This is a genomic window from Streptomyces sp. NPDC059452 (assembly GCF_042750035.1).
Lineage (GTDB): Bacteria > Actinomycetota > Actinomycetes > Streptomycetales > Streptomycetaceae > Streptomyces.
The window spans coordinates 534629-590578 of the sequence record NZ_JBHYVE010000001.1 but is presented as its reverse complement, the minus strand read 5'-3'; the positions used below and the strand labels follow the sequence as shown (position 1 = coordinate 590578).

Sequence of the window (55950 nt, the reverse complement as noted above, 5' to 3'; positions counted from 1 at the left end):
GCGCGAGAGAATCCGGGTATGACAGCACAGGGCGGCACCGAACCGCCGAAGGGCAGGCCGAAGGACCCGCGCGTGGACGCGGCGCTGCTCGACGCGGCGATCGAGGTCCTGAACGAGTCGGGCTGGGCCGCCTTCACCACCACGGCCGTCGCCCGCCGCGCCGGAGCCTCCACCGCGTCCCTCTACCGCCGCTGGCCCTCCAAGCAGGCCCTCGCGGGTGCCGTCGCCCGGCACATCGCCCTGGACGAACTGGGCGGCATCGACACCGGCTCCCTGGAGGGCGACCTCCGGGAGCTGCTGTCCCACAAACGCCGCATCCTGGAGAACACCACGGGCCCCGCCCTCCTCTCCCTGATGGGCCAGGCCCCGCACGACGAGGAACTGCGCCGCATCCTCCACGACGACGTGTACGCGGTGGTCCGCGACCAACTGGAGACACTCATCGCCCAGGCAGTCACCCGCGGCGAACTGGAAGACCCGCTCGACGCGTCCCGGCTCGACGTCCTGACCCTGGTCCTGGTGGGCACCACGGTGGCCCGCTCGGTCTTCCTCACCCGCCCGGGGGAGGTCGACGCCGACACGGTGGAGACGGAACTGCACCTGCTCCTGGCGGCGCTTCCGCGCAGGGCCACCCCCGGCGCCTGATCGCCTTGCTCCTGCCCTCTCGGGTGGAGCCGATATCAGGGCTCGTCGGTGCCTGCTCCGTTGTGTTGGGTGATGAGTTCGCCGAGTGGGTCGGTGACGGAGAAGGAGTGGGGGCCGTGGTGATGGTCGGCGTACGCGCATGAAGTGACGGTGTGGGTGAGGAAGTTGCGGAGAAGGGCGGGGCAGGCGGGGAGGACGTCGAGCCGGTAGAGGCGGTGGGTTCCGGTGCCGGTCCACAGGAGCCAGAGGTCGCGGTCGTCTCGGGTGTCGGCGGTCCAGAGGTGGGCGGCGTGCTCCACCGTCTCGTCGTGCTCGCCCAGTTCGCAGAGGAGGAAGTCGTCCCGGTGGAGGACGTCCGGCGGGTGGGCGGGGCCGCCTTTCATGGTGGCGAGCGCGAGGAGCGCTTCGAAGTAGGGGACGTCGGTCACGGCGGTGCATTGCAGCACGGGAGTGGGTCTTTCCTTTGTGGTGCCGTGGGCAGTACGAAGCCCCGCCCACGGCTCGGGTCAGGCAGTACGGGGGCGGGGCTCGTGCTCTCGGAGGGGGGCTGGAGAGCGGGTTCAGGTAGGCGGCTCTATCGGTTTTCGCTCTCCGGTGTGCTCACGTTCGAGGCCCGCGCTCGCAACTCGGCCAGCGAACGGTGATACAGGGTGTCTCCCGCGTAGTTCGTGTGGGCGGGAGCAGGCGAAGCGTCCTCGATCACGCGTTGTGCGGCGGCCTTGAGTACGGCGCCCCAGGCCAGGACGTGCTGCTGCGCGGCTCGTCCGCACTGCTGTGGTTCACCGGGGAGGCACAGCGGCAGGGGTTCAGGCAGAAGCTTGTTCGCGGAGTGCCGGACATACCGTGCGACGCTCAGCCACTCCTCCTCGCTCCGGTGCTGGGTGGCGCTGCCCAGGTCGCCGCACCACGCGCCGAAGTCGTCTCCGTGATCGTGCATGCTCGCTGTCTCCTGTACGGGTCGGGCGGGTGTGCCGATATCAGGCGCCGTCCGCCAACTTGCTTGCCTCTTGCGGGTCACAGTGCCCCACAGACGGGACGCAGGGGCCGCATGGTCCGCACATCGGCAGGAACTGCGGTGGGGTGCACGACTGGACACCGCTTCCGTGCACAGCCGTGATTTCTGCGGTGACCTTTGCCGCTTTCTCTCCGGTCCATGCCTCGGCAACCGAAGTGGTCCTGACATTGCCCATCGTGAGGAACCGTCCGAGGACGCATGGCCACATGTCGCCCGTGGGGCCGATGGCGCACTTCTCCTGCGCACAGTGCCCGCACAGATTTTTGACGGTGGGCGAGTCCCCCTTGCCTGCCCGTCCGAACGCACGGGTCCGGTCTCCGCCCACCTGCGGAACGCCGAGCGACACCAGGTCTCGGGCGGCTTCCTGCACACGCTGCCCTTCTCGTACGGCGACGACTCCGCCTCGCACGGGAATGCCGAGTTGCAGGGCCTTCCGGACGTTGTCACGCGTCTTCTTGTGCGAGCCGCGAAGCCGTGTCACCTGGTCGTGTTCCCCGGGAGCGTCCGAGTAGTACGAGGTGGCGAGCTTGACGCCGTACCGCTGGAACGCGTGCCACAAGGGTTCGCGGATGTGCGTCATGTTCGAGAACACTTCAATGCCGAGCCCGCGCCTGTGAGCGTGCTCGATCAGCTTGGGCAGGCCCGGGTGGAGAGTCGGCTCGCCGCCGATGAACTGCACGTCCAGGACACCCATGTCAGCGAGTTGGTCCACTACGTCCACCCAGTCCGGTACGGACATGGACCCGTGCGTCCCTTGAGGGGACGAGTCGGCGTAACAGTGATCGCAGAACTCATTGCAGAGCGCTGTGATCTCCAGCCATGCGAATCGAAGCGACGATAAAGTCGATGCCGCCATGAGCGGTCCCTTCTTCTGTGTCGGTTGGTCCTCCGGGGCGGCGCCTGCCTTGTGCTGCTGAGCAAAGGTCATCCGGCCAGGGCGGAGTTTCGGGTCCGGGCCCCATACGGCGGGGTGGGCTTCCCCGATGAGAGCGCGCGGTCGACGGCCCGGTGCGGCTGTACGGGCCATCCGGCGAGGGTGACGCGCAGTCCGGTGGCGGGGTCGGCCACGGTGAGCAGGGCGGGGAGCCCGGACTCCAGGGCGCGTATCGCGTCGTCCTGGAGGTCGTCGTCACCGGCCCAGGCCCGGAGTCCTTCCGGGGCGTCGGAGCCGTGGAAGGTGACCGGGCGGACATCCCGCGCCCGCAGCCACGGCGAGGACGCAGGCAGGTCCCGCCCATGCCCGTCCGCGAGCCGCAACGCCTGCCGCCGGAGCCACCGCAGGACCAGCCGCCGGTTGGGTACGGAGACCCCACCGAGCCACAACGCCCTCCCCCCGGCCCTCACCGTGACAGCCGCCACATAATCCAGATCCCTCATACGCCACGCCCACCACGGTCCGGACACACCACACGCCGCAACCGCTCAGCCGCCACCTCGACCGCGCTCACCACCGCCTCCCGCTCCGCATCCTGGTCCGCGATCGCCGCGTCCAACTCGGCAAGGAACAGAGCCCGGTACGCGGGGTCGGCCTCGATGCGCACCAGCTCGGCGAAGGGTGAGCGCGGGCGGTGGGGGAGGGGCTTCACAGGGAAGGGGTTCCGGTGGTGAGCTGAGCCCAGACGGTCTTTCCGGGGTTGCGCGGGCGCACGCCCCACCGCTCGGCGAGCGCGTCGACGATGAGCAGTCCCCGGCCGGACGTGTCGTCGTCGGCGGGCTTGCGGAGCTCCGGCATCAGCCACTGGTAGGAGTCGGCCACCTCCAGGATGAGCACGCCGTTCCGGCGCCGTAACCCCAACTCGAAGTAGTCGCCGGTGCCGTGGGCGTGGGTGACGACGTTGGTCGCCAACTCGCTGGCGATCAGCGACGCGTCGTCGGCCAGCCCGCCGAGCTTCCACCCGACCAGGACCGTTCTGACGTGCCGTCGAGCGGCGGGGATGGAGTCCCTGCGGACCCGGAACCTCTTGCTGTCTGTGCGCCCGGACATACGTCCCCCAAGGTCGTGGGCAGGCGGAACCAAGATCACCTGACGTGCTGGGTTCAGCACTCGGTGTGACGCAATCAACGCTAGGGGTCGGGTGGAACGCAAGGCAAGCAGTTCTGTGATGCAAGCTTGCATTCACTCGTACGGGGCAACTCGCTAGCGAGAGCGAACAGTTGCCAGGCAGACTGGCCAGAAGGGAGAGGGGGAGCTATGCCCGCAGGTGGGAAGTCCACGGTCCGCAGTCGAAGGCTGGGGGCCACGCTCAAGCGGCTACGGCTCAACGCGTGCCTCGATCAGGAGCACGCCGCCGAAGCGGTCGACTGTTCCACTGCCAAGATCAGCAGAGTCGAGTCCGGCACGGTCAGTGCGCGCATCGGTGACGTTCGCGTGCTGCTTGACCTCTACGGGGTCAAGGATCAGGTCGAGCGCAGTCGACTGGAGAAGCTGGCGCGCGACAGCAACAAGCGCGGCTGGTGGCTCAACTTCCCTTTCCAGTCACCCACGATCGAGCGGCTGGGCGACTTCCTGTCGCTGGAGACGGACGCGACGTACATCCGGTCCTGGCAGCCCGTCTTCATTCCTGGCCTGCTCCAGACACCGGACTACACCAAGGCCCTGACCGAGGCCAATCCTGAGGTCCTCAGCGCCGAAGCGGCCGACGGCATCGTCAAGGTGCGGCAGGAGCGGCGGCGGGTCTTCGAGGAGTCGGGCGCGCGGTTCGCCGCCGTCATCTGGGAGCCCGCGATCGCCGGCCCGATGCCTTCGCCGACCGTTCATCGCGAGCAGTTGGCGCACCTCGTCAAGATGGCCAAGCAGCCCAATATGACCATCCAGGTGCTGCCCCAGAGCGAGTGGGCGGCGGCCCGTGTCTCGCCCGGGTTCGTAGCGCTCTCCTATGCGCATGAGGCATCGCCCGAAGCCATCGTGCAGGACACACTGGTCAACAGCGTGATTCTGGAAGATCATGAGGACATGGCGGGGTACGTCCACGCGTTCGACACGCTCAGGTCTGCGGCCCTCACTCCTGATCGGAGCATCGCCTTCATCCGTAGCGCCATGGACGGCATCACCACGGAGAACGAGGAATCTTGACCAGCCAGCAAGTCGTCAGTCCTTTCGCCAAGTCGACTTTCTCCGGGGGAGGGTCGGCCAACGAGTGTGTCGAGGTGGCCTGTACGGCTGACGGCGGCCGCGCGGTGCGGGACAGCAAGGACCCGGCTGGCGGGCTCCAGTTCTACGGCCCTGGCCATTGGGCAGCGTTCATCGACGGGGTGAAGGTCGGCGCGTTCGAGGGCTGACCGTCAGAGCAGAGCTTCGGCGAGAGGGGACAGCGGTGAAGCGGCAACAGGTCATCACGGAGTTCAAGAAGTCCAGCGCCTCGCAGGGCGGCCAGCAGGAGTGCGTCGAGGTCGCCCACACCGCCGACGGCGGCCGGGCCGTGCGCGACAGCAAGGACCCGGGTGGCGGGCTCCAGTTCTACGGCCCCGGGCACTGGGCCGCGTTCATTGACGGTGTGAAAGCCGGTGCCTTCGAGGGCTGACCGGGTCGGGGCGGGCGGCGGGCCGGGCGGGCCGGGGTTTTCGGCGGCCGCCCGGCGGCGTGTTACTCCCCGACGAGCCCGTCCACCGATTCCCGGATCAGGTCGGCGTGCCCGATGTGGCGCGCGTACTCCTCGATCATGTCGATCAGGATGCGCCGCAGATTGGGCGACTTGCCGTCGGCGGTGGTGAACCGGCCCAGCTGCTCCGGGCCGCCGTGCGTGAGTGCCTCGTCGACCACGGCGAGGGAGCGGGCCACGGCGGCCTGCCACAGCTCCATCAGCTGTTCCGGGGTGTCGTCGGCGGCCGACTTCCAGTCCCAGTCGGGTTCGGCGTCCCAGTCCACCGTGTCCCAGGGGGCGCCCGGGCCCTGGGCGAGCAGGAGGCGGGAGAAATGGGCGTCCTCGACATGGGCCATGTGCTTGAGCAGGCCGCCCAGGGTCATCGTGGAGACGCCGACCGTCGCCCTCGTACCGGCCGCGTCCAGGCCGCCGCACTTCCATGCGAAAGTCGCGCGCTGGCGCTCCAGGGAGCCCAGAAGGGCAGCGGCCTCGTCACCGGCGAGCGGAGGCTCCGGGCGTTCTTGATCAACTGTGGTCATGGGCGGTGACTTTACTTGGGGGCGGGTCTCCGACCAGGTGTTTCGTAGCTGTCGGCAGTAGATCCGCACGCTGCCGAGGAGTTGGGAAGCCTCAGTGCCCCGTCCCCGGAGCCGCCGCCTCCAACTCGGCCACCGTGCCCGACATCACCGTACGGATGTGGCGGGTCAGGTGGTCCGCGGGCCAGTCCCACCAGGCCACCGCCCGCAGGCGTGCGATGTCCGCCTCCTCGTACCGGGTGCGGATCAGGCGGGCCGGGTTGCCGCCGACGATGCCGTAGTCCGGGACGTCCGAGACGACCACGGACCGCGAGCTGACGATCGCGCCGTGGCCGATCCGGACGCCCGGCATGATCACCGCCTCGTAGCCGATCCACACGTCGTTGCCGATCACCGTGTCGCCCCGGTTGGGCAGGCCCGTCAGCAGGTCGAAGTGGTCCGACCAGGAGCCGCCGAGCGTCGGGAACGGGAACGTGGACGGGCCGTCCATGCGGTGGTTGGCGCCGTTCATGATGAACCGCACCCCTGTCCCCAGCGCGCAGAACTTGCCGATGACCAGGCGCTCCGGGCCGTAGTGGTAGAGCACGTTCCGGGTCTCGAACTCCGTGGCGTGCTCGGGATCGTCGTAGTACGAGTACTCCCCGGCCTCGATCAGCTCCGAGGTGACCAGCGGCTTGAGCTGCACCACCCGTGGCTGGCCGGGCATCGGGTGCAGGACGGTGGGGTCGGCCGGGACGGGGGTGGGGGCAGAACTCATGGGGCCGCTTTCCGGGAGCGTACGGGGGGAAGACCATCGTGGCAGCCGCGCTCCACCCACCGCGGGTATTCTTCCGTGCGGCCGGGGTGCGACGATGCACCGGTGCTGAACGCGATCGAAGCCGTGGACTGGGGCCGACTGCCGGGCCCCGCCGACCTGTACCGGCCCGACCACGCCGCCACCGGCCTGCGCGCCCTCGCTGCGGCGACGGGCCTCGTCCAGGCCGCCGACGCGGGCGCGCTCCTCGCGGGCGGCGGGCTTCTGCACGACCACAGCGGGGCGGTCTTCCCCGCGGCCGTCACCGCTGCCCCCTTCCTCCTCGCCATCGCCTGGCACGGGCACCCGCAGGCCGGGGCCACCGCCCTCGGACTGCTCGACGACGCCCTGGCGTTCGCCACCCGAGCCACCCGAGCCACCCGAGCCACCCGCGACGGGCGGCGTACCCGGGTGGCGACCCCGTACGCCGAAGCCGCCCCGATCTGCTGCGCCCTCGCGGACCACCTCCGAGGCGGCGCCGACCTTCTCGCCGCATCGGGGCGCGAGGGCAAGTGGCTGCTCGCCGAGGCAGCCGAGCACTGGCGGTTCGACGTCCAGGAGGCCGTGGCCGTGGCCGAGGGTGAGGGCGAGGGCGAGGGCGAGGGCGAGGGCGACGGTGCCGTGGCCTTCGGAGTGCTCGCGGGCCGCTTCCCGGGCGACGACGGTACGCAGGCGGCCGAGCTCCACAGGCTCGGCCGCATCGCCTTCCTCGAACAGGTCGTACTCCACTATCCGCCCGAGGACGGCACCCCCGACGCGTGCCTGCGCATCGGCGGCGTACGCCCGGATGAACTCGTATCTCCTGCTGTCCTGTTCCGGGCTCGGTGCGACGGTCCGATGCACTGAGCCAGGAGCCGGTCCCGATCAGCGAGCGCCGACTGCTCCACCACCACCCGCAGCGACGCCCTCCACGACAGCGGCCTCTCCCTGAGCCCCGTCATCCAGCACCTTCGGAACCCAGCGCAGGGTCAGCAGGCCGAGGAGGACGTGGAGCAGACCGGCGGTGACGGCGACGGCCCGGAGGCCGGTGACGAAGGCCCCCTTCGCCTGGTCGATCACCGCGGGCGCGAGTCCGGGAAGGCCGAGCGTCTCGCCGAACGTACCGGCGAGGTCAGGGCCCTGCACGCGGAAGACGAGGACGGACAGCGAACCGAGCAGCGCGATGCCGAGGGCGTTGCCGATCTCGTTGCTGGTCTCGGCGATCGCGGCCGCCGAACCGGCCCGTTCTGCGGGAACCGCGGCGACGGCCGTCTCGGCGACGAGGCTGAACGAGATGCCGTAGCCGACCCCGGCGAGAACCGTGGAGGCGATGTACCAGACCACCCCGCCGGAGGACGCGACCGGCAGCAGCAGGAGAAGGCCGGTGGCGACGAAGAGGTGGCACGTGACGAGCGCCGACCGCTTGCCGATCCGGGCGACCAGCAGCGGCGTCACGATGCACGTGACGGTGAGCAGCAGGGCCCCGGGGACGGCGAGGAGCGCGGCGCGCAGGATGGAGATCCCCAGTACGGACTGGAGGTAGACCCCCGACAGGTAGGCGGTCGCCGACCACGCGGCGAGCGGCAGAAGCCCGGTGACGATCGCGATGGTGAAGACCCGGTCCCGGAACAGGCCGAAGTCGATCAGCGGATGTTCGAGAGTGAGCTGCCGCCGGGCGAACCAGACCAGGACGGCCAGGCCTGCCAGCCCCACGGCCGCGATGCCCGCCGACCACCCCTCCGCCGCCAGGTGCTTGACGGCGTAGATGGTCAGCAGGAGGCCGGTCACGGACTGCACGACGCCCAGGACGTCGATACGGCCGGTCCGCGAGGTCGCCACCTCGCGGAGCAGGAACGGGGCCACGGCCAGGAACAGTACGAGCACCGGGAGGTTGACCAGGAAGACCGAGCCCCACCAGAAGTGGCTCAGCAACTGCCCACCCACAGCAGGCCCGATCGCGAACCCGGCGGCGAAGGCGGCGGCGAAGATGCCGATCGCCTGGGCCCGCTGCCGAGGGTCGGCGAACAGTTCGCTGAGCACCGCGAGCGCCGAGGGCAGCAGCGTCGCCCCGGCCAGACCCATGAGCGCCCGGAAGGCGATGAGCAGGTCGGGGCTCGACGCGAACGCCGCGCCCAGCGAGGCGAGACCGAACAGCGTCACACCGGCCATCAGCAGCTTCAGCCGGCCGTACCGGTCACCGATGCCGCCGAAGGTGATGAGCAGGGAGCCGACGACGAATCCGTAGATGTCCAGCGTCCACAGCGCCTGGTCGGCGGTCGGCGAGAGGGCTTCGGTGACCTTCGGCATGGCCAGGAACAGCACCGAGCCGTCCATCGCGACCAGCAGAACCGGGCCGAGAATCACCGAGAGGCCCAGCCAGGCCCGCAGACCGGGCTTGTGGGGAGCAGCAGTTTCCTTCATGCATACGAGCGTGGGATCGCCCGGGGCAGGCAACCAGCCCCACGCCATGGGGACACCCCGCAGGGATACCCAGGAGGGATGCCCAGGGATGCCCAGGGATGCCCAGGGATGCCCAGGGATGCCCAGGGATGCCCAGGGATAGCCAGGAGGGATACCCCGAGATATCCAGGGACGCCCCTGGCCCCCGCCCCGCGCTCCTACACTCGGAGCCATGGCCATGGAACCGCAGAGCCTCGGGACGTTCCTCAGGACCCGCCGCGCCCGGGTCACACCGGCCGACATCGGACTCCGTACGTACGGCACCTCCCGCCGCGTCCCCGGACTCCGGCGGGAGGAGCTGGCCCAGCTCGCCGGGGTGAGCGTCGGCTACTACACCCGGCTGGAGCAGGACCAGGCCGGAACCGCCTCCCGGCAGGTCCTCGACGCACTCGCCCGCATCCTCATGCTCGACCCCGCGGAGACCGCCCACCTGCACAACCTCGCGCTCCGGCGGGCGGAGCCGCGTATGGTCCGCCCGCAGCGCCCACGGCTGCATCCCCGGGTGCTCGCGCTGCTCACGTCCCTGGGGCGGAACACCCCGGCCGTCGTCCTCGGCCGCCGGGGTGACGTACTGGCGTGGAACCGCACCGGACACGCCCTCACCGCCGAGCACATCGACTTCGACGCACCCCAGGACCCCGCACGACGGCCGTCCGTCCCACGGATGTTCTTCCTCGACCCTCACACCCGCGACCTGCACGAGAACTGGGCCGAACTCGCCCGGATCCATGTGGCCTACCTGCGGTTCACCGCAGGGCGGTACCCCACCGACCGCCGACTGGCCGAGCTGATCGGTGAACTCGCCATGCGCAGCGACGACTTCGCCCGGCTGTGGGCCACCGGCGATGTCGCCGACTGCACCGTGGGCACCATGCTGATGCGGCACCCGACCGTCGGCAGGGTCAGCGTCGACTACCAGGTGTGGCTCCAACCCGACATCCCCGACCACCGGTTGGAGATCTACACCGCCAACGACGAACCCTCGGCCGACGCGCTGCGCCTGCTGTCCGGCAGCCAGGGTTCCGGTCGCCACCTCCCCGGGGCCGCCCCCTCGGCAGCCCCCTCGGCGACGCCCCGCTGACCTACGCGGCCCCCGCCCCGCACTCCACCCGGAACGGCTCCCCCTGCGACCAGTCCGCCGGTACGCCCCGCATCACCAGCGCACTGTCCAGCACCGCGCTGCCGGGCGGGAAGCGGTCCAGGTCCTCGAAGAACGAGGAGCGTACGGTACGGGGTCGGCCCGCGGTCACCTTCCAGGCGTCCGTGGACAGCTCCAGGACGTCCAGGTGGGTGCCCCCGGTGTTGGGGGAGAGGCCCCGGTGGCCCAGGCGGAAGAACTCCGACGCCTCCCCCAGGTCCGTGAACAGCTCGCTCCCGCGCAGCTCCTCGGCCTGCTCCACCGTCGCGTCGACCTCCACCTGCCCGTCCCGGGTCGTGAAGGCCACCCGTACCGCGTCGGCCTCCTCCCGCACCGTGAAGTCCGCCCGGCCGTGCTCGCCCGGGTAGATCCGGCCGCCCGCGAAGGCGTTGAGGCGGGAGGCGGTGTCGCGGCGCGGGATGTAGACGCCGCGCTCCACACCGTCCGGGCCGTCCCACTCGACGGAGATCCGGTGCGCCGCGTTCTCGCTGGTCAGGCCGGTCGCGGCCGGGGCCCAGCCGGGGCGGACGCCGCCGATCCGGAGCAGGCAGATCCCCGCCACCGCCTGGCCGCGCACCAGTTGGGGCCGCAGCGGCGCGGGCAGCAGGGCCGCCGCGATGTACGGGTCCACCCGGTAGTTCACCAGGAGGCGCCGCTCGATGACGCTGGAGAGCCGGGACCGGATCACTGGGCATCGCCTTCCGGGGCGGGGCGCCACTTGGTGTGGCGGAGCACGATCTGTTCGGGGCATACGGCGCTCAGGAAGCGCCCCACGCACATGGCGAGGCGCTCCTCGGCGAGCGAGTAGAGGATGCGGTTGGCGTCGCGGCGCTCGGTGACGAGCCCGGCCCCCTTGAGGACGCCGAGGTGGCGCGAGATGGACGGGGCGCTGATCGAGAACCGGCTCGCGATCTCCCCGGCGGCCAGCTCGCCCCCGCGCAGATCCTCCAGGATCTGGCGCCTGGTGGGGTCGGCGAGGGCACGAAAGGCGCTCGCCTCGTCGTCGGGGGCGGTGGAAGGTGGTTCCATGCTCCATATTTAGCATATGAGCTAAGCAGCTAACAACCGAGGTCCGGGCATGGGAAAACCCCCGCGAGTCACGTCCTCGCGGGGGCTTTCCGTCCATCCGCCTGCCGAAGTGAAGGTTGAGAAGACGATCACGAGGCAGGGCGTCTGTGGTGCGTCGGCGTCACATCAGGGAGCGAGCAGCAGCACGTCCGCGCGCTCCTTGGCGGCCGCGTAACGCTTCGCCACGTCCTGCCAGTTGACGACCTGCCACATCGCCTCGATGAAGTCCACCTTCTGGTTCTTGTACTGAAGGTAGAAGGCGTGCTCCCAGGCGTCGAAGACCAGGATCGGGACCGAGCCCTGGCCCACGTTGCCCTGGTGGTCGTAGACCTGCTCGACGATCAGCTTGCCGCTGAGGGGCTCGTACGCGAGCACGCCCCAGCCGGAACCCTGGGTGGTGGCCGAGGCCTTCGTCAGCTGGGACTTGAAGCCCGCGAACGTGCCGAAGGACTCGGTGATCGCGTCGGCGAGGTCGCCCACGCCGTCCGCCGCGAGGGGCTCGCCGCCGCCGTCGCCGGTCATGTTGTGCCAGTAGATCGAGTGCAGGATGTGGCCGGAGAGGTGGAACGCGAGGTTCTTCTGGAGGCCGTTGATCGCTCCCCAGGCCTCCTTGTCGCGGGCCTCTTCCAGCTGCTCCAGGGTGTCGTTCGCGCCCTTGACGTACGCGGCGTGGTGCTTGTCGTGGTGCAGCTCGATGATCTGCGGGTTGATGACCGGTTCGAGCGCCGCGTAGTCGTACGGGAGTTCCGGGAGCGTGTACGTGGCCATGATGCGAGCCCTCCGACTGCTGGGAATGCCGTCCAGTTGTTATTGCAACCTATATGCAAGAGCAGGCTAACAGCAGGAGTGATCCGAAGTGATCAGCCCTTCGGCCTAGGACCTGCGGCGCTGTTCTTCCTGCCGCACCACCCCTCCTCCCTTTTGTCCCGCACAAGTGATTTGCTCCTTCTGTCGTTCTGTGTACGCCACCGCACGTTTGGACCCGCTGTTCCGGGGGACCCGGCCAGGCAGCCGGGCGGCTCGGGGCCGGGGGACCGCAGGTGCGCCGCTCGCCGCCGCCCGCCCCCACCGACCAGGAGGACCTGATGGCACCCACCGACGCCCCCGACGGCCCGGACGCCCCCGAAGCGCCGGACGGTCCCGGCCGAGGCCGTGATCCGAAGCTCGCCCCGCCGGTCGCGGACGCGGCGGGCTGGGGTCCGCTCGACGTCCGTGCCGTCGACACCGTCCGGCTGCTGGCCGCCGACGCCGTGCAGAAGGCGGGCCACGGCCACCCCGGCACCGCGATGAGCCTGGCCCCGCTGGCGTACCTGCTCTTCCAGCAGGTCATGCGCCACGATCCGGCCGACGACCAGTGGCTCGGCCGGGACCGCTTCGTCCTCTCCTGCGGCCACTCCAGCCTCACCCTCTACATCCAGCTGTACCTGAGCGGGTACGGGATGGAGCTGGACGACCTGAAGGCGCTGCGCACCTGGGGTTCCAGCACCCCCGGCCACCCGGAGTACCGCCACACCCGGGGCGTCGAGATCACCACCGGACCGCTCGGCCAGGGGCTCGCCTCCGCCGTCGGCATGGCCATGGCGGCCCGCCGGGAGCGCGGCCTGCTCGACCCCGACGCGGCGCCCGGCACCAGCCCCTTCGACCACCATGTGTACGTCGTCGCCTCCGACGGCGACCTGATGGAAGGCGTCACGTCCGAGGCCAGTTCGCTGGCCGGACACCAGGAGCTCGGCAACCTCGTCGTCTTCTACGACTCCAACCACATCTCCATCGAGGACGACACCGACATCGCGTTCAGCGAGGACGTGACCGCCCGCTACTCCTCGTACGGCTGGCACGTCCAGACGGTCGACTTCACCCGGACCGGCGACTACGTGGAGGACGTCGACGCCCTTCTCGCCGCCGTCGAGGCCGCGAAGAACGAGAGCGGCCGCCCCTCCCTGATCCTGCTCCGTACGATCATCGGCTGGCCCGCGCCCACCAAGCAGAACACCGGCAAGGCCCACGGCTCCGCCCTCGGCGACGACGAGGTCGCCGCCACCAAGAAGCTGCTCGGCTTCGACCCGGACGCGGACTTCACCGTCGAGGACGACGTACTGAAGCACGCCCGTGCGGTACGGGAGCGGGGCGCCGAGGCCCACCGCTCCTGGCAGCCCCGTTACGAGGAGTGGCGCACCGCCCACCCCGAACGCGCCGTGCTCCTCGACCGGCTGCGGGAGCGGCGCCTGCCCGAGGGCTGGACCGACAGCCTCCCCGTCTTCGACCCCGACCCCAAGGGCATCGCCACCCGCAAGGCCTCCGGCGATGTGCTGACCGCGCTGGCCCCCGTGCTCCCCGAGCTGTGGGGCGGCTCGGCGGACCTCGCGGGCAGCAACAACACCACCATGGAGGGCGAGCCGTCCTTCGTGCCCGAGGGCAAGCAGACCGGTGAGTTCCCCGGCGACCCCTACGGCCGCACGCTCCACTTCGGCATCCGCGAGCACGCCATGGGGGCCGTGCTCAACGGCATCGCGCTCCAGAGCCTCACCCGGCCCTACGGCGGTACGTTCCTGATCTTCAGCGACTACATGCGCCCGGCCGTCCGCCTCGCCGCCCTGATGAAGCTCCCGGTCACCTACGTCTGGACCCACGACTCCATCGGCCTCGGCGAGGACGGCCCCACCCACCAGCCCGTCGAGCAACTGGCCGCACTCCGCGCGATCCCCGGCCTCGACGTCGTACGGCCCGCCGACGCCAACGAGACCTCCGTCTGCTGGCGCACGGTCCTGGAGCACCACGACCGGCCCGCCGGCCTCGCCCTGACCCGGCAGCCGCTGCCCGTCCTGGAGCGGGGGGAGGGCGGGTACGCCTCCGCCGAAGGGGCCGCCCGGGGCGGGTACGTCCTCGCCGACAGCCGTGGCGCCACACCCGACGTCATCCTCGTCGGTACGGGGTCGGAGGTCCATATCGCCCTGGAGGCCCGGGAGTTGCTGGCCGCCGAGGGGTGCGACGCGCGGGTGGTCTCCCTGCCCTGCCGCGAGTGGTTCGCCGACCAGCCGTACGTGTACCAGGACGCGGTGCTGCCGCCCGGCGTACGGGCCCGGGTCAGCGTCGAGGCCGCCGTGGCCCAGGGCTGGCGGGACGTCGTGGGCGACGCGGGCCGCATGGTCAGCCTGGAGCACTTCGGGGCCTCGGCCGACTACGAGCGGCTGTACGAGGAGTTCGGCATCACGCCCCGCGCGGTGGCCGACGCCGCCCGGGCGAGCATCCGCGCGGCCACGGGCCCGGTCCCGCCCGGCGGCGAACGCCCCGGCGCCTCCCCGACCGAGGGCGGCACCGGCGACGCCGGTTAGGACCTGTCCGGCCGATCATGGCCGGCGGGCCGAGGACGGGGCCAGGTCAGGGGATTCGGGGGGGCGGGTCACGGGGAAGGCGGGCGTCGGGAATCGTCCTCCGGCCTCCGCGGGTACTCGATCGGATCCGCCTCCCAGTACGAGTCCTCTCCCCGGTAGACCATCCGGCCGGGCCGGGGGCTCGGGCCGCCGTTCCGGCCTGCGTCCCAGTTGATGAAGGCCACCACCGCGACGAAGAACAGGACCATGCCGAGGACGGCCCACGCCTTCAGGTTGCCCTCGGCGAGCAGGGGGCCGCCCTCGGTCCAGAGGAACCGCCCGAGCCGCCCGGCCGCCCCCACCACCACGTACCCGAGCCCCAGGCAGAAGGGCAGCAGGACCAGCCCGAGTACCAGACAGGCCTTGTCCGATTTTTCGCGAGTCATCACCAGCCCCCGTTACGCCCGCAGTTCCTCCCGCGCCTGCACCGCGAGGTCCGGGAAGTCCGTCACCACCGCGTCCACCCCCTGCCCGTAGTGGAAGGCGTACTCGGCGAACGCGTCGCCGAAGTCGTTCGGCGCGGTGCCCCGGCGGTGGGCGGCCGGGAGGTACTGGTTCTCCGCCCGGAAGGTGTACGCCCCCACCTTCAGCCCCGCCGCGTGCGCGTCCGCGAGGAGCGTGTGCGGCGGGACGAGGGAGGACTTGTCCGGGCCGATCCACTGCGCGTACGAGGCGATCTCGCGCAGCCCGGCCGGGCTCATCATGTCCTTATAGGTGACCGCGTGACCATAAGGAGAGCCGCTCGTGCCCAGCGCCTGCCACAGGGGGAGGCCGAGACGGGCGGCGGCGACGCGGTGCAGGCTGGACGGTTCGAAGGACTGGACGACGCACTCCCGGGCCGTCAGCCGGTTGCGGCGGACCACCCGGATCAGCTCCTCCTCCAGCGGCAGTCCGATCGAGCGGAAGTACGTCGGGTGCTTGGTCTCCGGGAAGACCGCGATCCGCCTGCCCGACTCCCTCGACAGCCGCCGGGCCAGGTCGACGACCTCCTGGAAGGTCAGCACCCGCCCCCGCCCGTCGAAGACCGTGTTGCGGTTGCGGACCAGCGGCAGCCGTTCGACCGTACGCAGCGTCCTCAGCTCGCGGAGCGTGAAGTCCTCGGTGAACCAGCCGGTCACCGCCTTGCCGTCCACCGTCTTCGTGGTGCGGCGCCCCGCGAACTCGGGCCGCCCGGCGACATCCGTCGTCCCGCCGATCTCGTTCTCGTGCCGTACGACCAGGACATGGTCCTTCGTCGGCACGAGGTCCGGCTCGATCCAGTCGGCCCCGGCCCGTACCGCGTAGGTGTAGGCGTCAGCGGTGTGCTCGGGGCGCCAGCCCGCCGCCCCGCGATGGCCGATGACCAGCGGGCCCGAGGGGCGGCGGCCTGCGGGGGCGGGGGCGCCGGCCGGGGCGGATGCGATCGCGGGGGCGGCCGGGGCGGTGGCGGCGACCGTGGCGGCCAGGAGGACCGAACGGCGCCTTGGTGCAAGGGACATGACAGCTCCTCGGGTGGCGGACCCACCACGGAAGCGAGGGCGGATGACGGCCCGGCGTACGGAGCGCGACCCTGCCATGTCCGGTAGTCCACGTGTGACCCCGTGTTTCTCCCGGCCGGGCAGGGCCGGTCCGGCCCGGGCAGCGCAGGGCCGGTCCCGGCCGGTCCGGGAAACAGGCACCGGAGCCGCGAACGCCGGGGTCCCGGGCAGACCGGACATCGCGCCTGGTCATAATGCGCGGGTGAACAGACCCCCCGTGCCGCTGCCCGCCGAACACATACCCGCCGGCACCGCCGACTGGCGGACCCCCGACGCCCAGCGCTGGCTCGCCGCCGCGCCCGCCCGGTGGGCGCGCCCCCTGCTGGCCGTGCCGGTGCTGGCCGCCGCGCTGATCTGGGACATAGCGGTGTCCCCCGTCGACGCCTGTACGTCCGCCGCCCCGTGCGGCACTGACTGGCCGGGCATCGGGCTGATGGGCCTCCTGGCGCTGACCCTGTACTGGGTGGTGCGGCAGCCCCGGCTCGGACTCGTGGCGCTCGGGGCCGTACTGGTGGCGTTCTTCCTGGAGGGCCGTCCCACGGCGGTGTTCGAAGAGATCTCCGCGTTCGTGTTCCTTCTGGCCGCCGCGTTCACCGCCGCCGGGCTCGTCCACCGGCTGGCCCTCGCGGGGCGGCAGCGGGCGCTGGCCCTGGAGGCGGCCGGGCCGGTCGCCCAGCCGTTGCCCGCCGCCGCGCGGACCTTCCGCCGGGGGCGGTTCTCCTTCGTCCTGGCCGCGCTGCTGCTGGCCGCCGCCGTGTTCGGCGGCTGGCAGGTCCAGCGGGTCGCCGACGCGTACGAGGAGCGGGCCGCAGGCGCCACCCGGCTGTCCGGAGAGGTCGTGGCCGTGGAGCAGGACGACGACGGTGCCGACATCCTCAAGGTGGAGGCGGACGGGCGCACCCACCGCTTCGAGACGGACTCTCCCGATGACTTCCCCGAGGGCAGCCGGGTCGACATCGTGGTGGACGGCGACTGGGCGGCGCTGGTCGCGGAGCCGTACGACGCCTTCGACTGGGAGATGCTGGTGCTGGTCGGCTCCGTCGCGGGGCTGGCGTTCTTCGCGAACGGCGTGGACGGGCGGACACGTGCGCGGCGGCTGCGGCGCGGGCCGCTGCCGGTGCTGCGCGTGCTGGTGCGCGAGGACCACGACGACAGCCGCACCTGGGTGTTCGCGGCCGACGACACGGAGGGCCTCCGGCCGATCCTGCACTTCCACTCGCTGCACTCCTTCGAGGAGGAGGAAGAAGAAGAGGAAAAGGAAGGCGGTGAGGAGGGCGAGGGCTCCGAAGCCGTCATCGACTTCAACAAGGTCACGGACATTCTCCGGGGCGAGGACCCGCCCCCGCCGCTGCGGGAGGCCGTCCTGTACGGCGTCCCCTGTACCGGCGCCGAACTCGCCTTCGCCGCGCGGGACGACGCGGACGAGCCGGACGACCCGGACGACGACGGGGTGTCGGTGCAGTGCAGCACCACCGCCGTGAAGTCGGCCCTGCCGGGGCGGGTCAAGCGTGGTGCGCGGCCCGGTGGGCGGGAGAGCGAGCGGAGGTCCGTCGACGAGATCGCCGCCGGTCTGACGCCCACGGCGGACCCCCGGGTGTGGAAGGCGCAGGGCTTCTCGCGCGCGGTCGGCCTCGGACTGCTGGTGGTGCAGGGCGGCGGCATCTGGGCCATGCTCGACGACGGGCTGTCGTGGACCTGGCTGTGGCTGGCCGTCGGGCTGCCGTGGCTGGTGACGGCCGTGGCGACGGCGCTCACCTGGCGGATCACCGCCGACCGCGACGGGCTGTGGGTGACCGGGGCGTGGCGCGTGCGGCGGGTCCCGTGGGAGGCGATCACGGCCGTACGCCATGCCGACGACGGCATCCGTATCCTCCGGGGCAAGGACTCCGCCGTCGAACTCTCGCCCACCGGCTGGGCCTGGCTGGAGCGCCGTCTGGGCGGCGAACCGGTTGCGGAGCGCGCCGCCGATGAGCTGGGGGCACTGCTGCTCCGCCCGGAGCTGCGGCCGCTGGAGGAGGCGCCGACAGGGCGGCAGGGCATGCCGGTCGGACCGCCGCTGGTGGCCCTGTCGGCGCTGTGGGGCGCGGCGGTGCTGCTCCTGCTGTGACCACCGCGCCCCAGGCCGTCTACTTCCGCTGAGCGGGGATCGAGGCCTCCGCACCGTCCCGGGGCAGCCGCCGCTGACGTACGACACCGATCCCGATCAGCCCCGCCGTCAGCGCACCCGTGGCCAGCAACTGGTCACGGGTGTCCGGCTGGCGCAGCATCAGCAGGAAGATGCCCACCATGCCCACCAGGGCGACGATCGTCAGGACCGGGAACAGCCACATCCGCACGACCAGTTTTTCCGGCTCCTCGCGCTCGGTCCGGCGGCGCAGGATCAGCTGGGAGACGGCGATGAAGATCCACACCACCAGGATCACCGCCCCGATCATGTTCAGCAGCCAGGGGAAGACGTCGTCCGGCCGCCAGTAGCTGAGCAGCACGCACAGGAAGCCGAACACCGAGGAGAACAGCACCGCGTTGCGCGGCACCCCGGAGGAGATCCGGCCGAGCAGGGCCGGTCCCTGGCCCCGGGCGACCAGGGACCGGGCCATTCGCGAAGCGCCGTAGATGTTGGCGTTCATCGCGGAGAGCAGGGCGACGAGGATGACCACGTTCATGATCTGCGCCGCACCGCCGATACCGAGGTGGTCGAGCATCGCGTAGAAGGGGCCGACCTCGGCCACCTTCGGGTTGTCCCAGGGGACGAGGGTGACGATGACCGCCATCGAGCCGATGTAGAAGACCGCGATGCGCCACATCGCCGTACGGACCGCCTTCGCGACGCCCTGCACCGGGTTCTCGGACTCGGCGGCGGCGATGGTGACGGTCTCCAGACCGCCGTACGCGAAGACGGAGGCGAGGAGTCCGATGATGAAACCGTCCATGCCCTTGGGCAGGAAGCCGCCGTCTCCGGTGAGGTTGGTCAGGCCGGGCGCGTCCGCGTCCGGGAGGACGCCGAGGATCGCCAGCAGGCCGAGGACCAGGAACAGGGTGATCGCGCCGACCTTCAAGGAGGCGAACCAGAACTCGAACTCGCCGAAGTTCTTCACGGCGGCCAGGTTCGTCCCCAGGAAGATCACCATGAACAGGGCGACCCAGGCCCACTCCGGGGTCCCGGGCAGCCAGCCGCTGACGATCTGGGCGGCGCCGATGCCCTCCAGGCCGACGGCGACGCAGAGCAGGAACCAGAAGGACCAGCCCGCGGTGAATCCGGCCCAGGGCCCGATCGCCCGTTCGGCGTGCACGGAGAAGGAACCGGAGGCCGGGTTGGCGGCGGACATCTCGCCGAGCATGCGCATCACCATCATGACGAGCAGCCCGGAGATGGCGTACGCGACGATGATCGAGGGCCCGGCGGCGGCGATCCCGGCCCCGGAGCCGACGAAGAGTCCGGCGCCGATCACCCCGCCGAGGGCGATCATCGACAGGTGCCGCTGTTTGAGACCGTGGGTGAGCGCGGAGTCCGTCGAGGCTCCGGTGAGGGCTGCGGAGTCAGCGGTGGGGGGAGACACGGAGGTCCGAGACATGGACAAGCTCTGTTCGGTAGCTGAGACGAGGGACGACCCCACAGTCTGAGCACCCTCACCGCTCACACGGAACGGGTGTCCGCTATACGGGCACGAGGCTCACACAAGGTGCACACGCGCCTACCGGCCGGTAGAAGCGGAACCCGTGCGGTCGGTGGATGCGGACCCCTTGAGTTCCCGCCGCTCCCGCCACTGACGCCCCACCGCCACCAGCAGCACCAGCCCCGTCGCCCCCGCCGACCACAGCACCTGCGGGCGCGCGCCGGCGTCCGTCAGCATCAGCAGCAGCACCCCGAACAGCCCGGCCAGCGTCACCCAGGTCAGATACGGGAAGCACCACATCCGCAGCGCGAGCGCCTCCGGGGCCTCCTGTTCCAGCCGGGCGCGCAGCCGCAGCTGGGAGGCGGCGATCAGCGCCCAGACGAACAGGAGCACCGCGCCCACCGAGTTGAGCATGTAGAGGAACACGGTGTCCGGCCAGAACAGGTTGAGCAGTACGGAGACGAAGCCGAAGGCCACCGAGGCCAGCACGGCCCGCCGGGGGACCCCACCCTCCGTACCGGGCTTGCGGGACACCTTCAGCAGCCCGCGCGGCGCCTCGCCCCGCTCCGCCAGTGAGAAGACCATCCGCGAGGACCCGTACAGATTGGCGTTGAGCGCGGAGAGCAGCGCCACGAACACCACGATGTTCATGATCTGCCCGGCCGACGGCACCCCGATCGCGTCCAGCACCTTCACATACGGGCTCAGCCCGGCCTGCTGGGCGGTCCACGGCAGCACGGTCACGATGACCAGCATCGAGCCGACGTAGAAGAAGAGGATGCGCACCACCGCACTGCGCACCGCGCGCCCCACCGCGCGGGCCGGGTCGTCCGTCTCGGCGGCGGCGATGGTGACGACCTCCAGCCCGCCGAAGGCGAAGACCACGGCCAGCACGCCGGAGACGACCCCGCCCCAGCCGTTCGGCAGGAAGCCGCCCTGTCCGGTCAGATTGGCCATGCCCACCGGGTCGGTGTCCGGGAGCCACCCGAGGACGGCCAGCAGCCCGAGCCCCAGGAAGACGACGATCGCGCCGACCTTCAAGGAGGCGAACCAGAACTCGAACTCGCCGAAGTTCTTCACCGACGTCAGGTTGGCGGCGGTGAACACCACCATGAACAGCAGCACCCACGCCCACGGTTCGACCGCGGGCACCCACCCGTGGGCGATCTGCGCGGCGGCCGTCGCCTCCACGGCGAGGACCACGACCAGCAGGAACCAGTACAGCCAGCCGACGCTGAACCCGGCCCACCGCCCGAGCGCCCGCTCCGCGTGCACGGAGAAGGAGCCGGAGGCGGGCATCGCGGCGGACATCTCGCCGAGCATCCGCATCACCAGCATCGCGAGCGCGCCCGCGATCAGATACGAGACGACGATGGCGGGCCCCGCGACGGCGATCCCGGCGCCCGACCCGACGAAGAGCCCGGCCCCGATCACCCCGCCGAGCCCGAGCATCGTCAGATGACGCTGCTTCAGGCCGTGGGCGAGCGGCTCGGGGGGAGTCGGGGAGACTGCGGGCAAGGTGGGCGGAGCCTCGTGCATGGGGTGCGGGTCACTCTCGGGTCATTTATGGGGAACCTACAGTCTGGGGCCGCGATGCCCCTCCCGGCAAAACGGGCCATCACCCCCTCCACCTCAGTGACGAGCGTCACGTCCGGGAGTGATTACTAGGTGGTCTTTGTCTGAACCCCACCAACCCGTCAACCACCGCTTTGTGGGCGGCTGATGGTGATCGAGCGTTAACTCCTGGGCTAACGTCTCCACCAGCCCCACCCCATCTGCCTGCCCTCACCCGCGGAGTCCCCCGATGAGCACTGCTGCCGCCCCCGTCCGCTCCGGAGCGGTCCTCGCCGACCTGCTGCCCGCAGTCCGGCACCGCTACGCCGTGGACGCGGCCCTCGTGCTGGGCGGCGCGGCCCTCACCGGCATCGCGGCCCAGATCGCCGTCCCGGTCCCCGGCTCCCCGGTCCCCGTCACCGGCCAGACCTTCGCCGCCCTCCTCGTCGGCACCGCGCTCGGCGCCCGCCGCGGCTTCCTCTCCCTCGCGGTGTACGCGGTCGTCGGCATGGCCGGGATGCCGTGGTTCGCGCAGGGCACCTCGGGCTACGCGATGCCGTCCCTCGGCTACATCCTCGGCATGCTGCTCGCCGCCACCGTGGTCGGCGCCCTCGCCCGCCGGGGCGGTGACCGCTCGATGCTGCGCACGGCGGGCACGATGGTGGTCGGCTCCGCGATCATCTACGCCGTCGGCGTGCCCTACCTGGCCCTCGCCACCGGCATGTCCCTGAGCGCCGCCGCCGCGGCCGGGCTCGTCCCGTTCCTGATCGGCGACGCGCTCAAGGCGGCCCTCGCGATGGGCGCCCTGCCCGCCGCCTGGAAGCTCCTCGGCCGCCGCGACTGAGGCCTCTGGAACCCCTGGCCCCGTACGGGGCACCGAAGAGGCCCGCCGGATGGTCCTGGGAGACCGGACCGGCGGGCCTCTTCACAGTCCTGTACGGTCCGCTCCGCGTCCAGCGCCCCGAGCACCGCACTGTCCCCGAGCACCCCGCCCGCGGGAAAACCCGGCATGTGCCGTCAGATGTACGGATTCACTCCGCGACGGCTACACGGATTCACTCCGCGACGGCCCTGCGGCCGCGCGCCTCGCGGAACAGCGAGATCCCCACCACCAGCGCCGCGACCAGCAGCGACAGCACGACCTGCTCGCGGGCGGTGTCGTCGGTCAGCATGTAGACCAGGACGAAGGAGATCATCGCGATCGTCGCCCAGGTCAGATACGGGAAGAGCCACATCCGCACGACCAGCTTGCCCGGGGTCTCGCGCAGGATGATCCCGCGCATCCGCAGCTGGGTGAAGCAGATGACCAGCCAGACGAAGAGCGCCACCGCGCCCGAGGAGTTCAGCAGGAACTGGAACACCGTGTCGGGCCACTGGTAGTTGAAGAACACCGCCACGAAGCCGAAGACGACCGAGGACAGGATCGCCGCCTGCGGCACGCCCCGCCGGTTGACCTTGGCGAAGGACTTCGGGGCGTCGCCCCGCTCGCCGAGCGAGAACGCCATCCGGGAGGCCGTGTAGAGGCCGGAGTTGAGACAGGACAGCACGGCCGTCAGCACGATGAGGTCCATGACCTGGCCGGCGTGCGGGATGCCGATCGAGTCGAGGGCGGCCACATAGCTGCCCTTCTCCAGGATCGACGGGTCGTTCCACGGCAGCAGCGTCAGCACCACGAAGATCGAGCCCAGGTAGAAGACGGCGATGCGCCAGATCACGCTGTTGGTCGCCTTCGACACGGCCCGCTGCGGGTCCGCCGACTCTCCGGCCGCCAGGGTCACGATCTCGCTGCCCATGAACGAGAAGACCACCATCAGCACCCCGGTGAGGATCGCCCCCGGCCCTTCGGCGTAACTGCCCACCGAGACCAGGTTCGTCGCGGTCAGTACGACCATCACGATCAGCGCCCAGGCCCACTGCGGGACGCCCGGGATCCAGCTCTCCAGGATCTTGGCGCCCGCCGTGGCCTCCACGGCCAGCACCACGACCCAGAAGAACCAGTAGAGCCAGCCGATGGAGAAACCGGCCCAACGGCCCAGCGCCCGGTCGGCGTAGGCGGAGAAGGAGCCCGAACTCGGCCGGGCGGCGGCCATCTCGCCGAGCATGCGCATCACGAGGACGACCATCAGGCCGACCATCGCGTACGACAGCAGAATCGCCGGACCCGCGGCCGCGATACCCGCGCTGGAGCCCACGAAGAGGCCCGCACCGATCACACCGCCGATCGCGATCATCGAGAGGTGGCGGTTCTTCAGGCCGGCCTGAAGCCCGCCCGACGAGTCCGGCCGGTCCGGCTCACCGGGCTCGTGGCCCGGCCTCGCCAGCGAAGTGGCGTTCGCCACACGGCCGACGGTCAGCGGGCTCCGACCCCCCTGGCCGCCACCCCGCGAAGTTCGTGCCACACTTCGCACCATGCGCGTGTACCTCGGATCCGACCATGCCGGTTACGAACTCAAGAACCACCTCGTCGCGTGGCTCGGTGCCCACGGCCATGAGGCCGTCGACTGCGGCCCCCACATCTACGACGCCCAGGACGACTATCCGCCGTTCTGCCTGCGTGCCGCCGAGCGGACGGCCGCCGACCCGGACAGCCTCGGCATCGTGATCGGCGGCTCCGGCAACGGCGAGCAGATCGCCGCCAACAAGGTCAAGGGCGTCCGCGCCGCACTGGCCTGGAGCGAGCAGACCGCCGCCCTCGGCCGTGAGCACAACAACGCCAACGTCGTCGCGATCGGCGGGCGGATGCACACGGTGGAGGAGTCCACCAAGTTCGTCGAGATCTTCCTCGCCACGCCGTACTCGAACGAGGAGCGCCACACGCGCCGCATCGAGATGCTCTCGGCGTACGAGACCACCGGCGAGCTCCCCCCGATCCCGGCCCACCACCCGCAGCAGGGCTGACCACCTCTTACGTCACCTGTGCCGCCGGGGCCCGTACCCGGCGGCACGGCCATGTCACCCCGTACCGCCCGCCCTTCCACCGGAACACAGGAACCACAGGGAGCACCCCGCCGTGCCCGAGGGACACACGATCCACCGCCTCGCCCAGGACCACGCCGAGCGGTTCGTGGGCGGCCCGGTCCGGGTGAGCAGCCCGCAGGGCAAGTTCTCCGACAGCGCGGCCCTGCTCGACGGGCGCACCCTCACCACCACCGACGCCCACGGCAAGCACCTCTTCCTCGGCTTCGGCGACACCGGCTGGGTCCACATCCACCTCGGCCTCTTCGGCAAGCTCGGCTTCGGCACCGCCCCGCCCCCGCCGCCCACCGAGACCGTCCGCCTCCGGCTCGTCAACGCGGCCCACCACGCCGATCTGCGCGGGCCCACCACCTGCGCCCTGATCACCGAGCCCGAGAAGCGCGCGATACACGAGCGGCTGGGCCCGGACCCGCTCCGGGGCGACGAGGACGGGGAGCGCGCCTGGCAGCGGATCTCCCGCAGCCGGACCACGGTCGCCGCCCTTCTGATGGACCAGAAGGTCATCGCGGGCGTCGGCAACGTCTACCGGGCCGAGGTCCTCTTCCGCCACGGCATCGACCCGTACCGCGCGGGCAAGGACCTCACCCGCGCCGAGTGGGACGCGGTCTGGGCGGACCTGGTGGAGCTGATGCGCGAGGGCGTGCGGCACAACCGGATCGACACCGTCCGCCCCGAGCACCTGCCCGAGGCGATGGGGCGCCCGCCCCGCAAGGACGACCACGGTGGCGAGGTCTACGTCTACCGCCGGGCCAACCTGCCCTGCCACATCTGCGAGAGCGAGATCCGGACGGCCGGCCTCGCCGCCCGCAACCTCTTCTGGTGCCCGCGCTGCCAGGACCCGGGCCCGTCGTCCGGAGCCTGACCCCTACCCGTTTCCGCACCCCTACCCGTTTCCGCTCAGAACCCGTGCGGCAGCCACGGCTCCACGTGCCACGAGAACGCCGACGAGACCTCCGCCACCGCCCCCGGCCGCACCTCCCGCACCCGCCCCGCCGCCGCGAGCGAGGTGAACGACACCCCGCCCAGATACGCGGCGCCCAGATCTGCCACCGACAGCTCCAGATCCGGCGCGCGATCCGGCGCACGCCGGCACGAGGCACCGCCCTTCGCGTCCGCCACCAGATGCCAGCGCCCCGCGTTCCACGGGCAGAAGGCGTCCTCCACCTCCAGCACCACATCCACCGGCGCCCGGTAGGCGCGCGCCTCCAGGGCCGCCCCCACCTCCACCAGCCGTACGTGGAGCGCGTCCTGCACCCGCACCTCGCACCGCCGCACGTCCGAGACCAGATGCAGCAGCGGCTCGTCCACCGGCCGCGCACCGGCCTCCACCACCGACATCAGGTCGATCCCGAACAGGAACCGCCACAGCGCCGCGTACGCCGCCGGATCCAGCGCCCCCAGGTCCCGCAGCACCACCGTCCCCTTCGGCCCCACCCGGTCCCAGTCGGGCCGCGTCCGGAACGTGGCGTACCCCAGCACCTCCCCGTCCCGCTCGGCGAGCACGCACTGCAACGGCGAGGCGCCCGCCCGGTCCTGCGCCGTGTCGATCACCGCGCTCCGCTCCCACCCCGGCTGCCGCACCGGCGTACCCGGACGCTCAGCGGCGAGCCGCCCGTACACCTGCTCGCAGGCGGGCAGGGCCGCCACCGGGTCCGTGTACCGCACCCGTATGCCGTCCGTGCCCGGCGGCAGCGCGAGCTGTACACGGGTGGTGTCGACGCTCAGGCTCAGCGCCCGGGTCGCGGCCCCGTAGCCGAAGCGCCCGTAGATGGCCGGCTCCGACGCGGTCAGCACGGCGAGCGGCTCGCCCCAGGAACGTACGTTGTCCAACTGGCTCCGCATCATCGACCGCAGCAGCCCCCGCCGCCGGTGCGTACCGGCGACGCTGACCGCCGTCACCCCCGCCGTCGGCACCGCCGCACCGCCGGGCACGGTCAGCCGGAAGCGGTACGCCCCCGCCGTACCGACGCACACCTCCCCGTCCCAGAGCCCGATGGCCCGGTCGTACGCCGTCAGCTCCCGCCAGAGCTCGCGCGACTCCGGAGCACTCTCCACGCCCCCGAACGCACGCTCCAGACAGGCGAACCAGGGGTCCCAATCAGCAGGTCGCAGCACACGGAGTTCTGAAGTCATATGCCATCCCTACCAGGGCGCGCGGAAGCGGACGACTCCATTTCGCGTGGATCGTCACCGGGGTCCCCCTGCACCGGAGGCGTCCGGGTGGATAGGGTCCCGGCAATGGCCCGTCGCGGAGCAGTGGACGACTTCTGGGCCCGGTGGCGCAGATCGGTGCACCGGGCCCGCATCGGGCTGCGCAAATCCGGGGTGGACTACTTCCGGGGCGACGGCTCCGACTGGATCGCCCTGGCCGGTCTGCTGCTGACGATTCCGGCCATCACGTGCGCCACCGTCACCAGCCCGGTCTGGTTCGACCCGGCGGCGCTCGCCCTGCCCATCGTCGCGGGCGGCCTCCTGCTCCGCCCCGCCAGCCTGCTCGGTCTGTACGCCACGGCCGCCGCCGCCCTGATCGTGGAGGCGCTGACGCTGGGGCCGTACGCGGACGGCCCGGCCAGGGTCACCCCGGGCACCGTCCTGGTGGTCGCCGCCTGCGGGTTCTTCGGGCTGGTCCTGGCCCAGTTCCGGGCCCGGGTCGGTGTGCCGTGGCGGCGCGGCGGCACCATGCTCTTCGACCTGCGCGAACGCATCCGGGTCCAGAGCTCTCTGCCCCGGCTGCCCCAGGGCTGGCACCGCGAGATGGCCCTGCGCCCGGCCGGGGGACAGTCCTTCTCCGGGGACTTCGTCGTGGCGGCCCGCACCCACGGCGGCCGGACCCTGGAGGTCGTCCTCACCGACGTGTCCGGCAAGGGCATGGACGCGGGCTCCCGGGCCCTGCTGCTCTCCGGCGCCTTCGGCGGGCTGCTCGGCTCGCTGCCGCCGCACGGCTTCCTCACTGCGGCCAACGGGTATCTGCTGCGGCAGGACTGGGACGAGGGGTTCGCCACCTCGATCCACCTGGTGCTGGACCTGGACTCCGGCGACTACGAGATCTTCTCGGCCGGTCATCCGCCCGCCCTGCAACTGCACTCGGGCAGCGGGCAGTGGGAGGAGAAGTCGGGCGAGGGACCGCTGCTCGGCGTCTACGACGGGGCCGAGTTCGACGCGGTGAAGGGCTCACTGGCCCCGGGGGACGTCCTGATGCTGTTCACGGACGGCCTGGTGGAGGCGTCCGACCGGGACATCAGCGAGGGCATCGACCGGCTGACGGGCGAGGCCGACCACTATGTCTCCACCGGCTTCGAGGGCGCGGCCTGGCATCTGATCGAGGCCTGCGCCAAGGACGTCAACGACGACCGGGCGCTGCTGCTGCTCTCCCGCAGGCCCTGAGACCGCCCGGCCTGCTGCGCACACGCCGTACAGCGTGTACGTGATTCAGCCCGCCGTACGTCGACGGAGAGGCACCCATCACCCGGGGCGGCCACCGCACTGTGGTGACCATCACTCCCGGGTGAGGCACGAGGGCGCCTCTCCGCTTCCGTTCGGACCGCAGCTTCCGTTCAGGCCGGTGTTTCCGTTCAGACCGACACCGGGATCTGTTCCTGATCCTTGTCGTCGTCCTTGCTGCCGCCGCTGTCCTTGCCGCGTCCTCCGGGGAGGATCCGGGCCAGCCAGTGGGAGCGTCCGGCCGCCAGGGGGGCGAGGACGGCGAGCAGCAGCACATAGCCGGCGATGAACGGCGAGAGCCGCTTGTCCAGCCCGGCCGCCGCCGCCATCGTGGCCAGGATGAGCGCGAACTCGCCCCGTGCCACCAGCGTGGTGGCGATGTTGGCGGTGGCCTGGGAGCCGAAGTCGTACACCTTGGACGCCGCGAGACCGGCGGCCACGTTCATGGCGAGCGTCAGGATCACGGCCGCCAGCACCGGCCAGAAGACGCTCGGGAGGTCGCCCGGGTCGATGGAGAGACCGAAGGCGAAGAAGAAGATGGCGCCGAACGCGTCCCGCAGCGGGTGGACCAGCTTGAGGATGCGCTCGCCGGAGGCCGTCGAGCCGAGCATCAGACCGACCATGAAGGCACCGATCGCGTCGGCCACGCCGAACATCTCGGAGACTCCGGCGACGAAGACCGCGGCACCGAGGAAGGAGATGACGAGGAGCTCGTCGTCCTTGGTGTTCATCAGCTTGCCGATGAGCTTCGTCCCGAACCGGGCGGCCAGGGCGAGCAGCAGCAGGAAGCCGAAGGCCTTGCCCCCGTCGATGAGCATCGCCGAGAGGCTGTCCGCACCGGACAGGATCGGCTGGAGCGCCGCGAGGTAGAGGGCGAGGAAGACGTCCTCGACGACGATGATGCCGAGGATGGGCCGGGTCTCGGGATTGCCGATGCGCCCCAGGTCCACCAGGATCTTGGTGACGATGGCGGACGAGGATATGCCGAGCACACCGGCGAGGACCAGCGCCTCCGACGTGCCCCAGCCCAACGCGAAACCGAAGCCGAGACCGGCACCCACGTTCAGGACCAGATAGGTCCCGCCCGCGATGGCCATCTTCCGGCCACCCGTCTTGAGATCGTCCATGTGGAACTCGAGCCCGAGGTAGAAGAGCAGGAGGACGAGTCCCAGAGCGGAGAGCATCTCCAGATCGTGCGGGTTGGAGAGAAGGGTGTAACCGGGGGTGTGCGGGCCGAGGAGGATGCCGGCCAGGATGAACAGGGGGATCGTCGGCAGCCCGATGCGGCCGCCGAGGCGGGCGAGGACGGCAGCGGCCAGGAAGGCGCCGCCCATGGCGAGGAGGGTGTCTGCGTGTCCGATGAGCCTGTTCCTTCGGGATAGGTCAAGAGGGCGTCAAGAGGGTGTCAACAAACCATCAGTAATTAGTTTACCGAACGATTGACTCTGCAACTATGAGTCCGCCTTATTGTCTGCTTTTGTCTGTTTGGGTGGAGCCGGTCGGGGATTGCGGGGGATCGCCCGTGCACCGAAAGATTTCGGCCAACCCTGAACGCACTGATCCACCCACGGGACGTCCCGTGGGTGGATCAGTGGATGCGGTGGTCGCGGAGGTCGGGGGAGAGGGGGCGGGGCGGTCTCAGCGCTTCGCGGGGTCCTTCCGGAACGCCCACTTCATGTCCGGCTCGGTGGCGAACTTCAGCGCCCGGCCCACTGGTGGGGAGCACATCAGCGTCACGGCGACGGCGGCCACGGCCGAGACGGTGACCAGGCCGACCGGGTCGGAGAGCCAGGTGTACCGGTCGAACAGGCCCGTGTACACAGCGCCCTTGATCAGGAAGCCGTGGAGCAGATAGCCACAGATCGTCCCGGCGCCCAGCGCCGTGAACCATGTCCTCCTGCGGGGCACCCAGGCCAGGAAGGCGATGGTCAGCGCCAGGCCGCAGCCGAACAGGGCCAGTGACATCACCGCACCGGACCACCAGGGGGCGTCCATCTCCTGGGCGCTGTTGGCACGGTAGAGCCAGCCGAGCTGCATGCGCGGGGCGATCCAGTAGGCGAACAGCAGGGCGCCCGCGAAGAGCGGCAGGGCGAGCAGCCGCACCTCCCGGCGCCGGACCAGCCGGAAGTGCTCGGGCTTCATCAGCAGGCCGAGAACGAAGAACGGCAGGAACTGGAAGACCCGCTGGAGATCCAGATCGTCGCCGATGTCGGGCGAGACCGAGGCCAGCATCGCGATCGCGAGGGCCACCGGCAGCGGATGGCGCAGCGTCCGCCAGATCGGTGTGGTGACCCGCCAGACGAACAGGGCGATCAGGAACCACGTCAGATACAGCGGATCGACCAGGCTGATCGGCTCACCGGGCGAATCGCCCACATACCGCTTGAAGAGCGAATAAGCCGTCTCGAACAGCACGTACGGCACGGCGACACCGGTGATCAGACGCTTCACCTTCGGTGCGGACATGTCGAACGAGCGGGAGAAATAACCGGAGATGAGGATGAAGGCCGGCATGTGGAACGCGTACACGATCATGTAGAGCGCCCGGGTGGCCCGGCTGCCGTCCATCACCGGTTCCCAGGCGTGCGCCACCGCGACCAGGACGATGGCCAGATACTTCACATTGTCGAAGTAGGGGTCGCGCTCCCTCTTCGCCGCCGCCGACGCCGGTGCTGACGCAGGTGCCGACGAGGGGGCCGGGGCAGTGGCGGCGGGGGCGGCTGTGGCGGTGGGCGTCTGCTCGCGTCTGGGCTCCGGTTCCCGGGTCGCCGGGGGGAGCGGGGCCCTGGTGAATACGCTCGGAGCTTGGAACATCTAAGGCACCTTAGACCCGTCGATTGCTTCGCGTAAAACCGCGATGAGATATCGCGTGTTCCTCTCTATTCGAATGTGAAACCGTCGAACACTGCCCACTATGACACCCTTGATCCCGCTTAAATGGGGCATATCGGTGGGGTGTTGGAGGAGTGAATTACGTCGCACTCGAACGCCCCAATTACCTGTGAACGACCTGTGGGGATATGGAAACGATCACTGCGGTGGGGTTCTGCGAATATGCGGGCGCGCCGATTTCGCGGCGGAAGCGCGGCCCGGCCGGAGTAGGGGCCCGGCGGACTGGGCAGGATGGCGGGATCCGGTCAGTGTGATCCGTCACCCGGCAGCAGCCACCGGGGAGTTGGTGGCACGATGGACGCGACGGGGCGCGCGGCGGTGCACGCTTCCGGGCCGGCAAGGCGGACCGACCGAGGGTGTGATCAGACGTGGCTATTTCACTGTCTATGGTGCTGCTGTTCGCGGTCATCCTGGTGGTGCTGATCCGTGGAGGCTCCATCAAGCCCGGGCCCGCGCTCGTCGCCGTGCTCTTCGGCTTCTTCCTGGCGTCGACCGGCATGGCGCCGTCCATCAACAGGTTCATGAACTCGATAGCGGACACGATCAACAAGATCAGCTTCTGAACGGCCGGACCGGCGGCCTCCCCGGGTCCGCGCACGCTCCCCGGTCCGAACACGCAAGAGGCCCGGTCCGACGGGGAGTCGGACCGGGCCCAGGCATGGAGCGGGCGACGGGAATCGAACCCGCGTAGCTAGTTTGGAAGACTAGGGCTCTACCATTGAGCTACGCCCGCAAGCACCGCACCGCACGTCCGGAGGACCGCGGCACGAAGAGCATCGTAGCGGGTCGGCGGCGGTGTCCGCACACCTGTGGTGCCGGCCGCCGGGCCACCACCACCCGGCCGCCGCGCAAAGCGGCCGACGCACGGCTCCGGTCCATGTACCCTACGTGTCGCACCGACGGGGTGTGGCGCAGCTTGGTAGCGCGTCCGCTTTGGGAGCGGAAGGTCGTCGGTTCGAATCCGGCCACCCCGACCACCGGCAAGATCGCATTGGGGGAGTCCTCCTCCTTGCCGTTACTATGCAGAATGCGTGCCCGTGTGTCTGATGTACCGGGCTCGGTCCGCGAAGCCGCCGATCGGCGGTCGAGCAGAACCCAAAGAAGTCAGCCACCAAGGAGACCGAACCGTGAAGAGCGCCGTGGAGACCCTGAACCCGACCCGGGTTCGGCTCAGCATCGAGGTGCCCTTCGAGGAGCTCAAGGACAGCCTCGACGCGGCGTACAAGAAGATCAACCAGCAGGTCACGGTGAAGGGCTTCCGCAAGGGCAAGATCCCCGCCCGGGTCATCGACCAGCGGTTCGGCCGCGGTGCGGTGCTGGAGGAGGCCGTCAACGACGCCCTCCCGAAGTTCTACACCGAGGCGGTCAACGAAGGTGAGCTGAACGTCCTCGGCCAGCCCGAGGTCGACATCACCGAGCTGAAGGACGGCGAGCTGCTGGCCTTCACCGCCGAGGTTGACGTACGCCCCGAGATCGAGATCCCGGACTACTCCGGCATCGAGGTCACCGTCGACGCCCTTGAGGTCACCGACGAAGAGGTCGAGAAGGCCGTGGAGCAGCTGCGCGAGCGCTTCGCCTCCACCAACCCGGTCGAGCGCGCCGCCGCCGACGGCGACGTCGTCACGATCGACCTGGAGGCCAAGGTCGACGGTGAGGTCCTGGAGGACGGCGTGGCCGCGGGTGTCTCGTACACCATCGGTTCCGGCGAGCTCCTCGACGGCATCGACGAGGCCGTGACCGGCCTGGAGGCCGGTGGCGAGGCCACCTTCACCTCCGAGCTGAAGGGCGGCTCCGCCGAGGGCAAGGCCGCGGAGGTCACCGTCAAGGTCACCGCCGTCGCCGCCCGTGAGCTCCCCGAGCTGGACGACGACTTCGCCCAGATGGCCAGCGAGTTCGACACGCTGGAGGAGCTGAAGGCCGACAGCCGCAAGCGCCTGGAGACCACCAAGCAGTACGACCAGGCCACCCAGGCCCAGGAGCGGGTCCTGGAGGAGCTGCTGAAGCTCGCCGAGGTCCCGATCCCGGAGAAGCTGCTCGCGGACGAGGTCCAGACCCGCAAGCACAACCTGGAGCACCACCAGCTCGGTCAGATGGGTCTCGACCTGGAGAAGTACCTGGAGATCCAGGGCAAGACCCTGGAGGAGTTCGAGAACGAGACCTCCGAGCAGGCCATCAAGGGCATCAAGACCCAGTTCATCCTTGACGAGCTCGTCAACAAGGAGAAGCTGAACGTCAACCAGGAGGAGCTCACCGAGCACCTCATGCGGCGTGCCGCCTCCTCCGGCATGAGCCCGGACCAGTTCGCCCAGGCCGTCGTCGAGGGTGGCCAGGTGCCGATGCTCGTCGGCGAGGTCGCCCGCGGCAAGGCGCTCGCCGTCGTCGTCGAGGCCGCCAAGGTCGTCGACACCAACGGTGAGATCGTCGACCTGGAGGACGACGAGGACGCCGAGACCACGGAGGCGGCCGCCGAGGCCACCACCGAGGAGAAGGCGGCCGACAAGGCCGAGGAGAAGAACGAGGCCTGAGCCTCGCCCTGATCCACGCCGGTCCCGGCCGACCGGCAACGACGGGCCCCGGACGCACCACGCGTCCGGGGCCCGTCGCCATGTCCCGTCGTACCGCTGTACGGCCCCGGAACCCCTGTGCCCCCTGCGGACCTTGCGCTCCCAGCGAACAGTTGCGGAACCGGGATGGCGTTGTCCCACCTGCGCGTTAGGGTCCATGAAGAGGAAGGGTGGGGGAGTCCCTCACCCGCCCGGTACGAAGACGCTGAGACGGCCGGAGCCGTCAGAGACGAGCAGGTGGATACGTGACGAATCTGATGCCCTACGCCGCCGGAGAGCCGTCCCTCGGTGGAGGCCTCGGTGACCAGGTCTACAGCCGACTGCTCGGCGAGCGCATCATCTTCCTCGGTCAGCAGGTCGACGATGACATCGCCAACAAGATCACCGCACAGCTCCTGCTCCTTGCCGCCGACCCGGACAAGGACATCTACCTCTACATCAACAGCCCCGGTGGTTCGGTGACGGCCGGCATGGCGGTCTACGACACCATGCAGTACATCCCGAACGACGTGGTCACCATCGGGATGGGCATGGCGGCCTCCATGGGCCAGTTCCTGCTCACCGGCGGTGCCGCGGGCAAGCGCTTCGCGCTCCCCAACACCGACATCCTCATGCACCAGGGTTCGGCCGGTATCGGCGGAACGGCCTCGGACATCAAGATCCAGGCCCAGTACCTGCTCCGTACGAAGACGCGCATGGCCGAGATCACCGCCCAGCACTCCGGCCAGACCGTCGAGACGATCATCCGCGACGGCGACCGCGACCGCTGGTACACGGCGGAGGAGGCCAAGGACTACGGCCTCATCGACGAGATCATCACGTTCGCCTCGGGCATCCCGGGCGGCGGCGGCACCGGTGCCTGATCCGGTTCCCACCGGACCGGCCGCACCTCCCGCACCCCTCTCGTACGCCGAGACCTCCAGCCCACAGACCGCCACCAGGATGGTGAACACCCACATGAACAACTTCTCCGGCGCCTCCGCGAGCGGCCTCTACACCGGCCCGCAGGTGGACAACCGCTATGTCGTCCCGCGCTTCGTGGAGCGCACCTCGCAGGGTGTGCGCGAGTACGACCCGTACGCGAAGCTCTTCGAGGAGCGCGTGATCTTCCTGGGCGTCCAGATCGACGACGCCTCGGCCAACGACGTCATGGCGCAGCTGCTCTGCCTGGAGTCGATGGACCCGGACCGCGACATCTCGATCTACATCAACAGCCCCGGCGGCTCGTTCACCGCGCTCACCGCGATCTACGACACGATGCAGTTCGTGAAGCCGGACATCCAGACGGTCTGCATGGGCCAGGCCGCCTCCGCCGCCGCGGTCCTGCTCGCCGCCGGCACCCCGGGCAAGCGCATGGCGCTCCCGCACGCCCGTGTCCTCATCCACCAGCCGTCCTCGCAGACGGGCCGTGAGCAGCTCTCCGACCTGGAGATCGCGGCCAACGAGATCCTCCGTATGCGTACGCAGCTGGAGGAGATGCTGGCCCGGCACTCGACCACCCCGCTGGAGAAGATCAGCGAGGACATCGAGCGCGACAAGATCCTCACGGCCGAGGACGCCCTGGCGTACGGGCTCGTCGACCAGATCGTGTCCACCCGCAAGACGACCGCGGGCGCATCGCTCTGACGTAGGTCTTTCCCCTTGGCACATTCCGTCCGCGCGGTCTCGGCCGTGTGAACCGTGCCAAGGGGGGCCCGAACGGGGGCCCAGGCAAGGTACCGTCGGATAGAGGCACCAGGAAGCCGCTGAACCAGGCGGCCTCCCAGGCGAAGGGGAAGCACCTCGTGGCACGCATCGGTGATGGCGGCGACCTGCTCAAGTGCTCGTTCTGTGGCAAGAGCCAGAAGCAGGTGAAGAAGCTCATCGCGGGACCCGGTGTGTACATCTGCGACGAGTGCATCGATCTCTGCAACGAGATCATCGAGGAGGAGCTCGCGGAGACGAGCGAGGTCCGCTGGGAAGAGCTTCCCAAGCCCCGCGAGATCTACGAGTTCCTGGAGGGGTACGTCGTCGGGCAGGAGCCCGCGAAGAAGGCCCTCTCGGTCGCGGTGTACAACCACTACAAGCGGGTCCAGGCCGGGGAGAACGGCGGCGGCGCGGGTCGTGAGGACGCGATCGAGCTCGCCAAGTCCAACATCCTGCTGCTGGGCCCCACGGGCTCCGGCAAGACGCTTCTCGCGCAGACGCTGGCCCGCATGCTCAACGTCCCGTTCGCCATCGCGGACGCCACCGCGCTGACGGAGGCCGGCTATGTCGGCGAGGACGTCGAGAACATCCTGCTCAAGCTGATCCAGGCGGCCGACTACGACGTCAAGAAGGCCGAGACCGGGATCATCTACATCGACGAGATCGACAAGGTCGCCCGCAAGAGCGAGAACCCGTCGATCACCCGCGATGTCTCCGGCGAGGGCGTCCAGCAGGCCCTGCTGAAGATCCTGGAGGGCACCACCGCCTCCGTCCCGCCGCAGGGCGGACGCAAGCACCCGCACCAGGAGTTCATCCAGATCGACACGACGAACGTGCTGTTCATCGTGGGCGGCGCCTTCTCCGGACTGGAGAAGATCATCGAGTCCCGGGCCGGTGCCAAGGGCATCGGGTTCGGCGCCACGATCCGCTCCAAGCTGGAGATCCAGGCGAGCGACCAGTTCCAGGAGGTCATGCCGGAGGACCTGGTGAAGTTCGGGATGATCCCCGAGTTCATCGGCCGTCTCCCCGTGCTGACCTCGGTCCACAACCTGGACCGCGAGGCGCTGCTCCAGATCCTCATCGAGCCGCGCAACGCCCTGGTCAAGCAGTACCAGCGCCTCTTCGAACTCGACGGTGTGGAGCTGGAGTTCGAACGCGAGGCGCTGGAGGCCATCGCCGACCAGGCGATCCTGCGCCAGACCGGCGCGCGCGGGCTGCGCGCCATCATGGAGGAAGTCCTCCAGTCCGTGATGTACGAGGTCCCCTCCCGCAAGGACGTCGCCCGCGTCGTCATCACCCCGGACGTCGTCCGCGACCACGTCAACCCGACGCTGGTTCCGCGCGAGCCGCGCACGATCGGCAAGAACGACGGCGGCCGCCACGAGAAGTCCGCGTAGCGGCAGGGCAGTTACGTACGCCGAAGGGGCGCCCGACCGGTCAACCGGTGGGCGCCCCTTCGCTGTTGCTCCGGGCGGGGCCGCGTCAGAGCTTGGTGCGGGAGGTGTTGTAGAGCTTGGTGGCGAGGGCGGCGGCGTCCTCCTTGGACGGGCTCTTCCCCGTCAGTGCCAGGATCCGGTCCGCGTGCGTCACGACCCCGATCGTGCCGTAGTCGGCCCAGACGCACATCGGGAGCACGGCCTCCCTGGGCCCGTTCTGCGGCGTGCCGTCCGCCTTCGTGTTGACCAGCTTCATGTTCCGGCACTTCATCACCGCACCCTCGAACCCGGCCGGTTCGACGACCTCGGCGGGGCCGACGAAATCGGCCTGCACCGAAGGATCGGCCGTCGTCAGCTCCTGCCGGGTCATCTCCATGATGCCGTCGAGCACCGTGACCGGGTCGGCGATCTCGCCCCAGTAAGCGTCCAGGTCCAGCAGCTTGTTCGCCGTGCGCGGCTCGCCCACCGCGTAGGCGCCTGCGGACTTGCCGGGGTTCTTGATGCCCAGTTCCTCGGCCTTGGCCTTCCTGGCCCCGACCAGGGGGCCGGAGGGGCTCTTCATGGTGGAGTACCGCTTGTACTCGTCCAGCGACTCCGGGGGCGTCACCCGGTAGCCCTTGGTGGACGTGGCGATGTTCTTGTCGTCCGTCCCGTCGCCGCCCGAGTTCAGGAAGTACACCCCGGCCGCGACGACCGCCAGCGCCACCACGACGGAGCCCACGATCAGGCCCGTCCGCTTCTTGGGCTGCGGCGGGGGCGGTGCCCCGTACCCCGGCTCCCCGCCGTACGGGGGCGCGGGCGGCTGCTGCCCGTACGGCCCCGGCTGCTGGCCCTGCGGGTAGCCGTAACCGGGCGGGCCCTGGGGAGGGGTGCCGTAACCGGGCGGGCCCTGCGGCGGGGCACCGTACGGGCCGGGCTGCTGGGGGTAGCCGTAGCCGGGCTGGCCGGGCGGCGGAGCGCCGTACGGGCCGGGCTGCTGTCCGTACGGTCCCGGCTGGCCCTGCGGCGGCTGTCCGCCGTACGGGCCCGGCTGGTTGTAGCTCATCGCGGTGTCCCCTCCCGAAAACCTGGTGCGTCGCGGACATCCTGACGGAACCCGCCGTGACGTGGGCGACCGGCCCGGACACCGTTACCGAACTATCCCGTTTCAGTACGGGACTGTGACGGCCCTAAACTGTCTCCCGTGACCGAGAACACTCAGCAGCAGCCAGCCAGCAACCCCGAACTGCCGACCCAGTACGCGCCGGCCGACGTAGAGGGGAAGCTGTACGAGCGCTGGGTAGAACGCGGTTACTTCGAAGCCGACGCCAAGAGCGACAAGCCCCCGTTCTCCATCGTCATCCCGCCGCCCAACGTCACCGGCGCCCTCCACCTGGGCCACGCCTTCCAGGTGACGCTCATGGACGCCCTCACCCGCCGCAAGCGGATGCAGGGCTTCGAGACGCTGTGGCTGCCCGGCATGGACCACGCCGGCATCGCCACCCAGAACAAGGTGGAGCAGCAGCTCGGCGAGGAGGGCAAGTCCCGCCACGACATCGGCCGGGAGGCGTTCACCGAGCGCGTCTGGCAGTGGAAGGAAGAGTACGGCGGCCGCATCCTCGGCCAGTTGCGCCGCCTGGGCGCGGGCCTGGACTGGTCGCGCGAGCGGTTCACCATGGACGAGGGCCTGTCCCGGGCCGTCCAGAAGATCTTCAAGGACCTGTACGACGACGGCCTGATCTACCGCGCCGAGCGCATCATCAACTGGTGCCCGCGCTGTCTCACCGCCATCTCGGACATCGAGGTGGACTACCAGGAGGACGACGGCGAGCTCGTCTCCCTGAAGTACGGCGAGGGCGACGAGACCCTTGTCGTCGCCACCACCCGGGTCGAGACGATGCTCGGTGACACCGCCGTCGCGGTCCACCCCGACGACGAGCGGTACGCCCACCTCATCGGCAAGCGGATCAAGCTCCCGCTCACCGACCGCACCATCCCGGTGGTCGCCGACACGCACGTCGACCCGGAGTTCGGCACCGGCGCCGTCAAGGTGACCCCGGCCCACGACCCGAACGACTTCGCGATCGGCCGGCGCCACGACCTGGAGTCGCTCACGGTCATGGACGAGCGCGGTGTCATCACCGTGCCCGGCCCCTTCCAGGGGCTCGACCGCTTCGAGGCCCGCTCGGCCATCGTCGCCGCCCTGCGCGAGCAGGGCCGGGTCGTCGCCGAGAAGCGCCCGTACGTCCACTCGGTCGGCCACTGCTCCCGCTGCAGGACGACCGTCGAGCCGCGCCTCTCCCTCCAGTGGTGGGTCAAGGTCGACACGCTCGCCAAGGCCGCCGGTGACGCGGTCCGCGACGAGCGGGTCGTCCTGCACCCCAAGGAGATGGAAAAGCGGTACTTCGACTGGGTCGACAACCTCAACGACTGGTGCATCTCGCGCCAGCTGTGGTGGGGCCACCGCATCCCCGTCTGGTACGGCCCGGACGGCGAGGTCGTCTGCGTCGGACCCGACGACGAGGCGCCCACGGGCGAGGGCTGGACCCAGGACGAGGACGTCCTCGACACCTGGTTCTCCTCCGGGCTGTGGCCGTTCTCCACGCTCGGCTGGCCCGAACAGACCCCGGACCTGGAGAAGTTCTACTCCACGGACGTCCTGGTCACCGGCCACGACATCATCTTCTTCTGGGTCGTGCGGATGATGATGTTCGGCCTGTACGCGATGGACGGCGAGGTCCCCTTCAAGACGGTCGCCCTGACCGGCCTGGTCCGCGACGAGTTCGGCAAGAAGATGTCCAAGTCGAACCCGAACGCGGTCGACCCGCTGGACTGGATGGACGCGTACGGCTCCGACGCCGTCCGCTTCACCCTGGCCAACGGCGCCAACCCCGGTGCCGACGTGCCGATCGGCGAGGACTGGGTCAAGGCCTCCCGCAACTTCGCCAACAAGATCTGGAACGCCACCCGTTTCGCCCTGATGAACGGCGCGACGGTCGAGGGCCCGCTGCCGGACCCGGCGGAGATGACGGCCACCGACCGGTGGATCCTCTCCCGCCTCAACGAGACCGTCGCGGACGTCGACCGCTTCTACGACGACTTCCAGTTCGCCAAGATCTCCGACGCGCTCTACCACTTCGCGTGGGACGAGGTCTTCGACTGGTACGTCGAGCTGTCCAAGACGACGTTCTTCGCGGGCGGCGAGCAGGCCAAGGTCTCCGGCCGGGTCCTCGGTGAGGTCCTCGACGTCACCCTGCGGCTGCTCCACCCGATCGTCCCGTTCGTCACGGAGACGCTCTGGACCACGCTGACCGGTGGCGAGTCCGTCGTCATCGCCGACTGGCCCCAGGACTCCGGCTTCCGCGACGAAGCGGCCGAGAAGGAGATCGAGCTGGTCCAGCAGGTCGTCACCGAGGTCCGCCGCTTCAAGGGCGACCAGGGGCTCAAGCCCGGCCAGCGCGTCCCGGCCGAGCTGACCCTGACCGGCACCGCCCTGGCCCCGCACGAGCCGGCCATCCGCCAGCTGCTGCGGCTGGAGGCGGCCGGGGACGGCTTCAGCGCCACGGCCTCCCTCCCGGTCGCCGGGGCCACCGTCGCCCTGGACCTGTCCGGCACGATCGACGTCCCGGCCGAGCGCAAGCGCCTCACCAAGGACCTGGAGGCGGCGCGGAAGGAGAAGGCCCAGGCCACCGCGAAGCTCGGCAACGAGGCGTTCCTCGCCAAGGCCCCGGACAACGTGGTCGACAAGATCCGCGGCCGGCTCTCCAAGGCCGAGGCCGACATCGAGCGGATCTCCGCCCAGCTGGCGGCGCTCCCGCAGGGCTGATGAGCTGAGGGCGAAGCCCCCGCACCCCCGACCGACCGGGGGAGCGGGGGCTTCCCCGTACCGTCCGCGGGCAGTCTGCCGGGCGCTGCGTGCGATGTCGGTGCCCATCCGTAGACTGGCCCCGTGAGTGAGCCCCGCCCTTCAGACCGGCACGACGCGTCCGAGCCCGACGACACCTTCGCGGAGATCGTCGGCGAAGAGACCCAGCGCGACCCCGACCTGGCGGTGATCGAGGCCGGGAGCCGCACCCTGCGCACCTACGGGGGCGCTCCCCAGGGCGATGCGGTCCCCGCCCGACCCACCGACCCCGAGACCGACCGGGCGCTGCGCGCGGTGGAGCAGGAGCTCGCCGGACGCTGGGGCGAGACCAAGCTGGAGCCCTCCGTCACGCGCATCGCCGCCCTGATGGACGTGCTCGGCGAGCCGCAGCGCGCCTACCCCTCGATCCACATCACCGGGACCAACGGCAAGACGTCCACGGCCCGCATGATCGAGGCCCTGCTCAACGCGTTCGAGCTGCGCACCGGCCGCTACACCTCCCCGCACGTCCAGTCGATCACCGAGCGGATCAGCCTCGACGGCTCCCCGATCGAGCCCGAGCGGTTCATCGAGACGTACGAGGACATCAAGCCGTACGTCGAGATGGTCGACGCCCAGCAGCCCTACCGGCTCTCCTTCTTCGAGGTGCTCACCGGCATGGCGTACGCGGCCTTCGCCGACGCGCCCGTCGATGTGGCGGTCGTCGAGGTCGGCATGGGCGGCACCTGGGACGCGACCAACGTCATCGACTCCACGGTCGCGGTCGTCACCCCGATCTCCCTGGACCACACCGACCGCCTCGGCACCACGCCCGCCGAGATCGCCGGGGAGAAGGCCGGTGTCATCAAGCAGGGCGCCACGGTCATCCTGGCGCAGCAGCCGGTGGACGCCGCCCAGGTGATGCTCAAGAAGGCCGTCGAGGTCGACGCCACCGTGGCCCGCGAGGGCATGGAGTTCGGCGTCACCTCCCGCGAGGTGGCCGTCGGCGGCCAGTTGCTGACCCTGCGCGGACTCGGCGGGGAGTACGAGGAGATCTTCCTCCCGCTGTACGGGGCCCACCAGGCGCACAACGCGGCCGTCGCGCTCGCCGCCGTGGAGGCCTTCTTCGGGATCGGCGCCGAGCAGGCCCGCTCGCTCGACATCGACGCCATCCGCAAGGCGTTCGCCGCGGTGATCTCGCCCGGCCGTCTGGAGGTCCTGCGCTCCAGCCCGACCGTCGTCCTGGACGCCGCGCACAACCCGGCGGGGGCCAGGGCCGCGGCCGAGGGCATCTCCGAGGCGTTCAGCTTCTCCCGGCTGATCGGTGTGGTCGGCACCAGCGGTGACAAGGACGTCCGCGGGCTCCTCGAAGCCTTCGAGCCGATCTTCGCCGAGGTCGTCGTCACGCAGAACTCCACCGACCGCGCGATGGACGCGGACGCGCTGGCCGCCATCGCCGTCGAGGTCTTCGGCGACGACCGGGTCCAGGTCGAACCGCGTCTCGACGACGCGCTGGAGGCGGCGATCACGCTGGCCGAGGAGGACGACGAGTACGCGGGCGCCGGGGTCCTGGTGACCGGATCGGTGATCACGGTCGGCGAGGCCCGGCTGCTTCTGGGAAGGGGCTGAGAAGCCGGATGCGTACGCTCTGCGCCTCGACACTGCTCGGTGAGTTCTTCGTCATCGGCTTCGCCGGACTCGTCGCGATGAAGCTGGACGACGTCTCCATGGCCGCGGTCTGGACCGTCTGCGGGATCGGCATGGCGCTCTCCCTGCTGCTCTGCGGGATGATCACCCGGCCCGGCGGCATCCAGCTCGGCTGGGCGCTCCAGGCCGCGCTGGTCCTCAGCGGCTTCGTGGTCCCGATGATGTTCATCCTCGGCCTGGTCTTCGGCGGACTGTGGTGGGCCTCCGTGCACTACGGCCGCAAGGTCGACGAGGCCAAGGCCCGCTGGGCGGACCAGCAGGGCCGGCAGGAGGCCGGCGAGGCCACGGCCTGACGGCGGGCCCGGCGGACCGGGTGGGACCCGGGGCACCGGGGCCGGGGCACCCGGCCACCGGCGGCCGGGCCCGGGGGTGACTCTGGGTGAACCCGGGCGCAGACCCGCTTCCGTACCCCTGTAATCTCGCCCTCACCGCACCCGTAAGTCTGCAAGGAGCCGCACATGACTCAGCGCACCCTCGTCCTGCTCAAGCCCGACGCGGTCCGCCGCGGACTGATCGGCGAGATCGTCGGCCGCATCGAGCGCAAGGCGGACTGGCGGATCACCGCGCTGGAGCTGCGCACCCTGGACCACGACACGCTGGAGCAGCACTACGGCGAGCACAAGGGCCGCCCGTTCTACGAGCCGCTCATGGAGTTCATGGCCTCCGGCCCGGTCGTCGCCCTGGTGGCCGAAGGCGAGCGGGTCATCGAGGGCGTCCGTGCCCTGGCCGGTCCCACCGACCCGATCGCCGCCGCGCCCGGGTCCATCCGCGGTGACTTCGGCACGATCACCCGGGAGAACCTCATCCACGCCTCGGACTCGCAGGAGTCCGCAGAGCGAGAACTGAAGCTCTTCTTTCCGGGACTTTCCTGACCCGATCGGCCAAACAGCGCTGCCTGGAAGGGGCGACCGAAGTAATTCGGTCGCCCCTCGGCATAGGGTTCGGGATCGCGGGAACGCATCCCTCCGACGTAACGTCACCATGGGTAGAACGGGTACCCGTTCCGCTCACACCGGCGAAGGACCCTCGCGCTGTGTCCGTGCATACGGCACTACGATGAAGCTTCCGCGCCCGCAGCGCCCACCTCGCCTACCAGAACGAGCCATCATCGCTTCTTGGGAAGGCCCGACGCATCCTCATGGGGAACAAGGGGAACTCAATGTCGTTCATCGGCCGTGACATGGCTATCGACCTCGGGACTGCCAACACGCTGGTGTACGTCAGGGGGCGCGGCATCGTCCTGAACGAGCCGTCCGTCGTGGCCATCAACACCAACACCGGCGGCATTCTGGCGGTCGGCTCCGAGGCCAAGAAGATGATCGGGCGGACACCGGGCAACATCGTTGCCGTACGCCCCCTGAAGGACGGCGTGATCGCCGACTTCGAGATCACGGAGCGGATGCTCCGCTACTTCATCCTCAAGATCCACAAGCGCCGCTACCTGGCCCGCCCCCGGGTCGTCGTCTGCGTGCCCTCCGGTATCACCGGGGTCGAGCGCCGCGCCGTCATCGAGGCGTCGACGCAGGCCGGCGCGCGTCAGGTGCACATCATCGAGGAGCCCATGGCCGCGGCCATCGGCTCCGGCCTGCCGGTCCACGAGGCCACCGGCAACATGGTCGTCGACATCGGCGGCGGCACCACCGAGGTCGCGGTGATCTCGCTCGGCGGGATCGTCACCGCCCAGTCGATCCGGACCGCCGGTGACGAGCTGGACAACGCGATCATCCAGCACATCAAGAAGGAGTACTCGCTCCTCCTCGGTGAGCGGACCGCCGAACAGATCAAGATCACGATCGGTTCCGCGTACGACATGGACAAGGACGAGCACACCGAGATCCGCGGCCGCGACCTGGTCTCCGGGCTGCCCAAGACGGTCGTCATCTCGGCCGCCGAGGTCCGCAAGGCCATCGAAGAGCCGGTCAACGCGATCGTCGACGCCGTGAAGACGACGCTGGACAAGTGCCCGCCCGAGCTCTCCGGCGACATCATGGACCGGGGCATCGTCCTCACCGGCGGCGGCGCGCTGCTGCGCGGTCTGGACGAGCGGCTGCGCCGCGAGACGGGCATGCCGATCCACATCGCCGAGGACCCGCTGGACTCCGTGGCGCTCGGCTCCGGCAAGTGCGTCGAGGAGTTCGAGGCGCTCCAGCAGGTGCTGGACGCCCAGCCCCGACGGTAGGAACGCGATGATCCGACGGGCGGAACCTGCGGGTCCGCCCGTCGGATCGTTGATATAGATCGTGTTGTACGGGTGCGGCCGCACCGCCCGGCCGTACGGACACGGACACACAGGCACGAACATTCCGACGAGGAAGGCACGGCCGCCGCACGTGAGGGACACACGAGAGAGCCGGCTGCTCCTGGTGCTGCTGATCGCCATCGCATTCGCCCTGATCACGGTGGATATCCGAGGCGGCGAAGGCTCACCGGTCGACGGCGCACGGCATGCCGCGGCCACGGTCTTCGGACCGGTGGAGAACGGCGTCGCGGCAGCGGTCGACCCGGTGGGCAACGCCATAGGGGCGGTACGGGACTCCGGCAAACGGCACGACCGGATCGCCGCCCTGGAGCAGGAGAACGCCGCGCTGAAGGCCAGGCTCGGCAGCGACGACCGCAACAACAGCCGCGTCCGCCAGCTCGACGCCATGCTGAAGAACGCGGGCGCCGGGCAATACGCCATCAAGGGCGCCCAGGTCATCGCCATAGGAGCGGCCCAGGGCTTCTCCTGGACGATCACCATCGACGCCGGGTCCAACGACGGCATCCGCCGTGACATGACCGTCCTCAACGGGGAGGGGCTGGTCGGCCGGGTCACCACCGTCGGCCCCAGCACCTCGACGGTCCTGCTGGCCAGCGACCCCGACTTCACCGTCGGCACCCGGATGGAGAAGACCGACGAGCTCGGCTTCGCCACCGGCCAGGGCTCGCGGCCGCTCTCGGTCCAGTTCCTCAACGGCAAGGCCAAGGTGAAGGCGGGCGACCGGCTCGTCACCTTCGGCTCCAGCAAGGACAAGCCCTTCGTGCCCGGCGTCCCGGTCGGCGAGGTCGTCCGCGTCGACCCGGCGGGCGGCGCGCTGACCCGGACGGTCCATGTGAAGCCGTACGTCGGGTTCACCAAGCTCGACATCGTCGGCGTCGTCGTCCAGGCCCCGCGCTCCGACCCCCGTGACGCGGTCCTGCCGAAGCAGCCCGCCAAGACGAAGCCGAAGCCGACCCCCACGGTCACCGTCACCGTCCAGCCCAACGGCGACCTCGTCGACGGCTCGGGCAAGGTCGTCGGCAACGTCAACGAGAACCAGGGCGACGGCACGGCGGCCGGTGACGCGGCAGGCGATCAGCAGGGCAATGCCCAGGGCAACGCTCAGCAGCCCGGCAACCAGCAACCCGACAACGCGGCAAACGACCAGGAGTAGAGCTGATCCCCATGCGCCTGAACCGGACTCTGCTCTCCACCGTCCTGGTCGTCGTCGCCCTCGTCGTCCAGGTCTCCGTCCTCGCCCGCCTCCAGCTCCCCGGCGCCGTTCCCGACCTGCTGCTCCTCACCGTCCTCGGACTCGCCTTCGTGTACGGGCACGTCAGCGGCGCGCTCATCGGCTTCGGCGCGGGCCTCCTCGCGGACCTCGCACCCCCCGCCGACCACGCCGCCGGGCGTTACGCCCTGGTGCTCTGCGTCATCGGCTACCTCGCGGGCCTGGCCCGGCCGGAGAACGGGCAGCTCAAGTCGGCCTTCGCGCCGATGGCCGTGGTGGTCGCCGCCGCGATCGGCTCGACCCTGATGTACGCGGGCGTCGGCGCCCTCGTCGGCGACACGGCCGCCCGCCATGTGGGCCTGGGCAGCCTGCTGTTCACCGCCGCCGTCTACGACCTGCTGCTGGCCCCCTTCACCGTGCCGCTGATCATGGCGCTGGCCAGACGCACCGAGAACGACCCGGTCTCCGAGGCGGCCGGCGGCGGGAACGACGTCGCCGCGGGCTGGCTCTCCTCCGGCACCGGCCTGCGGATCGGCAACCAGCGCGGCGGCCTGCGCGTCAAGGCCGCCCGCAACCGCGCCGCCCGCGCGGGCCGCATCAAGGGGGTCAAGCGCCTGTGAAGCCGTACGCGACGGAAGCCACCACCGGGGGCACCCCGTGAGGCCGTATTTCCCGGGGGACGACCCCCGTACCCCCAGCCGTACCACCACCGGGGGCACCCCGTGAGCAACATCCCCGAGACCGGGCGCACCCAGCGGGTCCAGATCCGGCTCATCGTCATCCAGGTCCTCGTCTTCTCCCTGCTGCTCACCCTCGGCGGCCGCCTCTGGTACCTCCAGATCCGCAACGGCGACGAGTACACCGCCGAAGCCGCGGGCAACGGCGTCCAGCAGGTCGTCCAGCCCGCCGTGCGCGGCTCGATCCTCGACGCCCGCGGCGTCCCGCTCGCCGACAACGAGACCCGGCTCGTCGTCTCCGCGAGCCGCACCGAGCTGCTGAAGATGAAGGACGACGGCGTCGGTGTCCTCACCCGGCTCGCCGACGTCCTGGACATGAAGCCCGAGGAGGTCCGGGACAAGGTCCGCCTCTGCGACGCCAAGACCCCCCAGCCCTGCTGGAACGGCTCGCCCTACCAGCCGATCCCGGTCACCGACGAGGCCACCACCCAGCAGGCCCTCCAGATCCGCGAGCGCGCCGAGGACTTCCCCGGCATCACCGCCGAACCCACCGCCGTACGCCGCTATGCCGCACCCGGCAAGGCGAAGACCGCGCAGGTCCTCGGCTACCTCTCGCCCGTCACCGACGACGAGATCAAGAAGGCGCTGGACGGCCCCTCGCCCTATCTGCGCTCCGACCAGGTCGGCCGCTCGGGCCTTGAGCGGACGTACGACAAGGAGCTGCGCGGCAAGGCGGGCGTCACCCGGTACGAGGTCGACAACCTCGGCCGTGTCATGGGTGAGGCGGAGAACGACCCCGCGGTGCCCGGCTCCAACCTGATCACCAGCCTCGACGCCCGGGTCCAGGCGGTGGCCGAGTACGAGCTGGCCGACGCCATCAAGGAGGCCCGGAAGATCACCGACAAGATCACCGGCCGCCCGTACGAGGCCGACTCCGGTGCCGTCGTCGTCATGGAGTCCCGGACGGGCCGCATCGTCTCGATGGCCTCCCAGCCCGACTACGACCCCAACGACTGGGTCGGCGGCATCTCCGGCAAGCAGTACGCCAAGCTCACCAGCGAGAAGTCCAACTACCCGCTGCTCAACCGGGGCATCCAGGGCCAGGCACCGGCCGGCTCCATCTTCAAGATCGTCTCGGCGAGCGCCGCCGTGCGGGCGGGCTACCCCTTCGACGGCCGCTACGACTGCAGCAGCTCCTACAGCCTCGGCAGCCAGACCTTCGCGAACTTCGAGTCCCAGGGGCACGGCCCCATCACCCTCGGCGACGCGCTCAAGTACTCCTGCAACACCGTCTTCTACCGGCTCGGCCACCAGGAGTGGTCGCGGGACGGCGGCATAAAGCCGAAGAAGGACGCCAAGAACTGGTTCTACACGACCGCCCGGGACTTCGGCCTCGGCTCCGAGACCGGGATCGACCTGCCGAACGAGGTCAAGGGCCGCATCCCCGACCGGGAGTGGAAGCAGAACTTCTGGAAGGCGAACAAGGACGCCTGGTGCAAGGAGGGCAAGAAGGGCGGCACCTACGTGCAGCAGATCTCCTACGAGAACTGCCTCGAAGGCAACCAGCTCAAGGCGTACGACAGCATCAACTACTCCATCGGCCAGGGTGACGTCCTCGTCACCCCCATCCAGATGGCCTCCGCCTACGCCGCCATCAGCAACGGCGGCACCCTCCACGCGCCCACGGTCGGCAAGGCCGTGGTCAGCCCCGACGGCAAGACGGTCCAGGAGATCAAGCCCAGGGCCCAGGGCAAGCTGCCCGTCGACGCCAAGACCGTCAAGGACCTCGACAAGGGCCTGCGCGCCGTGGTCGAGCCCGGCGGCACGGCGGCCTGGCGGTTCGGCGGCTGGCCCCAGGACAAGATCCCGATGCGCGCCAAGACCGGCACCGCCCAGGTCTACGGCAAGCAGACCACCTCGTGGCTCGCCACCTACACCGACGACTACACGATCGTCATGACGATCTCCCAGGGCGGCACCGGCTCCGGCGCCTCCGGGCCCGCCGTCCGCAAGATCTACGACGCGCTCTACGGCCTCGACGCCCAGGGCAACCAGGATGTGAAGAAGGCCCTGCTGCCCGAGCCCCAGAAGAAGCTGCCCAAGATCCAGCCCGACGGCTCGATCCACGCCCCGAAGATCAAGCCGTACAAGCCCCGGTCGGCGGAGCCGGAGGCCCCGGCGACGGAGTCCGAGGAACTGCTGCCGCAGCCCGCGGGCCAGCCCGGGCTCACCGGCTCACCCGCGTTCGGGAGGCGGCCCTGATGGCAGGTGGCTTCTCCGTCTCCGGGTACGGCCCCGACGAGGGCTCCTGGGCCAAGCTGACCGCCCGTGACTCCCTCGTACGGCGGCTGGACTGGCCGCTGCTCGGGGCCGCGCTCGCGCTCTCCCTGCTCGGTTCGCTGCTCGTCTGGTCCGCGACCCGCAACCGCGACCACCTCACCCAGGGCGACCCGTACTTCTTCCTCTTCCGGCACGTCCTGAACACCGGCATCGGCATCGCCCTGATGATCGGCACGATCTGGCTCGGCCACCGCACTCTGCGCGGGGCCGTCCCGGTCCTCTACGCCGTCTCGGTGGCGCTGGTCCTCGCCGTCCTCACCCCGCTCGGCACCACCGTCAACGGCGCCCACGCGTGGATCAAGCTCCCGGCCGGGTTCTCGATCCAGCCCTCCGAGTTCACGAAGATCACCATCATCCTCGGCATGGCGATGATCCTCGCCTCCCGGGTCGACGCGGGCGACCAGCTCCACCCCGACCACCGGGCCGTCGCCAAGGCGCTGGGCATCGCGGCCATCCCCATGGCCGTCGTCATGCTGATGCCGGACCTCGGCTCGGTGATGGTGATGGTCGTCATCGTCCTCGGTGTCCTGCTGGCCTCAGGCGCCTCCAACCGCTGGGTCTTCGGCCTGCTGGGCGCGGGCACCGCCGGAGCCGTATCGGTCTGGCAGCTCAATCTGCTCGACGACTACCAGATCGCCCGCTTCGCCGCCTTCGCCAACCCGGCGCTCGACCCGGCGGGCGTCGGCTACAACACCAACCAGGCCCGCATCGCGATCGGCTCCGGCGGACTCACCGGCACCGGGCTCTTCCAGGGCACCCAGACCACCGGCCAGTTCGTCCCCGAGCAGCAGACCGACTTCGTCTTCACCGTCGCCGGGGAGGAGCTGGGCTTCCTCGGCGCCGGGCTGATCATCCTCCTGCTCGGCGTCGTCCTGTGGCGCGCCTGCCGGATCGCCCGCGAGACGACCGAGCTGTACGGCACGATCGTCGCCGCCGGGATCATCGCCTGGTTCGCCTTCCAGTCCTTCGAGAATATCGGCATGACGCTCGGCATCATGCCCGTGGCCGGTCTGCCACTGCCCTTCGTCTCCTACGGAGGGTCCTCGATGTTCGCCGTCTGGGTGGCGATCGGACTGCTCCAGTCGATCCGGGTGCAGCGGCCGATGTCCGCCTGAAACCGGCGCACGCGGGTAGGTGTCCGTACATGGCGGACACCAAACGCGAGATCGAGCGGAAGTACGAGGCCACCGACGCCACCCGGCTGCCCGACCTGAGCCGGGTGGCCGGGGTGGACCGGGCCGTCCCCCGGGGCGTCACCGAGCTGGACGCCGTCTACTACGACACCGCAGGCCTCCGCCTCGCCGCCGACTCCCTCACCCTGCGCCGCCGGACCGGCGGGGCCGACGAGGGCTGGCACCTGAAGTTCCCCGTCGCCACCGGCATCCGCGACGAGCTCCACGAACCGCTCGCCGACACCCTGCCGCGCTCCTTCGCCGCCCTCCTCCGCTCCCGCCTCCGCCACGACGAGCCCGCCCCCGTCGTCCGGCTGCTCTCCTCCCGTGACGTCCAGCACCTGACGGCCCCCGACGGCACCCTCCTCGCCGAGGTCAGCGTCGACACGGTCCGCGCCGAACGGCTGGCGGGGAAGGGGACCGGCACCACCGCCACCTGGACCGAGATCGAGGTCGAGCTCGCCGACGACGGCGACCCCGCCTTCCTGGACGCGGTCGAGAAGCGGCTGCGCAAGGCCGGGGTGCGCCCCTCGGAGTCCTCGTCGAAGCTGGCCAGGGCGCTGGCGGAGACCACTCCCGTACGTGAGGGGAAGGGGCGGGAGAAGGAAGCCCCGCACACCGCCGGGGACCACGTCCTCACCTACGTACGCAAGCAGATCCGCACCATCGTCGACCTCGACCCCGCCGTCCGCCGCGACCTGCCCGACTCCGTGCACAAGATGCGTGTGGCGACCCGTCGGCTCCGCAGCGCCTTCAAGACGTACCGGAAGATCCTGGACCGGGAGGTCACCGACCCCGTCGGCGCCGAGCTGAAGTGGCTCGCCGGTGAACTGGGTGTCGACCGTGACCAGGAGGTCCTGGACGACCGGCTGACCGCCCGGATCGAGGCGCTGCCGGGCACGCTGGTCCTCGGCCCGGTGCGCGGGCGGCTGAAGATCTGGTCGGCCGCGCGCCGCACCGGATCGCGCCGCAGGATCGTCGCCGTACTGGACGGGAAGCGCTACCTCGCCCTCCTGGACACCCTGGACGCGCTCAGCGCCGACCCGCCGCTGCGCCCCGCCGCCTCCCGCGCCCCCGAAAAGGCCCTGCCCAGTGCGGTGCTCAAGGACTACAAGAAGCTCGCGCGCCGCATGGACCACGCCCTGGAGCAGCCGCCGGGCCCGGAGCGGGACGAGGCGATGCACGAGGCCCGCAAGTCCGCCAAGCGCGCCCGGTACGCGGCCGAGGCCGCCCGCCCCGCCCTGGGCAAACCCGCCAAACGGTTCGCCAAGCGAGTGAAGGCCGTGCAGACCGTCCTCGGCGACCACCAGGACAGCGTGGTGGCCCGCGAAGCCCTGCGCACCCTCGCGATCCAGTCCCACGCGGCCGGGGAGACCACGTTCACCTGGGGACTTCTGTACGGACAGGAGGAGGCGGCCGCCGACGCCCGGGAGCGCGAGCTGCCCGAGGTGTGGGAGCGGGCCGCCGATCCCGTACTGCGGGCGGATCTGAACCACTGAGACGCGCGGTACGCTGGATGGTCACCCCTGCCGGCTCACGAAGGTTCGCGAGATGTCTGCCGCATCGGTCTTCCCACAGCTCGAAGCTCTGCTCCCGCATGTGCAGAAGCCCATCCAGTACGTCGGCGGTGAGCTGAACTCCACCGTCAAGGACTGGGACAGCTGCGACGTCCGCTGGACCCTGATGTACCCGGATGCCTACGAGGTCGGGCTGCCCAACCAGGGCGTCATGATCCTCTACGAGGTACTGAACGAGCGCGAGGGCGTCCTCGCGGAGCGCACGTACAGCGTCTGGCCGGACCTCGAAGAGCTGATGCGCGAGCACAACGTGCCGCAGTTCACCGTGGACAGCCACCGCCCCGTCGGCGCCTTCGACGTCTTCGGGCTCAGCTTCTCCACCGAGCTCGGCTACACCAACATGCTCACCGCCCTGGACCTGGCGGGCATCCCGCTGGAGGCCAGGGACCGCACGGTGGACCACCCGATCGTCCTCGCGGGCGGCCACGCGGCCTTCAACCCCGAGCCGATCGCGGAGTTCATCGACTGCGCGGTCATCGGCGACGGCGAGCAGGCCGTCCTGGAGATCACCGAGATCGTCCGCGCCTGGAAGGCCGAGGGCCGCCCCGGCGGCCGTGACGAGGTGCTCTTCCGGCTCTCGAAGACCGGTGGCGTCTACGTCCCGCGCTTCTACGACGTGGAGTACCTGCCCGACGGCCGCATCGGCCGGGTCGTGCCCAACCGGTCCGGGGTGCCGTGGCGCGTCTCCAAGCACACCGTCATGGACCTCGACGAGTGGCCCTACCCCAAGCAGCCCCTCGTCCCGCTCGCGGAGACCGTGCACGAGCGGATGTCCGTGGAGATCTTCCGCGGCTGTACCCGCGGCTGCCGTTTCTGCCAGGCCGGCATGATCACGCGCCCCGTGCGGGAGCGAAGCATCACCGGCATCGGCGAAATGGTCGACAAGGGGCTCAAGGCGACCGGCTTCGAAGAGGTCGGCCTGCTCTCCCTCTCCTCCGCGGACCACAGCGAGATCGGCGACATCGCCAAGGGCCTCGCCGACCGCTACACCGACGACAAGGTGGGCCTCTCGCTGCCCTCCACCCGCGTCGACGCGTTCAACGTGGACCTGGCCAACGAGCTGACCCGCAACGGCCGTCGCTCGGGTCTCACCTTCGCCCCCGAGGGCGGCTCCGAGCGGATGCGCAAGGTCATCAACAAGATGGTCTCGGAGGAGGACCTGATCCGGACGGTGGCCACCGCGTACGGCAACGGCTGGCGTCAGGTGAAGCTGTACTTCATGTGCGGCCTGCCCACCGAGACCGACGAGGACGTCCTCCAGATCGGTGACATGGCGGTCAACGTCATCGCCAAGGGCCGCGAGGTCTCCGGCCAGAACGACATCCGCTGCACCGTCTCCATCGGCGGCTTCGTGCCCAAGCCGCACACCCCCTTCCAGTGGGCCCCGCAGCTCTCCGCCGAGGACACCGACGCCCGGCTGAAGAAGCTCCGGGACAAGATCCGCGGCGACAAGAAGTACGGCCGCTCCATCGGCTTCCGCTACCACGACGGCAAGCCCGGCATCGTCGAGGGCCTGCTCTCGCGCGGCGACCGGCGCGTCGGCTCCGTCATCCGCGCGGTCTACGAGTCCGGCGGCCGCTTCGACGGCTGGCGCGAGCACTTCAGTTACGACCTCTGGATGAACTGCGCCGAGAAGACGCTGCCCGAGTTCGGGGTCGACGTCGACTGGTACACCACCCGCGAGCGCACCTACGAAGAAGTCCTGCCCTGGGACCACCTCGACTCCGGCCTGGACAAGGACTGGCTCTGGGAGGACTGGCAGGACGCGCTCGACGAGACCGAGGTCGAGGACTGCCGCTGGACCCCCTGCTTCGACTGCGGTGTCTGCCCGCAGCTCGACCTGGACATCCAGATCGGCCCGACCGGCAAGAAGCTGCTTCCGTTGAGCGTGGTGAACAAGTAGCGCGCCCCTGACGCTCCGCAGGCCCGGTCCGGCAACCACGGACCGGGCCTGCGCGTCATGTGAGGGCATGGACGACAGCGAGAACCAGCCACTGGACCGGTACGCGGGCGAGTCGGCCCTGACCCGGCTGATCAGGATTCCGGTGCGCATCGTCGTGCTGGTCGTGGTCCTGCCGGTCCGCATGGTCTGGGACCTGCTGGTCGCGGGCTGGTACGCCGTCGACCGGACCGTACTGCCCCCGGCCCGGCGGGCGCTCGAAGCCTTGGTCGGCGCGCTGGGGCGCGGCCTGGAGCGGCTGTTCGGCGGTATCGGCTGGGCGCTGGGGTGGCTGATCGCCACCCTGGTGCTGATCCCCTTGAGGTGGCTGTACACGTGGGTCCTCACCCCGCTGGCCCGGGGCGCCGCCTGGCTCGCCACCGCCGTCCTCGTACGGGCGTGGGCCGGACTGTGGCGGTACGGGGTGGTCCCGGTGGCCCGCCACGGCATCGCGGCACCGGCGGTGTGGCTGTACGCGAACGCCCTCACCCCGCTCGGCCACGGCCTGCGGTGGATCGGCACCGCCGTCCTGGTCCCGGCGGCACGCGGCCTGGGGACCGGGCTGGCCTGGCTCCTCACCACGCTGCTCGTCCGGCCGGTGGTGGGCCTGTGGCGGTACGTCCTCGTCCCGGTGGTGCGGTACGGGGTGGTCGTGCCGCTGGTGTGGCTGTACGGGGCCGTCCTCGCCCCGGTCGGCCGGGAGATCGCGGCGGCCGCCGAGGTGGCCTGGCGGATCACCGGATACCTCTCGCGGGCGGTGGGCCGGGGCATCGCCTGGCTGTTCCGGCACCTGATCGGCGTACCGGCGGCGTGGGTCTACCGCACGGTGTGCGTCCCGGTCGGCCACGTCGTCCGGGACGCCCTGTGGGCCCCCGCCCGGCGCGCCGCCGCCGAGGCGGGCCGGGCCGCCCGCTCGGCCCTCGCCACCGCCCGGGAAACCGTGCGGCAGGCCCGCCGCGACGCCTGGCGCGCACTGGGCGGCGGGAAGGGCGGGGCGCGGTCCGGGGAACCGCCGGGGGTGCCTGCGCGTACTCTGGGTAGTACAACGACTGTCCCCAGCGCGGCGCAGGCGTCCGAGACCTCCCTGCCGGGCGAGAAACTCGCCAAGCAGGGGTGAGCCGGAGCGGCACCCCGGGGACCACCCCGTATTTCGTGGGCGGCGCTCCACCGCGCCCGCCCCGCACCGAGGAGAAGAACCACTGGGCAAGCGACAGCCCGAAGGCCCGCCGCCCGCACCGGCAGTGCAGCGCATCCGTTTGCGCTACACCAAGCGCGGCCGCCTCCGGTTCACCAGTCACCGCGACTTCCAGCGGGCCTTCGAGCGGGCACTGCGCCGCTCCGAGGTGCCGATGGCGTACTCGGCGGGTTTCACCCCGCACCCCAAGGTCTCCTACGCCAATGCCGCCCCCACCGGCACGGGCAGCGAGGCCGAGTTCCTGGAGATCGCCCTCACCGAGGCGCGCGACCCCGACCTGCTGCGCGAGCTGCTCGACAGCTCGCTGCCGGACGGTCTCGACATCATCGACGCGGTGGAGGCCCGCACCTCGGGCCTCGCCGACCGGCTCACTGCCTCCGTCTGGGAGCTCCGGCTGGACGGGGTCGAGCCGGACGAGCTCCGCGCGGCCGTGACCGCCTTCAACGCGGCCGAGACCGTCGAGGTCCAGCGCAAGGCGAAGAACGGCATCCGGACCTTCGACGCCCGTGCCGCCGTCGCCGACCTGGAGGCCCTTGATCCACCGGCTGATAGGCCGGGGGACAGGCCCTGTGCGATACTGCGGCTGGTTGTTCGGCACGTGACACCTGCCGTGCGACCCGACGACGTCCTGTCCGGTCTCCGCGCTGTGGCCGACCTGGCGCCGCCGGTCCCCGCAGCGGTGACCCGGCTGGCGCAGGGGCTCTTCGACGAGGAGTCCGGCACGGTGACCGACCCGCTCGCGCCCGACCGCGAGGCCGCCCCGACCGCACATCCCGCGGTCGCAGCAGCCGTCGCGACGGCGCCGGAAGGTGCAGGTTCCGCGTAAGGCGGTCGTTGTAGCGCAGCCCTCCGACCCGGGAGCCACCTGGGTCGGGCCGCGCACTGACCCATAAGACTTTCGCCAGGCCGTCCGCAACACCGCGTACGGAACCGGCGAGCCAGACATCAGCTCCCGTGCGGCGCCCGCGCCCCGGACGAGCGGTATCGCACCACTGCGGACCGTGCCGGACCGGAAACAGACGCGGCGCCCGGGAGCACGACGGGAGAACCGCCCGCATGCCTCAGCCGAACGAACCCGTTTCCCACGGGATCAACGAGAACAACGAGAACACCCCCGGCGACAAGCTGCCGCCGCGCCGCAGGCGCCGCGCCGCTTCCCGCCCGGCGGGCCCGCCCGGCGCCGCCGCGACCCCCGCCGCCGAAGCCGCTACCGAAGCCGTCGTCGTGGAGACCCCGGCCGCCGCGCCCGAGGAGACGGCCCCCGAGACCGCTCCGCCCGCCCGTACGCGCCGCCGCGCCGTGCGCAAGGCGACCGCGCCCGCAGGCGCTCCGGAGACCGCCGAGGTGGTCGCCGAGGCAGCCGCTCCGGCGCCTGTCGTCGAGGAAGCCTCCGCCGAGGAAGCCCCGGCCCCCCGCACCCGCCGCCGCGCGGTCCGCAAGGCGACGGCTCCGGCCGGTGCCCCGCAGGCCGCCGAGGTCGTGGAGACCCCGGCCGAGCCGGTCGAGCCGCTGGTGGAGGCAGAGGAGGAGGACGAGGAGCTGGTGGCCGAGGCCGTCGAGCCCGAGGCCGCCCCCGAGCCCCCGGCCCCGCGCCGCCGCCGTGCCTCCCGCAAGGCGACCGCGCCCGCCGGTGCGCCGCAGGCCGCCGAGGCCGCTGTGATCGTCGAGCCGGTCGCGTCCGCCGATCCCGACGAGACGGTCGTCAAGGTCGAGATCCCCGACGCCGCCGAAGCCCCCGCGCCCGCCGCCGACGCGCCCCGTGGCCGTACCCGCCGCCGTGCCTC

At 70.6% G+C, this 55950-nt stretch carries 52 protein-coding genes and 2 tRNA genes (1 of these 54 running past the window's edge); 32 read left to right on the top strand and 22 right to left on the bottom strand.

Features of this window, described 5'->3' with window-relative positions; genetic code table 11:
• Nucleotides 1–18: 18 nt before the first annotated feature.
• A complete protein-coding gene (locus ACFW9Z_RS02715; RefSeq protein ID WP_384633197.1) occupies nucleotides 19–645 on the top strand; it encodes a TetR/AcrR family transcriptional regulator in 627 nt (208 codons plus the stop codon).
• 35 nt (nucleotides 646–680) lie between these two features.
• Here the strand turns inward: ACFW9Z_RS02715 and ACFW9Z_RS02710 are convergent, their stop codons facing one another.
• From ACFW9Z_RS02710 to ACFW9Z_RS02685, 6 genes are all read right to left on the bottom strand, one after another.
• Nucleotides 681–1091, bottom strand: a complete 411-nt coding sequence (locus ACFW9Z_RS02710; RefSeq protein ID WP_384633194.1) for a hypothetical protein — start codon at nucleotides 1089–1091, stop codon at nucleotides 681–683.
• Between the two features lie 128 nt (nucleotides 1092–1219).
• Complete coding sequence (locus ACFW9Z_RS02705) at nucleotides 1220–1582, bottom strand: hypothetical protein (protein ID WP_384633191.1); 363 nt, start codon at nucleotides 1580–1582, stop codon at nucleotides 1220–1222.
• Nucleotides 1583–1622: 40 nt separating this feature from the next.
• Nucleotides 1623–2516 (bottom strand): radical SAM protein, encoded by an 894-nt coding sequence (locus ACFW9Z_RS02700; protein WP_384633385.1) that lies wholly within the window; start codon nucleotides 2514–2516, stop codon nucleotides 1623–1625.
• Nucleotides 2517–2584: 68 nt separating this feature from the next.
• Nucleotides 2585–3037 (bottom strand): hypothetical protein, encoded by a 453-nt coding sequence (locus ACFW9Z_RS02695; RefSeq protein WP_384633188.1) that lies wholly within the window; start codon nucleotides 3035–3037, stop codon nucleotides 2585–2587.
• Entirely contained in the window at nucleotides 3034–3246 is a 213-nt protein-coding gene (locus ACFW9Z_RS02690) for a hypothetical protein (protein ID WP_384633185.1), read from the bottom strand. The genes ACFW9Z_RS02695 and ACFW9Z_RS02690 overlap by 4 nt, the downstream gene beginning before the upstream one ends.
• Nucleotides 3243–3644, bottom strand: coding sequence for an ATP-binding protein (locus tag ACFW9Z_RS02685; protein ID WP_384633182.1), 402 nt, complete (start codon nucleotides 3642–3644; stop codon nucleotides 3243–3245). Before ACFW9Z_RS02685 ends, ACFW9Z_RS02690 begins: the two co-directional genes overlap by 4 nt.
• 207 nt (nucleotides 3645–3851) lie before the next feature.
• Here ACFW9Z_RS02685 and ACFW9Z_RS02680 point away from each other — a divergent pair, with 207 nt between their 5' ends.
• The 3 genes from ACFW9Z_RS02680 to ACFW9Z_RS02670 are packed head-to-tail and all read left to right on the top strand — an operon-like array spanning nucleotide 3852 to nucleotide 5181.
• On the top strand, nucleotides 3852–4733 hold the full coding sequence (locus ACFW9Z_RS02680; protein ID WP_384633179.1) for a helix-turn-helix domain-containing protein: 882 nt from the start codon (nucleotides 3852–3854) through the stop codon (nucleotides 4731–4733).
• Nucleotides 4730–4939, top strand: coding sequence for a DUF397 domain-containing protein (locus ACFW9Z_RS02675; protein ID WP_384633176.1), 210 nt, complete (start codon nucleotides 4730–4732; stop codon nucleotides 4937–4939). The genes ACFW9Z_RS02680 and ACFW9Z_RS02675 overlap by 4 nt, the downstream gene beginning before the upstream one ends.
• Nucleotides 4940–4974: 35 nt before the next feature.
• Nucleotides 4975–5181: a DUF397 domain-containing protein gene (locus ACFW9Z_RS02670; protein WP_384633173.1), complete on the top strand. Its 207-nt coding sequence runs from the start codon at nucleotides 4975–4977 to the stop codon at nucleotides 5179–5181.
• A 62-nt stretch (nucleotides 5182–5243) separates the two neighbouring features.
• Here ACFW9Z_RS02670 and ACFW9Z_RS02665 read toward each other — a convergent pair whose 3' ends face one another.
• Entirely contained in the window at nucleotides 5244–5780 is a 537-nt protein-coding gene (locus ACFW9Z_RS02665; protein WP_384633170.1) for a DinB family protein, read from the bottom strand.
• 91 nt (nucleotides 5781–5871) lie between these two features.
• On the bottom strand, nucleotides 5872–6534 hold the full coding sequence (locus ACFW9Z_RS02660; RefSeq protein WP_384633168.1) for a CatB-related O-acetyltransferase: 663 nt from the start codon (nucleotides 6532–6534) through the stop codon (nucleotides 5872–5874).
• A gap of 102 nt (nucleotides 6535–6636) precedes the next feature.
• Between ACFW9Z_RS02660 and ACFW9Z_RS02655 the strand changes: the two genes are divergently transcribed.
• Nucleotides 6637–7416 (top strand): hypothetical protein, encoded by a 780-nt coding sequence (locus ACFW9Z_RS02655; RefSeq protein ID WP_384633165.1) that lies wholly within the window; start codon nucleotides 6637–6639, stop codon nucleotides 7414–7416.
• Nucleotides 7417–7434: 18 nt separating this feature from the next.
• Here ACFW9Z_RS02655 and ACFW9Z_RS02650 read toward each other — a convergent pair whose 3' ends face one another.
• Nucleotides 7435–8970: an MFS transporter gene (locus tag ACFW9Z_RS02650; protein ID WP_384633162.1), complete on the bottom strand. Its 1536-nt coding sequence runs from the start codon at nucleotides 8968–8970 to the stop codon at nucleotides 7435–7437.
• 211 nt (nucleotides 8971–9181) lie between these two features.
• Here ACFW9Z_RS02650 and ACFW9Z_RS02645 point away from each other — a divergent pair, with 211 nt between their 5' ends.
• Nucleotides 9182–10090 carry a helix-turn-helix transcriptional regulator gene (locus ACFW9Z_RS02645; RefSeq protein WP_384633159.1) on the top strand — a complete coding sequence of 303 codons (909 nt, stop codon included), beginning with the start codon at nucleotides 9182–9184 and terminating at the stop codon, nucleotides 10088–10090.
• Between the two features lies 1 nt (nucleotide 10091).
• Here ACFW9Z_RS02645 and ACFW9Z_RS02640 read toward each other — a convergent pair whose 3' ends face one another.
• The 3 genes from ACFW9Z_RS02640 to ACFW9Z_RS02630 form a co-directional block, all read right to left on the bottom strand.
• A complete protein-coding gene (locus ACFW9Z_RS02640) occupies nucleotides 10092–10835 on the bottom strand; it encodes a DUF2071 domain-containing protein (RefSeq protein ID WP_384633157.1) in 744 nt (247 codons plus the stop codon).
• Entirely contained in the window at nucleotides 10832–11176 is a 345-nt protein-coding gene (locus ACFW9Z_RS02635) for a metalloregulator ArsR/SmtB family transcription factor (RefSeq protein ID WP_384633154.1), read from the bottom strand. The genes ACFW9Z_RS02640 and ACFW9Z_RS02635 overlap by 4 nt, the downstream gene beginning before the upstream one ends.
• A 165-nt stretch (nucleotides 11177–11341) precedes the next feature.
• Nucleotides 11342–11983 (bottom strand): superoxide dismutase, encoded by a 642-nt coding sequence (locus tag ACFW9Z_RS02630; protein ID WP_093687176.1) that lies wholly within the window; start codon nucleotides 11981–11983, stop codon nucleotides 11342–11344.
• A 317-nt stretch (nucleotides 11984–12300) separates the two neighbouring features.
• On the opposite strand from ACFW9Z_RS02630, the gene tkt reads away from it, so the two are divergent.
• A complete protein-coding gene (tkt, locus tag ACFW9Z_RS02625) occupies nucleotides 12301–14547 on the top strand; it encodes a transketolase (RefSeq protein ID WP_384633149.1) in 2247 nt (748 codons plus the stop codon).
• Between the two features lie 68 nt (nucleotides 14548–14615).
• On the opposite strand, the gene ACFW9Z_RS02620 is transcribed toward tkt, so the two are convergent.
• On the bottom strand, nucleotides 14616–14972 hold the full coding sequence (locus ACFW9Z_RS02620; RefSeq protein ID WP_384633147.1) for a hypothetical protein: 357 nt from the start codon (nucleotides 14970–14972) through the stop codon (nucleotides 14616–14618).
• 12 nt (nucleotides 14973–14984) lie between these two features.
• The gene (locus ACFW9Z_RS02615) at nucleotides 14985–16064 is read right to left on the bottom strand and encodes a glycerophosphodiester phosphodiesterase family protein (protein ID WP_384633144.1); all 1080 of its coding nucleotides are present in this window, start codon (nucleotides 16062–16064) and stop codon (nucleotides 14985–14987) included.
• Nucleotides 16065–16305: 241 nt separating this feature from the next.
• Between ACFW9Z_RS02615 and ACFW9Z_RS02610 the strand changes: the two genes are divergently transcribed.
• Nucleotides 16306–18210 (top strand): hypothetical protein, encoded by a 1905-nt coding sequence (locus ACFW9Z_RS02610; protein WP_384633141.1) that lies wholly within the window; start codon nucleotides 16306–16308, stop codon nucleotides 18208–18210.
• A gap of 19 nt (nucleotides 18211–18229) precedes the next feature.
• On the opposite strand, the gene ACFW9Z_RS02605 is transcribed toward ACFW9Z_RS02610, so the two are convergent.
• Entirely contained in the window at nucleotides 18230–19675 is a 1446-nt protein-coding gene (locus tag ACFW9Z_RS02605) for an amino acid permease (RefSeq protein ID WP_384633138.1), read from the bottom strand.
• A gap of 120 nt (nucleotides 19676–19795) precedes the next feature.
• Nucleotides 19796–21256 (bottom strand): amino acid permease, encoded by a 1461-nt coding sequence (locus tag ACFW9Z_RS02600; protein ID WP_384633135.1) that lies wholly within the window; start codon nucleotides 21254–21256, stop codon nucleotides 19796–19798.
• A 265-nt stretch (nucleotides 21257–21521) separates the two neighbouring features.
• Between ACFW9Z_RS02600 and ACFW9Z_RS02595 the strand changes: the two genes are divergently transcribed.
• The gene (locus ACFW9Z_RS02595) at nucleotides 21522–22115 is read left to right on the top strand and encodes a biotin transporter BioY (RefSeq protein ID WP_384633132.1); all 594 of its coding nucleotides are present in this window, start codon (nucleotides 21522–21524) and stop codon (nucleotides 22113–22115) included.
• A 211-nt stretch (nucleotides 22116–22326) separates the two neighbouring features.
• Here the strand turns inward: ACFW9Z_RS02595 and ACFW9Z_RS02590 are convergent, their stop codons facing one another.
• The gene (locus tag ACFW9Z_RS02590) at nucleotides 22327–23610 is read right to left on the bottom strand and encodes an amino acid permease (RefSeq protein ID WP_384633129.1); all 1284 of its coding nucleotides are present in this window, start codon (nucleotides 23608–23610) and stop codon (nucleotides 22327–22329) included.
• 70 nt (nucleotides 23611–23680) lie between these two features.
• Between ACFW9Z_RS02590 and ACFW9Z_RS02585 the strand changes: the two genes are divergently transcribed.
• Together ACFW9Z_RS02585 and ACFW9Z_RS02580 are read left to right on the top strand one after the other, a co-directional pair.
• Nucleotides 23681–24169: a ribose-5-phosphate isomerase gene (locus ACFW9Z_RS02585; protein ID WP_384633126.1), complete on the top strand. Its 489-nt coding sequence runs from the start codon at nucleotides 23681–23683 to the stop codon at nucleotides 24167–24169.
• A 112-nt stretch (nucleotides 24170–24281) separates the two neighbouring features.
• Nucleotides 24282–25109, top strand: coding sequence for an Fpg/Nei family DNA glycosylase (locus ACFW9Z_RS02580; RefSeq protein ID WP_384633123.1), 828 nt, complete (start codon nucleotides 24282–24284; stop codon nucleotides 25107–25109).
• Between the two features lie 35 nt (nucleotides 25110–25144).
• Here the strand turns inward: ACFW9Z_RS02580 and ACFW9Z_RS02575 are convergent, their stop codons facing one another.
• Nucleotides 25145–26380, bottom strand: coding sequence for a GNAT family N-acetyltransferase (locus ACFW9Z_RS02575; RefSeq protein ID WP_384633120.1), 1236 nt, complete (start codon nucleotides 26378–26380; stop codon nucleotides 25145–25147).
• 105 nt (nucleotides 26381–26485) lie between these two features.
• Here ACFW9Z_RS02575 and ACFW9Z_RS02570 point away from each other — a divergent pair, with 105 nt between their 5' ends.
• Nucleotides 26486–27631: a PP2C family protein-serine/threonine phosphatase gene (locus tag ACFW9Z_RS02570; protein ID WP_384633117.1), complete on the top strand. Its 1146-nt coding sequence runs from the start codon at nucleotides 26486–26488 to the stop codon at nucleotides 27629–27631.
• Nucleotides 27632–27819: 188 nt separating this feature from the next.
• Here the strand turns inward: ACFW9Z_RS02570 and ACFW9Z_RS02565 are convergent, their stop codons facing one another.
• Complete coding sequence (locus ACFW9Z_RS02565; protein ID WP_384633114.1) at nucleotides 27820–29022, bottom strand: cation:proton antiporter; 1203 nt, start codon at nucleotides 29020–29022, stop codon at nucleotides 27820–27822.
• A gap of 304 nt (nucleotides 29023–29326) precedes the next feature.
• Nucleotides 29327–30502: an acyltransferase family protein gene (locus ACFW9Z_RS02560; protein ID WP_384633111.1), complete on the bottom strand. Its 1176-nt coding sequence runs from the start codon at nucleotides 30500–30502 to the stop codon at nucleotides 29327–29329.
• A gap of 446 nt (nucleotides 30503–30948) precedes the next feature.
• Between ACFW9Z_RS02560 and ACFW9Z_RS02555 the strand changes: the two genes are divergently transcribed.
• Complete coding sequence (locus tag ACFW9Z_RS02555; protein ID WP_084746100.1) at nucleotides 30949–31143, top strand: hypothetical protein; 195 nt, start codon at nucleotides 30949–30951, stop codon at nucleotides 31141–31143.
• A gap of 96 nt (nucleotides 31144–31239) precedes the next feature.
• Here ACFW9Z_RS02555 and ACFW9Z_RS02550 read toward each other — a convergent pair.
• Nucleotides 31240–31313 (bottom strand) — tRNA-Gly (locus ACFW9Z_RS02550).
• Between the two features lie 167 nt (nucleotides 31314–31480).
• Between ACFW9Z_RS02550 and ACFW9Z_RS02545 the strand changes: the two genes are divergently transcribed.
• The 5 genes from ACFW9Z_RS02545 to clpX all read left to right on the top strand — a co-directional run bounded on the left by ACFW9Z_RS02545 (nucleotide 31481) and on the right by clpX (nucleotide 36227).
• A tRNA-Pro gene (locus ACFW9Z_RS02545) sits at nucleotides 31481–31557 on the top strand.
• Between the two features lie 150 nt (nucleotides 31558–31707).
• Nucleotides 31708–33105, top strand: a complete 1398-nt coding sequence (gene tig, locus ACFW9Z_RS02540) for a trigger factor (RefSeq protein WP_384633108.1) — start codon at nucleotides 31708–31710, stop codon at nucleotides 33103–33105.
• A gap of 296 nt (nucleotides 33106–33401) precedes the next feature.
• Nucleotides 33402–34007: an ATP-dependent Clp protease proteolytic subunit gene (locus ACFW9Z_RS02535; RefSeq protein ID WP_384633382.1), complete on the top strand. Its 606-nt coding sequence runs from the start codon at nucleotides 33402–33404 to the stop codon at nucleotides 34005–34007.
• A 79-nt stretch (nucleotides 34008–34086) separates the two neighbouring features.
• Entirely contained in the window at nucleotides 34087–34770 is a 684-nt protein-coding gene (locus tag ACFW9Z_RS02530; RefSeq protein ID WP_006124415.1) for an ATP-dependent Clp protease proteolytic subunit, read from the top strand.
• Nucleotides 34771–34928: 158 nt separating this feature from the next.
• Nucleotides 34929–36227 carry an ATP-dependent Clp protease ATP-binding subunit ClpX gene (gene clpX, locus ACFW9Z_RS02525; protein ID WP_018511479.1) on the top strand — a complete coding sequence of 433 codons (1299 nt, stop codon included), beginning with the start codon at nucleotides 34929–34931 and terminating at the stop codon, nucleotides 36225–36227.
• A gap of 85 nt (nucleotides 36228–36312) precedes the next feature.
• Here clpX and ACFW9Z_RS02520 read toward each other — a convergent pair whose 3' ends face one another.
• Nucleotides 36313–37311, bottom strand: a complete 999-nt coding sequence (locus ACFW9Z_RS02520; RefSeq protein WP_384633105.1) for a hypothetical protein — start codon at nucleotides 37309–37311, stop codon at nucleotides 36313–36315.
• Nucleotides 37312–37449: 138 nt separating this feature from the next.
• Between ACFW9Z_RS02520 and ACFW9Z_RS02515 the strand changes: the two genes are divergently transcribed.
• The 14 genes from ACFW9Z_RS02515 to ACFW9Z_RS02450 form a co-directional block, all read left to right on the top strand.
• Nucleotides 37450–40071 carry a valine--tRNA ligase gene (locus ACFW9Z_RS02515; RefSeq protein WP_384633102.1) on the top strand — a complete coding sequence of 874 codons (2622 nt, stop codon included), beginning with the start codon at nucleotides 37450–37452 and terminating at the stop codon, nucleotides 40069–40071.
• 123 nt (nucleotides 40072–40194) lie between these two features.
• The gene (locus tag ACFW9Z_RS02510) at nucleotides 40195–41718 is read left to right on the top strand and encodes a bifunctional folylpolyglutamate synthase/dihydrofolate synthase (protein ID WP_384633099.1); all 1524 of its coding nucleotides are present in this window, start codon (nucleotides 40195–40197) and stop codon (nucleotides 41716–41718) included.
• Between the two features lie 8 nt (nucleotides 41719–41726).
• Nucleotides 41727–42089, top strand: coding sequence for a DUF4233 domain-containing protein (locus tag ACFW9Z_RS02505; RefSeq protein WP_384633095.1), 363 nt, complete (start codon nucleotides 41727–41729; stop codon nucleotides 42087–42089).
• 165 nt (nucleotides 42090–42254) lie between these two features.
• Complete coding sequence (gene ndk / locus ACFW9Z_RS02500) at nucleotides 42255–42668, top strand: nucleoside-diphosphate kinase (RefSeq protein ID WP_084746083.1); 414 nt, start codon at nucleotides 42255–42257, stop codon at nucleotides 42666–42668.
• Between the two features lie 287 nt (nucleotides 42669–42955).
• On the top strand, nucleotides 42956–43975 hold the full coding sequence (locus ACFW9Z_RS02495; protein WP_093687258.1) for a rod shape-determining protein: 1020 nt from the start codon (nucleotides 42956–42958) through the stop codon (nucleotides 43973–43975).
• 151 nt (nucleotides 43976–44126) lie between these two features.
• The gene (gene mreC / locus ACFW9Z_RS02490; protein ID WP_384633091.1) at nucleotides 44127–45209 is read left to right on the top strand and encodes a rod shape-determining protein MreC; all 1083 of its coding nucleotides are present in this window, start codon (nucleotides 44127–44129) and stop codon (nucleotides 45207–45209) included.
• Nucleotides 45210–45220: 11 nt separating this feature from the next.
• The gene (gene mreD / locus ACFW9Z_RS02485) at nucleotides 45221–45886 is read left to right on the top strand and encodes a rod shape-determining protein MreD (RefSeq protein ID WP_384633088.1); all 666 of its coding nucleotides are present in this window, start codon (nucleotides 45221–45223) and stop codon (nucleotides 45884–45886) included.
• A gap of 102 nt (nucleotides 45887–45988) precedes the next feature.
• The gene (gene mrdA, locus ACFW9Z_RS02480) at nucleotides 45989–48205 is read left to right on the top strand and encodes a penicillin-binding protein 2 (RefSeq protein WP_384633085.1); all 2217 of its coding nucleotides are present in this window, start codon (nucleotides 45989–45991) and stop codon (nucleotides 48203–48205) included.
• On the top strand, nucleotides 48205–49398 hold the full coding sequence (gene rodA / locus ACFW9Z_RS02475; RefSeq protein ID WP_384633082.1) for a rod shape-determining protein RodA: 1194 nt from the start codon (nucleotides 48205–48207) through the stop codon (nucleotides 49396–49398). Before mrdA ends, rodA begins: the two co-directional genes overlap by 1 nt.
• Before the next feature lie 29 nt (nucleotides 49399–49427).
• Complete coding sequence (locus tag ACFW9Z_RS02470; RefSeq protein ID WP_384633079.1) at nucleotides 49428–50954, top strand: CHAD domain-containing protein; 1527 nt, start codon at nucleotides 49428–49430, stop codon at nucleotides 50952–50954.
• A 52-nt stretch (nucleotides 50955–51006) separates the two neighbouring features.
• Complete coding sequence (locus ACFW9Z_RS02465) at nucleotides 51007–52935, top strand: TIGR03960 family B12-binding radical SAM protein (RefSeq protein ID WP_384633076.1); 1929 nt, start codon at nucleotides 51007–51009, stop codon at nucleotides 52933–52935.
• Nucleotides 52936–53002: 67 nt separating this feature from the next.
• Nucleotides 53003–54088 carry a hypothetical protein gene (locus ACFW9Z_RS02460; RefSeq protein ID WP_384633073.1) on the top strand — a complete coding sequence of 362 codons (1086 nt, stop codon included), beginning with the start codon at nucleotides 53003–53005 and terminating at the stop codon, nucleotides 54086–54088.
• Between the two features lie 124 nt (nucleotides 54089–54212).
• The gene (locus ACFW9Z_RS02455) at nucleotides 54213–54992 is read left to right on the top strand and encodes a TIGR03936 family radical SAM-associated protein (protein WP_384633070.1); all 780 of its coding nucleotides are present in this window, start codon (nucleotides 54213–54215) and stop codon (nucleotides 54990–54992) included.
• A 230-nt stretch (nucleotides 54993–55222) separates the two neighbouring features.
• Nucleotides 55223–55950, top strand: partial view of an Rne/Rng family ribonuclease gene (locus tag ACFW9Z_RS02450; protein ID WP_384633067.1) — the 5' end (the start) only. 3562 nt of this gene lie beyond the right edge of the window; only the first 728 of its 4290 coding nucleotides appear in the window; the start codon lies at nucleotides 55223–55225; its stop codon lies off the right edge, out of view.

What these genes read in the sequence shown, in the direction of transcription:
- ACFW9Z_RS02715 (WP_384633197.1), top strand. Translation starts at nt 19, where the DNA reads ATGACAGCACAGGGCGGCACCGAACCGCCGAAGGGCAGGCCGAAGGAC.
- ACFW9Z_RS02705 (WP_384633191.1), bottom strand. Translation starts at nt 1,582, where the DNA reads ATGCACGATCACGGAGACGACTTCGGCGCGTGGTGCGGCGACCTGGGC.
- ACFW9Z_RS02700 (WP_384633385.1), bottom strand. Translation starts at nt 2,516, where the DNA reads ATGGCGGCATCGACTTTATCGTCGCTTCGATTCGCATGGCTGGAGATC.
- ACFW9Z_RS02695 (WP_384633188.1), bottom strand. Translation starts at nt 3,037, where the DNA reads ATGAGGGATCTGGATTATGTGGCGGCTGTCACGGTGAGGGCCGGGGGG.
- ACFW9Z_RS02685 (WP_384633182.1), bottom strand. Translation starts at nt 3,644, where the DNA reads ATGTCCGGGCGCACAGACAGCAAGAGGTTCCGGGTCCGCAGGGACTCC.
- ACFW9Z_RS02680 (WP_384633179.1), top strand. Translation starts at nt 3,852, where the DNA reads ATGCCCGCAGGTGGGAAGTCCACGGTCCGCAGTCGAAGGCTGGGGGCC.
- ACFW9Z_RS02665 (WP_384633170.1), bottom strand. Translation starts at nt 5,780, where the DNA reads ATGACCACAGTTGATCAAGAACGCCCGGAGCCTCCGCTCGCCGGTGAC.
- ACFW9Z_RS02660 (WP_384633168.1), bottom strand. Translation starts at nt 6,534, where the DNA reads ATGAGTTCTGCCCCCACCCCCGTCCCGGCCGACCCCACCGTCCTGCAC.
- ACFW9Z_RS02650 (WP_384633162.1), bottom strand. Translation starts at nt 8,970, where the DNA reads ATGAAGGAAACTGCTGCTCCCCACAAGCCCGGTCTGCGGGCCTGGCTG.
- ACFW9Z_RS02645 (WP_384633159.1), top strand. Translation starts at nt 9,182, where the DNA reads ATGGCCATGGAACCGCAGAGCCTCGGGACGTTCCTCAGGACCCGCCGC.
- ACFW9Z_RS02635 (WP_384633154.1), bottom strand. Translation starts at nt 11,176, where the DNA reads ATGGAACCACCTTCCACCGCCCCCGACGACGAGGCGAGCGCCTTTCGT.
- ACFW9Z_RS02630 (WP_093687176.1), bottom strand. Translation starts at nt 11,983, where the DNA reads ATGGCCACGTACACGCTCCCGGAACTCCCGTACGACTACGCGGCGCTC.
- tkt (WP_384633149.1), top strand. Translation starts at nt 12,301, where the DNA reads ATGGCACCCACCGACGCCCCCGACGGCCCGGACGCCCCCGAAGCGCCG.
- ACFW9Z_RS02620 (WP_384633147.1), bottom strand. Translation starts at nt 14,972, where the DNA reads ATGACTCGCGAAAAATCGGACAAGGCCTGTCTGGTACTCGGGCTGGTC.
- ACFW9Z_RS02615 (WP_384633144.1), bottom strand. Translation starts at nt 16,064, where the DNA reads ATGTCCCTTGCACCAAGGCGCCGTTCGGTCCTCCTGGCCGCCACGGTC.
- ACFW9Z_RS02605 (WP_384633138.1), bottom strand. Translation starts at nt 19,675, where the DNA reads ATGTCTCGGACCTCCGTGTCTCCCCCCACCGCTGACTCCGCAGCCCTC.
- ACFW9Z_RS02600 (WP_384633135.1), bottom strand. Translation starts at nt 21,256, where the DNA reads ATGCACGAGGCTCCGCCCACCTTGCCCGCAGTCTCCCCGACTCCCCCC.
- ACFW9Z_RS02595 (WP_384633132.1), top strand. Translation starts at nt 21,522, where the DNA reads ATGAGCACTGCTGCCGCCCCCGTCCGCTCCGGAGCGGTCCTCGCCGAC.
- ACFW9Z_RS02585 (WP_384633126.1), top strand. Translation starts at nt 23,681, where the DNA reads ATGCGCGTGTACCTCGGATCCGACCATGCCGGTTACGAACTCAAGAAC.
- ACFW9Z_RS02575 (WP_384633120.1), bottom strand. Translation starts at nt 26,380, where the DNA reads ATGACTTCAGAACTCCGTGTGCTGCGACCTGCTGATTGGGACCCCTGG.
- ACFW9Z_RS02570 (WP_384633117.1), top strand. Translation starts at nt 26,486, where the DNA reads ATGGCCCGTCGCGGAGCAGTGGACGACTTCTGGGCCCGGTGGCGCAGA.
- ACFW9Z_RS02565 (WP_384633114.1), bottom strand. Translation starts at nt 29,022, where the DNA reads ATGGGCGGCGCCTTCCTGGCCGCTGCCGTCCTCGCCCGCCTCGGCGGC.
- ACFW9Z_RS02560 (WP_384633111.1), bottom strand. Translation starts at nt 30,502, where the DNA reads ATGTTCCAAGCTCCGAGCGTATTCACCAGGGCCCCGCTCCCCCCGGCG.
- ACFW9Z_RS02535 (WP_384633382.1), top strand. Translation starts at nt 33,402, where the DNA reads ATGCCCTACGCCGCCGGAGAGCCGTCCCTCGGTGGAGGCCTCGGTGAC.
- ACFW9Z_RS02530 (WP_006124415.1), top strand. Translation starts at nt 34,087, where the DNA reads ATGGTGAACACCCACATGAACAACTTCTCCGGCGCCTCCGCGAGCGGC.
- ACFW9Z_RS02520 (WP_384633105.1), bottom strand. Translation starts at nt 37,311, where the DNA reads ATGAGCTACAACCAGCCGGGCCCGTACGGCGGACAGCCGCCGCAGGGC.
- ACFW9Z_RS02505 (WP_384633095.1), top strand. Translation starts at nt 41,727, where the DNA reads ATGCGTACGCTCTGCGCCTCGACACTGCTCGGTGAGTTCTTCGTCATC.
- ndk (WP_084746083.1), top strand. Translation starts at nt 42,255, where the DNA reads ATGACTCAGCGCACCCTCGTCCTGCTCAAGCCCGACGCGGTCCGCCGC.
- ACFW9Z_RS02495 (WP_093687258.1), top strand. Translation starts at nt 42,956, where the DNA reads ATGTCGTTCATCGGCCGTGACATGGCTATCGACCTCGGGACTGCCAAC.
- mreD (WP_384633088.1), top strand. Translation starts at nt 45,221, where the DNA reads ATGCGCCTGAACCGGACTCTGCTCTCCACCGTCCTGGTCGTCGTCGCC.
- rodA (WP_384633082.1), top strand. Translation starts at nt 48,205, where the DNA reads ATGGCAGGTGGCTTCTCCGTCTCCGGGTACGGCCCCGACGAGGGCTCC.
- ACFW9Z_RS02470 (WP_384633079.1), top strand. Translation starts at nt 49,428, where the DNA reads ATGGCGGACACCAAACGCGAGATCGAGCGGAAGTACGAGGCCACCGAC.
- ACFW9Z_RS02465 (WP_384633076.1), top strand. Translation starts at nt 51,007, where the DNA reads ATGTCTGCCGCATCGGTCTTCCCACAGCTCGAAGCTCTGCTCCCGCAT.
- ACFW9Z_RS02460 (WP_384633073.1), top strand. Translation starts at nt 53,003, where the DNA reads ATGGACGACAGCGAGAACCAGCCACTGGACCGGTACGCGGGCGAGTCG.